Below are 57436 nucleotides of genomic sequence, written 5' to 3'. Positions count from 1 at the left end.
GTCGGCATTCGGCTGGAACGCGGCGGCACGCGCTGACTTCGGTCCATCGGTGCGGTACGTCGCCAGACTGCTCGCGGCACCCTGAGTGCCGGCGGCAAGCTTCGTGTCGTCGGCACGTGTCGCGACGCGCAGGCTGGTGATGTCCGGGAGCTTCGCGGCTGTCTTCACGCCGGCACTGAACACGAGCATCCACGGACTGCCCGCGGTGGCCCGTTCCCACACGCCGACGTGGCGGTACTCCTTGTCGCCGGCGATCCCGGACGAGCTGACGAAGCGCATCGGGTAGGTACCGAACTGCGGTGAACCGATCACCGGTTCGAGGAACGCGGACGTTCCACCCGGCTTGGCCTTCTCGGCCCGTGCGATCTTGTACCAGGCCTGACTCTGACGAAGGACGTTGCCGGTTTCGACAGCGGTCAGCGGCTTGGCGTCGAGGCTGCTGTTCGCCTTGTCGCTCAGGTCGTTGTAGTGCTTGATCACGGCCGCAGCGCGGGCGTCGCTGATCGCAGGACGGGTCAGTGACGTCACTGTGTCCGCTTGGGGGATCGCTGAGCATCCGGCAACCAGACCCAGCACCAGAGCGAGCCCCACTACCCGCCGTACCCCCGGCGAACTGCGTCGTCCGTCACCCAGTGCGCCGGCCTGTGGTGTCCCCGAGGCGATATTGCCGGGAGCCTGCGGCCTCACCGAGCGCCGACGGAGCAGGATCAGCAAGATGCCCAGGGCAAGGAGGAGGATGCCTCCGGCAAAGACCGCGAGTGCCGTGCGGAAGGCCTTCGGGATTTCGATGCCCAGCTCGGCTTGTACGTCGGGAGCGGTCTTGCCGTCCGCGTTCATGATGACGACGTCGTACGGCCCGTCTTCGATCGGCCAGGCGATGGACTGGGGACCGCTCCCGTTCGCCTTCGTGACCCACCAGTCGAGGGTTGCGGGCGCGGCGAGCGGACCCGCCGTACCCTTCTCCTCCTCGGTGCTGAGCGCGATCGGGTACTGCACCTGGACGAGCCTCGTGTGACCAGTGCCTTTGAGATAACTCGCGACGTCGAAGTCCCGCGCGACTCCCACGAACACCGGCTGATTCTTCGCCGACCGTACGTCGACGTGCAGCACCGGACCGTGCCGGTTGAGCAGTTCCGGGGTGGTGGCAATGGCCAGCCCCTTACTGCTCAGGTGCTGCTCGCCGGAATACACCGTGTCATCCGGCCCGATCAACCAGAACGCGGCCGCGCCGCCCGGAACGAACAGAGATGCTAGCGGTTGCCATGTGCATCTATCTGCTCACGGAGAGCAGGTTGCAGGTTGTTGCAGAACTAGTTGAGGTCGAGGAGTTTCTGGGCCTCGGCGGCGGTGCGGGACGCGGCGGCTCGGGCTTCGGCTTCGGCGAGGTGGTTGCCGGCGTGCTGGCGCCACCAGTTCTGGCCCTCGGTGGGCAGGGTGTCGATCGGGTCGTAGTACTCGTAGGTGCGGTTCAGCGCGTCCGGGTCCTGCTGTTCGATGCCGGTGCGGTAGTTCTTCTTCCAGTACGAGATGCCGCGGACCTCGTCGTACTCGGACAGTTGGTGGACCCAGCGCTTGCCGACGTACGGGACGTCACAGACGATGCGCGGGGTGGCGAAGCCGGGGAGGTAGCCGAGGATGCCGTGCTGGAGGTGCTGGGCGTCGCGGACCGAGACCCGCCAGTGCTCGGAGAACGGGATCATGTCGCACATGTAGAAGTAGTACGGCGTGACGTTCGCGCCGTCGAGCAGGGCGAAGCAGAGGTCGAGCAGCTGCGGGATCGAGTCGTTGACGCCGCGCATCAGGACGCCCTGGTTGCGGACGTCGCGCAGGCCGGCCTCGAGCATCGCTTTCGACGCCTCGGCGACCAGCGGCGTCACGGACTGGGCCGCGTTGACGTGGGTGTGCATCGCGAGCATCACGCCGCGGCTGCGCGCGACCGACGCGACACGCTCAACGCCCGACAGGACGTCGGAGGAGAGCCAGTGCTGCGGCATGCCCATCAGGGCCTTCGTGGCCATCCGGATGTCGCGGATGTTCTCGATCTCCAGCAGGCTCATCAGGAACGACTCGAGCCGCGGCCACGGCATGTTCGCGACGTCGCCGCCGGAGACGACGACGTCCCGGACTCCCGGCGTACGGCGCAGGTAGTCGAGCATGTCGTCCAGCCGGGTCTGCGGCTTCGCGACGAACTTCAGCTTGTCGATCACCGGCGTCGAGTTGCCGACCAGGTCCATCCGGGTGCAGTGACCGCAGTACTGCGGGCACGTCGGCAGGATCTCCGCGAGGACCTTCGTCGGGTAGCGGTGGGTCAACCCCTCCGTGGCCCACATCTCGTGCTCGTGCAGCGAGTCCCGGGTCGCGTGCGGGTGCGACGGCCAGTCGGCACGGCGGTCACTGAACACCGGCAGCATGTAGCGGCGGACCGGGTCGGCGTAGAACGCCTCGGTGTAGTCGTCCGCGCCCTGCGGGACGATCGTGTTCAGCATCTGCGGCGGCAGCAGCATCGACATCGTGGCCCGCTCGGCCTGGTCGCGGGTGAGGTCCTCGTAGACCCGCTCGTCGAGCAGGTCGCCCATCACGTCCCGCAACTGCTTCACGTTCTTCACGCAGTGCGACCGCTGCCACTGGACCGAGCGCCATTCCTCGGCGGTGACGTCCTTCCAGCCGGGTAGCCGGGTCCAGTCCGGTTCGACCAGCTCGGTACGCCGGTACAGATACGGCTGGCCGTCACCAGGCTCCGAGTGTGCCAGCTCCGGGGTGATCAGGTCGGTCACGGGTCCTCCGGGGGACGTGGGTGATGCTGTCAGCTGTGAGGATAGCGATAGAACTTCCCTCAGATCCAACAGTACGCCGCAAGAATTCCTGTCGAGGCGGGGTATGAGTAGTATTTTGCCCGACCGCACAGAGGAGGCCCCGTGTCATCGAGCCCGGTAGGACTGCATCGCGTACTCGCACCGTCCGGCGTGTTGCCGCAGGCGGCGGAGAAACTCGACGCACGTCCCGAGATCTGGTCCGACGAGGTCCGAATAGCGGTCGAGCGCCTGAACCTGGACGCCGCGTCGTACCGCCAGCTGGCCGAGGCGCACGGCGGTGACGGTACGGCGATCCGCCGCGCGGTGCTGGACATCGTCGGGACCCGCGGCAAGATGCAGAACCCGGTCACCGGGTCCGGCGGGATGCTGGTCGGCGTGGTGGACGAGGCTGGCCCGGACTCGCCGCTCGGCGTCCGCGAGGGCGACCGTGTCGCGACCCTGGTGTCGCTGACTCTGACGCCGCTGCGGATCACCGACGAGCTGAAGGACTGGGACGGCAAGAGTGAGCAGGTCCCGGCCCAGGGACACGCGATCCTGTTCGCCAGGTCGATCGTCGCGAAGCTGCCTGACGACCTCAAGCCGGAGCTGTCGCTCGCGGTCATGGACGTCTGCGGCGCGCCGGCCCTGACTGCGCGCGTGGTGCGCTCATATGTCGACAAAGGCATTAAGCCTGTCGTGTCAGTGATCGGCGGCGCAGGGAAGTCGGGCTCGCTGTCGCTGGCGGCAGCGCGGGTCGCGGGCGCCGCACGGACGATCGGCATCGTTCCGTTCGAGGGGGAGCGCGAGAAGCTGTCGGCCGCGGGTCTGGCGGACGTCGTCGCGGTGGCCGACGCGCGTGATCCCGTGGCGCTGGCCGAGGCGGTCGCGGGCGCCGGGGGACCGGCGGACGTCACCGTGGTCTGCGTCGACGTACCCGGGTGCGAGCACGGCGCCGTACTGTCGACCGCTGCCGGCGGCACGGTGATCTTCTTCTCGATGGCGACGTCGTTCTCGGCCGCGGCGCTCGGCGCGGAAGGGCTCGCTGCGGACGTGACGATGCTGATCGGCAACGGGTACGTGCCCGGGCACGCGGAGTACGCCATGGAGCTGTTGCGGTCCGAGCCGGGTGTCCGTGGTCTGTTCGAGAGCAGGCTGGCGGAGGATTAGGACGTGCGCACACTTCTGACGAACGGTTCCGTCTACTCACCCGCCGACCCCCACGCGACCGCGATCGCCTTCGACGACGGGGTGGTGACCTGGCTCGGTGACGACACCGGCGCCGGTGCGTACGCCGACGGCGCCGACGAGGTGATCGACCTCGACGGCAAGCTGGTCACGCCGGCGTTCGTCGACGCCCACGTCCACACGGCGGGTACCGGCGCGGCCCTGACCGGTCTCGACCTTGCGGGTACGACGTCGTTGACCGACGCGCTCGACAAGCTGGCAGCGTACGCCTCGAAGCTGCCCGCGGACGCGGTGATCGACAGCGCCGGCTGGGACGAGACGAAGTGGCCCGAGGGACGGCCGCCGACAGCAGAGGAGCTGGACGCGGCGGCCGGTGGGCGGCGCGTGTACCTGTCACGGATCGACGGTCACTCGGGTGTCGTCTCGTCGGCGTTGTTCGACGTCGCCCGGGGTGATGGGTTCGAGGAGAGCGGACGGGTCGAGCGGCACGCCAACCACCTTGTCCGGGACGCGTTGAGCGAACTGGTCGGGCCCGAGCAGCGGCGGACGGAGATCGAAGCAGCCCTGCGGGCGATGGCCGGCAAGGGCATCGGCGCGTTCCACGAGATGGCGGCACCGCACATCGGCCCGCTCTGGGAGCTGCCGATCGTGCGGGAGGTCGCCGACGAGGTCGGTCTGAGCGCCACCTTGTACTGGGGCGAGCCCGGCGTCTTCGAACACGTCGGCACGTACGGTCTGGCCGGCCTCGCCGGTGACCTGAACGCCGACGGTGCGCTCGGGTCGCGGACGGCGGCGTTGAAGGAGCCGTACGCCGATCGCGCCGACCATCGCGGCCACGCCTACCTGACGCCCGAGCAGATCGCCGAGCACGTGATCACCTGCACCGAGCGGAACGTGCAGGCAGGCTTCCACTGCATCGGCGACCAGGCACTCGAGAACATCGCCCGCGGCTTCGAGCTGGCGGCCGAGAAGGTCGGCGTACAGGCTCTCGTCGCGGCGCGGCACAGGCTGGAGCACGTCGAAATGGTCGACGAGGCAACGATCGCGACGCTGGCCCGGTGCGGCGTGGTGGCCAGCGTGCAGCCGATGTTCGACGGTCTGTGGGGCGGTCCGGACGGCATGTACGCCGAGCGCGTCGGCGACCGCCGGCAGGGCATGAACCCGTTCGGCTCGCTGGCCCGGGCGGGCGTCGTACTGGCGTTCGGCTCGGACGCGCCGGTGACCGAGCTGGGTGGTTGGGAGGCTGTCCGCGCGGCCGCGTTCCATCACGAGAAGTCCGAGCGGATCACCGTGCGCGCGGCCTTCCAGGCGCACACCCGCGGTGGCTGGCGAGCCGCCGGGATCGACGACGCCGGGGTGCTCGCGCCCAGCGCCGCCGCGACGTACGCGATCTGGCAGAGCGACGCGGAGCTGGTCGTGCAGACGCCGGACCAGCGGGTGGCCGCATGGTCGACGGACCCGCGGGCCGGCGTACCGGTGCTGCCGGATCTGAGTGAAGGCACGCCGACGTGTCTGCGGACCGTCGTCGGCGGCCGTGTCGTCTACGAAGCCGAGGGATTGTGATGCCGAAGAAGCTGGACCTCGATCCGGTCACCGTCCGCAAGGCGCGCAGCCTCGCGCGCAAGGCGGGCAAGCCGATCGTCAACCTCGCCCGGCAACACACCACGGTGTCGGTCGAGCGGGCGGTACTGCGGCTCGCCGGGCTGACCGGCGCCGACACCGAAGGCATCCCGTGGGTGAACCGGCTGGCCGACACGGTCCGCGCCGACGTCGGGCTGGAGCACGGTCTCGCGCTGCCGGTGTGGGACGCGCTGCTCCGCGGCGAGGCCGAGGACCTCGCCGTCCTCGCGCAGAAGGCCGCGTCGGGCTCGGTGACGTTCCGGATGCCCGAGGGCCGGGACGCGGTCCGGGCCAGGTCGGCCGCGCGGAAGGTGGCCGCCGCCGGGCTGAAGCGGATCGACCGCCGGCGGCGGGAGCGGGACCGGCTGATCAAGCGGCACGGCGATCCGGAGCAGCGGCCGTGGATCTACCTGATCGTGGCCACCGGCGACATCTACGAGGACATCCCGCAGGCGCAGGCGGCCGCGCGCGAGGGCGCGGACATCATCGCGGTGATCCGCTCGACCGGGCAGTCGCTGCTCGACTACGTCCCGGAGGGCGCGACCCGCGAGGGCTTCGCGGGCACGTACGCGACCCAGGAGAACTTCCGCCTGATGCGCGCCGCCCTCGACGAGTCCTCCAAGGAGCTCGGCCGCTACGTCCGGCTGACGAACTACGCGTCCGGGCTGTGCATGCCGGAGATCGCCACACTGGCCGGGCTCGAACGGCTCGACATGATGCTGAACGACTCGATGTACGGGATCCTGTTCCGCGACATCAACCCGATCCGGACCTTCGTCGACCAGCGGTTCAGCCGGCAGATCCACGCCCGCGCCGGGATCATCATCAACACCGGCGAGGACAACTACCTGACCACGGCGGACGCCGTCGAGGCAGCGCACACGGTGACGGTGTCGCAGCTGCTGAACGAGTACTTCGCCAAGGAGGCCGGGCTCGAGGACTGGCAGCTGGGACTGGGCCACGCCTTCGAGATCAACCCGGACCTCCCGGACTCGTTCCGGCTCGAGCTCGCGCACGCGATGCTGGCCCGCCAGCTGTTCCCGAAGGCGCCGCTGAAGTGGATGCCGCCGACCCGGCACATGACCGGTGACGTGTTCCGCGGGTACCTGCTGGACGGGTTCTTCAACCTGGTCGGTGCGATGACCGGGCAGGGCATCCTGCTGGTCGGGATGATGACCGAGGCGGTCGTCACGCCGTGGATCTCGGACCGGGACCTGGCGCTGCAGAACGTCCGCTACGTGCTGGGTGCCGCGGGCAACCTTCACGAGGACTTCCGCCCGGAGCCCAACGGTTTCATCGCGCAGCGCGCCCGGCAGGTGCTGGGGGAGTCCGTGGAGCTGCTGGAGCGGATCGTCGACGACGGGCTGCTGGACGCGATCGGCGACGGCACGTTCGGATTGATGAAACGTCCTCAGGACGCGGGCCGTGGCCTGGACGGCGTCGCCCGCAAGTCGGCCGGGTACTACAACCCGGCGACCGAGCTGTTGGAGGAGGGCCTGTGAGCATCATCCGGCCGTACGGCGACACCACCGGGGACGGGATGGTGCAGCTGTCGTTCACGCTGCCGGTCCCGCACGACAAGCGGGCCGAGGGCGCCGCGGTGCAGCTCGCCAACAAGATGGGCATGGACCCGGCGCTGGTCGTGCACGCGAAGGCGATCGGCCCGGACTTCACGTTCTTCGTCGTCTACGGCCCGGTGAACCACCTGGTCGACACGTCGAAGGTCGAGGTCGTGGAGCGGGACTACCCGTTGCTGTCGCCGAAGGAGGTCAACCTCGCGATCCGGAAGACCCTGCGCCGCCGGCTCACCGTGGTCGGCGCGTGCATCGGTACCGACGCGCACACGGTCGGCATCGACGCGATCCTCAACATCAAGGGGTTCGCGGGCGAGAAGGGCCTCGAGTACTACCGCGAGGTGAAGGTGGTGAACCTCGGCGCGCAGGTCGCCGTACCCGAGCTGGTCCGGCGCGCGAAGGCGGAGAAGGCCGACGCGATCCTCGTCTCCCAGGTGGTGACGCAGCGCGAGGCGCACGTGCTGAACACCAAGGAGATGTCCGCCGCGTTCCGGGAGGCGTACGCCGAGGACGCCCGGCCGGTGCTGGTTGCCGGCGGCCCCCGGTTCACCGAACAGATGGCGGGCGAACTCGGCGTCGACCGGGTGTTCGGACGCGGTACGACCCCAGGTGAGGTCGCGAGCTATCTGGTCGACGCGCTGGTGACCAAACGTCGTTCCCACAGGAAGATCGCATAAAGGTGTCGAAGGCAACTATTGGCTTGACCGTCAAGCACCGCCGGTACGTCCCCTACAGCCACGCGCACTACGCCGGGAACCTGGTCGACGGCGCGTATGTGCTGGCGCTCTTCGGTGACGTCGCGACCGAGGTGTGCATCCAGGCCGACGGCGACGAGGGCCTGTTCGCGTCGTACTCCGACGTCCAGTTCCTGCAGCCGCTCCGGGCCGGCGACGTGGTCGAGGTGACCGCGACGATCAGCCGGGTCGGCAACCGGAGCCGCGACCTGGATTTCAGTGCGTACGTCGTCTGCCGCGGTCGTCCGGACCAATCCGCCTCGGCGGCCGAGGTACTCGCCGAACCGCTGGAGATCACCCGGGCCAGGGGAACCGTTGTCGTCCCGGTTGCGTGACGATTGGTTGCCCTGGGTAACGATCACGTGGAGTGCCGATCTCGCTCTGTAACGTGACTTGAATGAGGGTAATTCGTTTTCCCTTGCAGTACAGGCGATCGTGTTACAACGGGCTCAAAGAGCCGGGGGAGAGGTTGACACCGTCGCCGCCAGCGAGCATCGTTTTGGGGGTCGTCATATCCCGTTTGTTCAACGGTCACACGAAGTTCGGCCGCCGGATGATCCCGCGACGCTGACCAGGTCAAAGCCAGGCTTGAGTCGACGGGGGCTGAGATCGCCGGCGGTTAGCCCCCCGCGGGGCAGAGGTGGAAGAGGCTCGGCGGCCAGTAGACAACAGCCGGACGGTGCGCATCCAGCGTTTCGCCGGTTGGTCCGAAGGCACGCCGAGCCTCTTTCCTCTGGCCGCCGAACTTCATCCCTGTGATTCAGTCGTCCGGTGACGTTTCCCGGCACTGACAACGACCGACACCCGCCGGCCACCGGTCGGATACATGGGCGTGTCCGGGACGTTGTACGGTCGTGCGACCGGCGGCGTCCGCCGGTGAGGTGAGGACAAGGGGTGCCGCGTGGACCGGTTGAAGGCGCTGGGGCGGCTGCTGCCGCGGGTGGCGGTGGCTGTGCTGGCCGGGGGAGTGCTCGGCTTCGCCTTCCAGCCCCACGACCTGCCGTGGCTGACGATCGTCGCCGTACCGCTCTTCCTGGCCGCACTGCACGGGATCTCGATGAAGGCCGGCTTCCTGGTCGGCGCGGCGTTCGGGATCGCGTACTACGCCGTCCTGGTGCCCTGGCTGAGCGTGATCGGCGGGGACGCCGCCATCGCGCTCGCCGTCCTCGAAGGGCTGTTCTACGCCGTCTTCGGGCTGTTCGCGACGCAGGTACTCAAGCTGCGCTGGTGGCCGCTGTGGATCCCGTGCCTGTGGGTGGCGACCGAGTTCGCGACCGCGTCGGTGCCGTTCGGCGGATTCCCGTGGGGCAAGCTCGCCTGGGCCTTCTCGGACGCACCGCTGGGGAGGCTGGCGGCGTACGTCGGAATCGCGGGGCTGAGCTTCGTCGTCGCGTTCCTCGGTGTGCTGGTGTACGCCGTGCTGCGCCGGGGGACCGCGCTCCGGATGCGTGCGGTGGCCGTGGTCGCGGGGCTGGCGATCGTGTTCGGCAGCGCTCTGATCCACCTGTCGCTGGCCGGCGACGGGAAGACCGTGACCGCCGCGATGGTGCAGGGCAACGTGCCGGGCAAGGGGCTCGAGTTCCTCGGCCGGGCGAGGACGGTGACGAAGAACCACCTGCAGGCGACGCTGGACCTGGAGAAGGAGGTCCAGGCCGGCACCGTGAAGAAGCCGGACGTGGTGATCTGGCCGGAGAACTCCACCGACATCGATCCGTACAAGGACGACGAGACGCGGGCCGACATCGAGGAAGCCGTCAAGGCGGTGGACGTGCCGATCCTGGTCGGCGCCGTCACCGAAGGCCCCGGGCCGAACGAGCGGCAGACCACCGGCATCGTGTGGGACCCGGCGACCGGCCCGGGCCAGCGGTACGCGAAACGGCATCCGGTGCCGTTCGGTGAGTACATCCCGTTCCGGAACCAGCTACTGCCGTACATCCACCGGCTGGAGATGATCGGCGCGCAGACGGTGCCCGGTGTGGGGCCCGGCGTGATGCCGATCCGCGGGGTCACGTACGGCGACGTGATCTGCTTCGAGCTGGCCTACGACAACGTGATCCAGGACGTCGTGAAGGGCGGCGCCCAGGTCCTGATCGTGCAGACCAACAACGCGACGTACAGCGGCACCGGGCAGCCGGAGCAGCAGTTCGCGATCACCCGGATGCGCGCGATCGAGACCGGCCGGACGATCCTGATCGCGTCCACCAGCGGGATCTCCGGCGTGATCCGGCCGGACGGCTCGGTCGAACACAAGTCGGCGCAGTTCACCCGGGACGTGTACGTCGCGAACGTGCCGTTGCAGGACGGCCACACGCTGGCGACGACCCTCGGCGGCTGGCCGCAGTGGGTGCTGACGGCACTCGGGCTGCTCGGGCTGGTGCTCGCGATGGTCGCCCGCCGCCGTACCCGTCAGGATGCGACGCCGCCGCCGGCTGCCGGCTCCGCGCAGGCACGCGAGAAGGTGCCGGCCTGACGGTCGGGGTATCCCCTGATCGATCCCCGGTGACAGGAGGCGAACCGTGGGAACGGCTACCGCGACCTGTAACACTGGGGTGAACCTGCGGGAAAGGGACAGAACATGCCGTGGTTGATCGCGCTGGCGCTGCTGGCGGTACCGGTCCTGGAGATCTTCGTGATCATCCAGGTAGGCCACGCCATCGGCGGCTGGCCGACCCTCGGCCTGCTCGCCCTCGAGACGCTGACCGGTGCCTGGCTGGTCAAACGTGCCGGCCGTCGCGCCTTCGCCACCCTGCAGTCGGCCCTCCGGTCAGGCGGTGTCCCGGACGGGAAGAACTCGTCCGGACGCGACCTGACCGACAGCGGTCTCGCGCTGATCGGCGGTGCGCTGCTGATCATCCCGGGCTTCATCACCGACGTCGTGGGCCTGTTCTTCCTGCTGCCCTTCACCCGGCCGCTGGCCCGCCGCCTGGGGAGCCGCTTCCTGTCCGGCCGCGCGGCCACCCTCGCTCCACCCACCTTCGCGCCGTTCATGCCCGGCGCCACCCAGCCCCAACGCCCGGCCTCCGGCGACGTGATCCAGGGCGAGGTCATCGACCCGGACCACTAGCGGTAGATCGCTCTGGCGGTTCGGAGGAAGGACAGGGCCAGTGGAGTGCTCTCGCTCCAGGCAACGACGACCGGACTCGGTGGCAGATCGACGACGGGGACGACCGCGAACTCGGGGCCGGGGTTGTGGTCGGTGAGGGGTGTCAGGCCGATGGTGGCGTTCCACAGGACTGACTGCAGGCACTCCTGGACGGCTCGGACGACGGGTCCTCCGCGGTGGGTGCCGGCGTTCCAGTAGGACTGCCATTCGGGGTCGGTGCCCGGTGGGAACTGGAACCAGCGGCGGTCGGCCAGGTCGGCGAGGGTCAAGGTCTTGCGGGCGGCGAGCGGGTCGTCGGCGCGGAGTACGGCGCCGACCGGGTCCGTGCGGAGTTCGTGGACGTGCAGACCGGTCCGGTTGAACGGGCCGCGGGTGAGGGCGACGTCGACAAGCCCGGTGCGCAGGCCGCAGGTGGGGTCGTCGAGGTCGGTCTCGCGGATGTGGACCTCGACGGTGGGGTGGCGGTCGCGGTACGCCGCGGCGAGGCGGGAGATGTCCGGGTCGGTGCTGTCGCCGAGGATGCCGACGGTGAGGGACGTGTCGCCGGCGGCCGCGGCGACCCTGGCACGGAGGCGGTCGGCCTGGGTGAGGAGTTTGCGCGCCTCGGCGAGTAATGCGGTGCCGGCGGGGGTGAGGCTGACGCCCGACGCGGAGCGGACGAACAGCGTCGTACCGAGGTCGGCCTCCAGTTGCCGGATCGCGCGGCTCAGCGGAGGCTGGCTCATGTAGAGGCGGGTGGCGGCGCGGCCGAAGTGCAGTTCCTCGGCGACGGCGACGAAGTACCGCAAGGTGCGTAGTTCCATCACCTGCGACGATACCTGTCGGGTATCGGCGATGCCGGAGAAGTCTTGGACGCGGCGCGGGCTCCGGTGGTGCGCTGGACGCATGCTCGAAGACCCGATCGTCAACCTCGCCGACGTCCAGGAACTCGCCCGCGACGTGGTCGTGATTCCGAACCGGAACGTCGACCTCGTCCCCAACGTCACGCTGATCGGCGGCACCGGCGCGGTGCTCGTCGTCGACACCGGCCTCGGCCCGCGGAACGCGCAGCGCGTCCTGGAGTTCGCGGAGCAGTACGCGCGTGGGCGCCGGCTGTACCTGACGACGACGCACTTCCACCCGGAGCACGCGTTCGGCGCGGACGTGTTCGCGGGCGCGGCGACGTACCTGGTCAATCAGGTGCAGGCCGATGACCTGAGCACCAGGGGCGAGGGGTACCTCTCCATGTTCCGCCAGCTCGGGGAGCCCGTGGCGCGCGAACTGGAAGGCGCGACGATTCCGACGCCGGACCTGACGTACGACGAGACGTACGAGCTGGACCTCGGCGGCCGGACGGTGGTGCTCCGCGCGACCGGACGGGCGCACAGCAAGGGCGACCAGGTTGTCACGGTGCCGGACGAGGGCATCCTGCTGACCGGCGACCTGGCCGAGGCGGACCAGTTCGCGATCTTCCCGTGGTTCCCGCCGTACGACGTCGACGTGTCCGGTGTGCGCTGGATCGGTGTACTCGACCGGCTGCTCGCGGACCGCCCGCGGGTGGTCGTCCCCGGGCACGGCGACGTCGGCGATGCCCGTCTGCTCGCGGAGGTCCGCGACTATCTCGTCGAACTCCGCGACGAGACCTGGGTACGCCGCGACTCCGCGATGCCGGAGGAGACCGTGGCTGCCGAGATCCGCGCGCTGATGATCGAGCGCCACCCCGACTGGCGGCTGCCCGAGTGGATCGACCGCGGCGTCGGCTGCCTGTGCGCCGAACATGCGGGAGGTGCGTGACCCGAACCGGCCGCGTGGAGCAGACTGTGCCGAGCGACCTGGGAGGTCGAGGTAGCGAGGAGCGCGGATGCGGTTGGTCGGGTGGTTGCGGGGGCGGGATCCGGGGCTGGCGGCGACGCGGCGGGCGGGTCGGACCGCGGTGGTGATGCCGCTGCTGTTCGCGTTCTGTGCGGGGGTTCTGCGGGCGCCGACGGTGGCGAGTTTCGCCGCGTTCGGGGCGTTCGCGATGTTGTTGCTGGTCGACTTCCCGGGGAGCACGGGGCAGCGGATCCGGGCGCAGCTGCAGTTGGCGGCCGCGTGGCTGGTGCTGGTCTCGCTCGGGACCTTGGCCGGGTACTCGGTGTGGGCGGCGGTCGCGGTGACCGCCGTCGTCGGGTTCGCCGTACTGTTCTCAGGCGTCGTCAGCTCGGTGCTCGCCGGCGCCGGCACGTCGTTGCTGCTGTCCTTCATCCTGTCGGTCGCCACGCCCGGTTCCCTGTCGACGCTGCCTGATCGGCTGGCCGGGGTCGCGATCGCCGCGGTCGCCGCGGTCCTCGCCGTCACGTTCCTCTGGCCGCGGACGTCCGTCGATCCGCTCGGCGCGCCGGCCGCGCGGGTCTGCCGGGCCGCCGCGGCGCAGCTGCGGTCGGAGGCGCTGGACTCCGTCGACGTGTGCGCCGTACGGACCCGCGAGACCGCGACGCTGATCGACGAACTCCGCCGTACGTTCACCGCGACGCCGTACCGCCCGACCGGGCTGTCCACCGGGTCACGCGCGCTCGTCCGGCTGGTCGACGAGCTCACCTGGCTGAGCGGCATCCTCGACGAAGCGGGGCCAGAGGCAACGACCTGCGACGGGGAGTCCGCGGCCGTGCACCTGGCGGCCGCCGAGGTCCTCGAGGTCAGCGCCGAGCTGCTCGAGAACGGATCGCAGCAGGTCGAGAACCTGACCGGCGCCATGCAGGTACTGCGGGACGCGGTCGCGAAGCTCGAGGACGGCGCCGTCGACCGGCTGCCGTCGACGTACCGCTCCGAGGCCGACCTGCTCAGCAGCCTGAACGTGTCGTTCCGCGCCCAGGAGGTCGCGTTCGGCGTACTGCTGATCGCCCAGAACGTCGAGACCGCACGCCGGGCCGCCCAACGCCCGTGGACCGACCGCCTCCTCGGCCGCGACCCGGACGCGCTCGCCGGACCGTTCGCCAGCGCCACGGAGCGCGCTGCCGCACACCTCGAACGGCATTCGGTCTGGCTGCACAACAGCATCCGCGGCGCGGTCGGCCTCGCCGCGGCGGTGGCGCTGGCGAACGTGACCGGCGTGGAGCACGGCTTCTGGGTCATCCTCGGCACATTGTCGGTACTGCGGTCCAACGCGCTCAGCACCGGCCAGAATGCGTACCGGGCGATCGGTGGCACGGTCGTCGGGTCGATCATCGGTGCCGGCCTGCTGCAGCTGATCGGCGACAACCGGACCGCATTGTGGATCCTGCTGCCGATCGCTGTACTCGTGGCCGGGATCGTCCCGGCGGCGATCTCGTTCGCGACCGGCCAGGCCGCGTTCACGGTGACGCTGGTGATCCTGTTCAACCTCGCGCAGCCGGAGGGCTGGTCGCTGATCCTGTTCCGGATCGGCGACATCGCCCTCGGCTGTGCGGTCAGCGTCGCGGTGGGCCTGCTGTTCTGGCCTCGGGGCGCGTCGAAGGCGGTCGGGAAGGCTCTGGCCGAGGCGTACCTCGACAGCGCGCAGTACCTCGTCAGCGTCGTCGGGTACGCCGTGTCGTGCTGCGCGCCCGGTCCGCGGATGCCGCAGGACGGCCGGCGTGCGGCGGCCGCTGCGCGGAGGCTGGACGACACGTTCCGCACGTACCTCGCCGAGCGGGGCGCGAAGACCGTGCCGCTGAGCGAGATGACCGCGCTCGTGACGGGCGTCGTCGCGGTCCGGCTGGCCGCGGACGCCGTACTCGAGCTCTGGGAGCGGTACGCCGACGGTCGCCCGCCGTCGGACGACCGGGACGCGGCGCAGGCGGCGTTGCTCGCGTCCGCCGACCGGCTGCTCCGGTGGTACTCGGCCCTGGCCGGCGCACTCGACGGCCGGACGCCGGTGCCCGAACCGCTGCCGCACGACTACCCGGCGAAGACGCGCCTGGTGGACGCCGTACGGAACGATCTGTACGGCGCCGACGGCCAGGCGACGCCCACCGCGATCCGGATCCTGTGGACGAACGACCACCTGGAAGTCGTCCGCCGTCTGCAGCCCGGACTCGTTACCGCGGCCGCTGGCTCGACGCGAACGGACCCTTCGGGCTGAACGCGTACTCGGTGAACCGGTCTGCCATCACCTGATGCGTCGCGGCGTCCGGATGCAGGTCGTCGGTCAGCGGGTGTACGGCGTTGTCGGCCTCGCCGTACAGCGTGCGACCGTCGAGGTAGTGCAGGTTGGGGTCGGTCAGCGCCCGCTGGGCGACGATGCGGTCGAGCTCCGCGCGGATCACCGACAGCGTGAGCTTGCCTGCCGGGACGTCGTCCGGGTTGCCGGTCGCGGTGAACCCGAGCCGGCCTTCGGCGAGGGCCTCGAGGTTCCAGCCGGTCGGGCCGGGGGTGTCCTCGTGGATCGGGCAGAGGATCGACGAGACGACCACCAGCGGCGTGTCCGGGTGGCCGTCGCGGATGGTGTCGAGGAAACCGTGCACACCGGGCGTGAACGTGCGCAGCCGGAGGCTGTCCGAGTTCACGATGTTGATGCCGAGCTTCAGGCTGATCAGGTCGGCGGGCGTGTCGCGGATCGTGCGCGCGAAGAACGGCTGCAGGTACGCGCTGCCGCCGAAGCCGAGGTTCACCAGCTCGACGCCGCCCTGTGCCGCGGCCAGGGCGGGCCAGGTGCCGGTCGGGTGGGTCGCGTTCGAGCCGTGGCTGATCGAGCTGCCGTGGTGCAGCCAGACGCGGCGGGCCGACGGCACCGGCTCGACCGGCTGATCGGTGCGCAGGGCAACGAGCTCGGTGGTCTCGTCGTGCGGCAGCCAGATCTCGACCGTCTTCGGTACGGCGGCCAGTCCGTCGACGCGGAGCGTCTGCGGCATGCCCTGCCGGGTCTCGGCGGACCCGGTCATCAGGTCGATCGTGATCACGTCGCCGTCCGGCGCGGTCAGCTGGGTGACCAGTTGGCCGTCGACGAGTACGTCGTACACCCCGTCCGGGCGCGGGGGAGCGCCGATGTACTCGCGCTTGGTCGGGAGTGTGTCGAGCTCGATCTCGGTGGCCGCGGTCCGGAAGACGAGCCGGACGCCGGACGGCTGCGAGTCGACCATGTCCGTCTGGGGGTCGTCGTACTGCGCTCGGGCCCAGGCGGGGAGGCGGTGCGGCAGCACGCCGCGCGCGGTCGGCTCTAGGTCGAGGGCGCCGCGGAGGAGGTCGAGGGTGAGGGGAACGGTCTGCATATCAGCTCCAGCTGCGGAGGAGGTTGTCGAGGGCGTCGAGGATGCGCGGCCAGCTGCTGTCGCTCGGCGGGTCGCTGTAGCCGAAGGAACCGGCGAGCTCGAGGGTCACGTAGCCGTGGACGACGCTCCCGATCAGCCGGACGGCGTCCGTCTGCGCGGGCTCGCCCAGGTCGTAGCCGCGCAGGACGGCCCGCCAGAGTTCGGAATGCCGCCGCCCGGCGGCCACGTACTCCGTTCCCAGAGCCGAGCCGGCGGGGGTGCGGCGGGCTCCGGCCGCCGGTTGATCGCCGGGCGGTGGCGGCGTGTGGCGGGCCGCGGCGTAGCGACCCGGGTGCTCGTGGGCGTAGGTGCGATACACATTGGCCATCGCAGTCAACGCGTCGGCGCCCGCGCGACCCGCCAAGGCGTCTGCGGCCTGGTCGGCGAGCTCCGTGAGGGCCACGGTGGCGATCCGGGTCTTCAGGTCGTCGGAGTTGCGAACGTGCGAGTACAGGCTGGCGACCTGTACGTCGAAGCGGCGGGCCAGGGCCGACACGGTGACGTGGTCGAAGCCGACCTCGTCCGCCAGCTCCGCGCCCGCCTGCGCCAGCCGCATGCCGCTCAACCCGACTCTTGCCATATCGCATTATGTATTTGCCTAAAGCCTTTAGGCAAATCGAGCAAAGAAGAAACCCTCATCGCGCCGTTGCGATGAGGGTTCCGTGGGGTGTTGCTCAGGCGGTGCGCTTGGTCCGGTGCAGGTGCGCCGGGCCGATCTCACCCTTGCGGAGCAGCTCGACCCGCTCGGCCAGCAGCTCCTCCAGCTCCGAGATGCTCCGGCGCTCGCGCAGCATGTCCCAGTGCGTACGGGCCGGCTTCTCCTGCTTCGGCTCCGGCTTCTCGCCGGTGGAGCGAGCGGCCTCGCTGCCGCAGTGCGGGCACTCCCAGACCGCGGGCACCTCGGCGTCGTGCGCCATGGTCACCTCGACCACGTGGCCGCGGGGGCAGTCGTACGTGATCATCTGGCGCGGCGCGAACTCGACACCACGGTCATCCTCGAAGCTGACCCCACCCAGCCCCGAACCACGCAGTACGCGATTAGACATGTCAAACCTCCGAGATCGTCATCCGTGCCAACGGTCGGCCGGCCCGGATCATTCCCATTTTGGCATGTCCGAGCCATATGTACGCACCTGACAGCCCGTCGTGACCTGCTGTCATCGACTGTTCACAGATTCCAAATCGATATCCGGTTCACAGCCTGTTGCCAGGAAGCCAGCATCTCCTCCTCAGTAATCGACCCTAGCCTCACCGTCCATGGTGCTACCCCGCCACAAGCTCCGTGGCCTCAGTTTCGTGAACGTGGCGCTGGTCGCGATCGTGCTCGTCATCGGCGTGACCGCCTACTTCCTGTTCTTCAAGAAGGATCCGCCGGCCGCGAACGCGACCCGGCCGTCGGTCGCCGTCCAGCGCGGCGCGGTCACCGCGAGCGTCAGCTCCAGCGGCACCCTGCAGAGCTCGACGACCGCGTCGCCGGCCTTCGAGACGTCCGGCACGGTCACCCAGGTCCTGGTCAAGGTCGGCCAGGTGGTCGCGAAGGGCGCGGCGATCGCGAAGGTCGACCCGTCGTCCGCGAATCGGCAGCTCGTGATCGCGCAGCAGAACCAGATCGCCGCGGCGAACTCGGTGACCGCGGCCGAGCAGACGCTCAGCGACGCGCAGACCGCCCTCGAAGCCGCCGAGGAGGCGTCGGCCTCCCCGTCGCCTACGCCCACACCGTCGAACGGTCAGCAACAGCAGACCCAGAGCCAGTCTCAGGGTCAGGGACAGAGTCAGAGTCCGGAAGTTGCCGTCAGCAACGCCGAGGCCAACCTGGCGAAGGCGAAGGCGGACAAGGAACAGGCCGACCAGAACGTCGAGGCGGCCGAGGCTGCGGTCGCCGCGACCACGCTGAAGGCGCCGATCGCCGGCACCATCACCGCGATCAACGGCGCGGTCGGCTCGGTGACCGGTGGCTCCAGCTCAGGTTCAGGGAGCGGCAGCAGCGGTGGACAAGGGTCGACCTCAGGTCAAGGTTCATCCTCGACCTCCACGAGTACGTCGAGCACGTCCGGCACCGGCTTCGTCGACATCGCGGACCTGAAGTCGCTCCAGGTGGTGGCCGCGTTCGCCGAGGCCGACGCGATCAAGATCAAGGCCGGCCAGTCGGCGACCGTCACGTTGAACGCCGAACCCGGTACGACGCTGACCGCCTCGCTGGCGTCCGTGTCACCGACCCCGACCACGACCAACGGCGTCGTCTCGTACTCCGCGACCTTCAGCCTCTCCAAGCTCCCGGCGAACGCCCGGATCGGCCAGACCGCGAACGTCACTGTGCAGACCGCGAAGGCGGCGAACGCGCTCTACGTCCCGAGCACCGCGCTCGCGACCAGCGGCACGACGTACACCGTGACGATGGCCGACGGCAGCGGGACCCGGGAGGTGAAGATCGGCGTCCGCGGCGACAGCTACACCCAGATCGTGTCCGGCCTGAACGAGGGCGACCAGATCGAACTGCTGCAGGGCACCATCGGCAGCACCCAGACCGGTCAGAACGGCCAGAACCGGCAGGGCGTGGGCGGCGGCCAGTTCCCGGGTGCCGGCAACGGCGGCGGACTCGGCGGTGGCGCGGGTGGCGCGGGCGGTGGAGGTTTCCGTGGCCGCTGACGCCCTGATCGAGATCCGGGAGGTCACCAAGACGTACGGCAACGGCGAGACCGCGGTACACGCGCTCCGGGGCGTGTCGCTGCGGGTCGAGGCCGGGGAGTACGTCGCGGTGATGGGCTCGTCCGGCTCCGGCAAGTCGACGTTGATGAACATCCTCGGCTGTCTCGACGTACCGTCGCGCGGGGAGTACTGGCTGGACGGCAGCGACGTCGCCCGGCTGTCCGAGGACCAGCAGGCGCTCGTCCGCGGCCGGAAGATCGGGTTCATCTTCCAGTCGTTCAACCTGATCCCGCGGACCACCGCGCTGGCGAACGTCGAGCTGCCGCTCACCTACGCGCACCTGCGCCGGGCCGAACGCCGGCGGCGGGCGAACCGGGCGCTCGAACTGGTCGGCCTCGCGGACCGTACCGGCCACCGGCCGAACCAGCTGTCCGGCGGCCAGCAGCAGCGCGTCGCGATCGCCCGCGCGCTCGCGACCGGCCCGCGGATCCTGCTCGCCGACGAGCCGACCGGCAACCTGGACGCGCACTCGACCGACGAGGTGCTCGGCATGTTCGACCAGCTGCACGCCGAGGGCCGGACGATCATCGTGATCACCCACGAGCACGAGGTCGCGGCGCGCGCCCGCCGGCTGGTGCACGTCTCCGACGGACGGATCGTCCGTGACGAGGTGACCCGCTGATGTCACCACGCGACCTGATGGGCGCCGCGCTCCGCGGCCTGACCGCGAACAAGCTCAGATCGCTGCTGACCGTGCTCGGCGTCTCGATCGGCGTCGGCGCGGTGATCGTGCTGGTTGCGGTCGGCAACGGTTCCGGCAAGGCGGTGCAACAGCGGCTGGAGGCGATGGGCACCAATCTGCTCACGGTCTCCACGACCGGCGGCGGCGGTGGCTTCGTCCGCGGCCAGGCCGGTCCGTCGAACCAGCAGTACAGCCTGACGCTCGCAGACGCCACGGCCCTCGCGGACAAGCACCTCGCGCCCGACGTGGCCTCCGTCGCACCGGTGATGACCAGCTCCGGTACGGCGACCAACGGCGACACCAGCTACACGGTCAACCAGGTGATCGGTACGAGTCCGGCGTACCTGCCGGCCACCAACACGCCGGTGCAGCTCGGCCAGTCGTTCACCCAGGCGGACGTCGACACGTCCCAGCGGGTGATCCTGCTCGGGCAGACCGCAGCGACCGAACTGTTCACCCGGCCGGCCGGTGCGGTCGGCCGGACGATCAAGCTCGGCGCCGTCGACTTCACCGTGCTCGGCGTACTGGCGAGCAAGGACAGCACGGGGTTCAACGACCCGAACGCGACGGCGATCGTCCCGATCACCACGCTGCGCGCGACCCAGGCCGGGTACGGCGCACTGAACCAGATCGTCGTCCAGGCGGCGGACAAGGACCGCGTCGACCTGGCCCAGGCCGAGGTCACCCAGTTGCTGACGGCCCGGCACCAGGTGCCGGCGACCGAGACGACCTCGCCGTTCCGGATCACGAACTCCGCGCAGATCCTGCAGACCAGCCAGGACACCGCGGCGACGTTCACCGCACTGCTCGCGACCGTGGCCGCGATCAGCCTGGTGGTCGGCGGCATCGGGGTCACGAACATCATGCTGGTCACGGTGACCGAGCGGACCCGGGAGATCGGGATCCGCAAGGCGCTCGGTGCCCGCCGGCGCACCATCCTCGGCCAGTTCCTGATCGAGGCGACGCTGCTCAGCCTGATCGGCGGCGCGGTCGGCGTCGGGGCGGCGCTGATCATCACCCGCTTCCAGCTGGCCGGTGTGCAGCCGGCCCTGGTGCCGTCGTCGATCGGACTCGCGCTCGGCGTGTCCGCGGCGGTCGGGCTGTTCTTCGGCAGCATGCCGGCGCACCGAGCCGCCGGTCTCCGTCCCATCGATGCACTACGACACGAGTGAGAGAGAACATGACCAACGAGACGCCCGACGAGTTCGCCCAGATCGGGTCCGACGAGGAGGTCGACGCGGCCCTGCGGCCGAGGAAGACCCTGAACCTGCCACTCGCGACCGCCGTCCTGGCCGGCATCGTGGTGCTCGCCGTCGGCCTCGCGGGCGGCGCCGGGCTGCATGCCGCGTTCGCGTCCGACAGCACGTCGAACCAGCCGCAGGCGGGTCGCGGCTTCGGCGGGTACGGCGGCTACCGCGGCCAGAACGGGCAGAACGGGCCCGGGAACTTCGGCGGCCAAGGGGGCGGGCAGGGTGGCGGCGGGACGATCGGCACGGTTGTCTCCGCGAGCTCGTCCGAGCTCGTCGTGAAGACGCAGTCCGGCAACGTCACGGTGAAGCTCACCGGTGACACGACGTACGAGATCACCTCGAAGGGCACCGCCGCGGACCTGAAGGCCGGCGAGCAGGTGGTGGTCAGCGGGCAGAACTCGAACGGCACGATCACCGCGAACTCGGTCCGCCAGGGCTCGTTCGGCGGCTTCCGCGCCCCGAACGCGACCCCTTCCACCCGCTGACGTTCACGTGCGGGTGGCGAAGAGGGCGACGGCGGTGGAGTCGAGCGTGAAGGCGCCGCCGTAGGCGTCGATCGCGGCGCCGGTTCGTTCGAGGACGGCGTCGAGCTTGCCGGCGTCGGCGAGTGGCTTGGCCATGCCGCTGGTGCGCAGTTGGTCGAGCCACTCGTCGCGGGTGTACGTGCGGGACCACGGGAAGGTCGGGCGTTCGACGGCGGTGAACGCGGTGCCGAGGCTTTCGGCGGTCCGGTCGAGGAAGTGCTCGTACGCGCCGAGAGGTGACGCGGCGGCGCGGGAGGCGGCCGGGTGGTCGGGGAGTACGTCGCGGTTGACGGCGGCGAACGCCTCGCCGAGGTCGGACGGTGGCTGGAGGACGTACCAGAAGACGGCGAACGTCCCGCCGGGCCGCAGTACCTCGGCGGCCTTCGCGGCGCCGGCGACGGGGTCGATCCAGTGCCAGGTCATGCCCGCGACCAACGCGTCGTACGTCCGGCCTCGCGGGTCCCACGACTCGAACGCCGACACCTCGACCTCGACGCCGGTGGTCCGCGCGTGCGCCGCCATCCGTTCGTCGACCTCGACACCGAGCACCTGACAGCCGGCGGCGTCGAGCTGCCGGGCCAGGATGCCTGTCCCGCAACCGACGTCCAGCACCGCCGGTCCCGGGCCTTTGGCAACAACTGCCTCGATCAGGGCGTCGGGATAGGTGGGCCGCGCGCGGTCGTACAGCTCGGGATCGGAGCCGAAGGACTCAGCCATGTCACGACGCTGATGCGGTGCGGAGTCCGGCACTGAAGTGGGCATGTGCCCACGGTAGTGGGCGGTTGCCCATCCTTGTCAAGGGTGCCCGACAGAGATCCGATGAGTCATTGACTCCTGTGCTTGGAAAGCGCTATCTTCCGACGAAATGAGGCCCAAAAAGTACAAATTGGCCTCTCCGAGACGGAAGTTGGCACGACAGTGATCAGGTCATTCAAAGTCCTGGCCGCAGGGGTGGGGGTCGCCCTGACGCTGGCCGCCTGCGGTACGGGCGGAGCCGGCAAGGCCGAGCAGGATCCGAAGGCACCGCTCGAGCTGTGGGCACGGACCACCCCCGGCGGCGACGGCGAGAAGGGCATGAAGAAGCTCGCGGCCGCCTTCGAGCAGCAGACCGGGCAGAAGGTCGAGGTCACCGCGATCTTCGACGACTTCGAGACCAAGCTGGCCCAGCGCGCCGCGCAGAAGGACCTGCCGGACATCGTGATGAACGACTCGTCGCAGCTCGGCACGATGGTCAGCCAGGGCATCGTCCGCGAGGTCGACATGTCCCAGATCAAGGGCAGCGACCAGCTGCTCGCGCCGGCCCTGGCCGCGGCCCGCGCCGCCGACGGCAAGACGTACGGCGTGCCGTACTCCGCGCAGGCCTCCGCGCTGCTGATCCGCAAGGACTGGCTGAAGAAGGTCAAGCTGACCGCCCCGACGACCTGGGACCAGATGGTCACCCTGGCGAAGGCCTTCACCACCCAGGATCCGGACGGCAACGGCAAGGCCGACACGTACGGGCTGGCCGTGCCCGGCTCCACCAAGCGCGGCTATGCCTCCTGGTACTTCTCGAACTTCCTCTGGGCCGGCGGCGGAGACTTCGTCGCGAAGGGTGCCGACGGCAAGTACAAGCCCGCGATGACCACGCCGGAGTCGGAGGCCGCGACGAAGTGGTTCCGCGACCTGGCCTGTACGTCGAAGGTGATCCAGCCGGGCGCCGCGACGATGGACACGCCGCCGACCAACGAGACGTTCGAGGCCGGGAAGACCGGGATGTACGTCGTCGGCCCGTACCTGATGCCGCGCTTCGACTCCTCGCTCGGCAAGGACAAGTACGAGGTGGTCGCGATGCCGAAGGGACCGAAGGACTCGACCGTGCTGGCCGAGGGCGGCAGCGTCTACCTGATGGCCGGCTCCAAGAACGAGGCGGCGCAGAACGCGTTCGCGTCGTACGCGATCTCGGAGGCCGGGCAGAAGGTCGGCATGGAGGGTGAGAAGGCGTTCATCGTCCAGCTCCCGGTGAACAAGAACGTCGACATCAGCACGGTTCGCCCCGACCCGCGCTGGAAGCTGTACGCCGACGTGTACAAGGAGAACGGCCGCTACGCACCGTCCGTACCGAACTGGACGCCGATCCGCCAGAGCACCGCGGACACGGTGAACGCGCTGATCGCGGACTGCAGCCTCGACCTGGACTCCGAGCTGAAGAAGCTCGACCAGAAGCTCGGTGACACGCTCAACCAGCAGGGCATCGGAGCGTCGTGAGTGTGAAGGAAGCAACGCGGGTGACGGCGCCGGCGCGGACAGCGCCGGCGGCCGGTCGCCCGCAGCGCAAGAGGGGCCGGGACGGTCAGTGGTGGATCCCGTGGCTGTTCCTGGCGCCGGCGCTGGTGCTGTTCGTGTACTTCAAGTTCATCCCGATGGCACAGGCGATCGGGATGTCGGTCCAGGAGGTCCGCCCGTACCTCGGCAACCGGTGGGTCGGCGGCGCGAACTACGCGGAGATCCTCGGCGACGGCGGGTTCCGCTCGGCCGCCTGGAACACCGTCGTCCTCGCGGTCGGCCAGACGGCCGGTTCGATGATCCTCGGGTTCTGCCTGGCGCTGCTCGTCGAGGGGCAGACCCGCAAGCTGAGCTTCATCCGGTCGGCGGCGTTCCTGCCGGTCGTCGTGCCGCTGGCCGTCACCGCCGAGCTCTGGCGGATCATGTACCACCCGACCGGGGACGGGCTGATCAACCAGGTGATCGGGCTGGTCGGGCTCGGGCCGTCCGGGTTCATCAACGACCCGCACACGTCGCTCGCCTCGATCGCGGTCACCGGGATCTGGCGCGGGGCGCCGTACGACATGATGATCTTCCTGGCCGGGCTGGCGGGGATCGACCGTGGGCTGTACGAGGCGGCGACGGTGGACGGCGCGTCGACCTGGAAGCGGATCGTGCACGTCACGCTGCCCGGGCTCCGGCCGGTGTTCGCGATCCTGTTCGTGCTGGCCGCGGTGCGCGGGTTCCGGGTCTTCACCGAGGTGTTCCTGCTGACCAACGGCGGCCCGAACGGGTCGACCGAGGTCGTGATGACGCTGATCTACAAGCTGGGCCTGGAGCAGAGCCGGCTCGGTGTCGGCTCGGCCGGTGCGGTGCTGCTGTTCGCCGCGACGCTCGTGCTGACCGTCTGCGTCCAGCTGCTGCGACGGAGGAGATCCGCATGAGTGCTGCCACCGAGACCGCGCTCGGCCTGACCGAGAGCAAGGGCGCCGGCGCCCGGATCGCGAAGTTCGTGATCTACGCCGGGTTGTTCACCGTCTTCGCGGGGCCGCTGCTCGCGCTGCTGGTCGGCTCCTTCAACCACGTGTCGGACCCGACCCAGCTCAGCGTCGTACCGCGGACGCCGACGCTGGACAACTTCCGGATCGCGTTCGACCACGGCGTACTGCGGTACCTGCTGAACTCGTTCTTCGTCGTCGGCTTCGGGCTGCTGCTGCAGGTGGCGGTTTCCGTGCTCGCCGGGTACGCGCTGGCGCGGAAGAAGTTCCCGCTGATGACGCTGGTGATGGTCGCGATCCTGGCCACGATGATGCTGCCCGAGGAGATCCTCGCGCTGCCGCTCACGCTGGTGCTCGCCGACCTGCCGCTGGTGCACCTGAACCTGATGGGCACGCTGGCCGGGATGATCGTCCCGCTCGGGGCGTGGGCGTTCTCGATCCTGGTGATGACCGAGTTCATGAAGGACGTACCGCGTGAACTCGAGGAGGCGGCCCGGATCGACGGCGCCGGTGAGTTCCGGATCTTCGGGCAGATCATCCTGCCGCTGTGCAAGCCGGCGCTCGGGGTGATCGGGGTGTTCGGGTTCACGATGATCTGGGACCAGTACCTGCTGCCGCTGCTGGTCGCGCAGAACGCCAAGGCCTACACGCTTCCGCTGGCGCTGCGGACGTTGCGGATCGACCCGGCGGTCACGCCCGGTGTCGTGCTCGCGGCGTCGCTGCTCGCACTGCTTCCTTCCGTACTGGTGTTCCTCTTCTTCCAACGTTCGTTCGCCCGGGGGCTGACCTCCGGCGCACTCAAGGGGTGAGACATGGATCGTCGAATCTTCCTCACAACCGCCGCCGCCGGCCTGACGGCCGCGGCAGGGACGCTGCCGGCCATGGCCGGAACTACCGGGCGGCTCCCGGCCGCGGCCGCGCCGCCCTCGGCGGCGGACGGAGTGGGCGGTGCCGGCGCGGGCGAGGCTGGAGCGGGCGGGGCGGGCGCGGGTGTCGGTCCGTGGGGTGGGTTCGTGCGGTCGGTGGAGGAGTTGCGGGCGGCGATTGCCGCGGCGGCGCCGGGAGCGGTGGTTACCGTTGCCGACGGCACCTATGACGTCACGGAGCCGATTGCGATCACCGGTAAGCGCGGTACGTGCGACGAGCCGATCGTGATCCGGGCCGAGTCGGTCGGCGGTGTCGTGCTGCAGGGCCCGCAGACGTTCGTGCTGAGTGCGTCGTCGGACGTCACGCTCAGCGGATTCGCGTTCCGCGGACAGACCGCGACGTTCGACGTACCGCCGGACTGCAAGCGGATCCGGCTGACCCGCAACGACTTCCAGTTGGCCGATGTCGAGGGTCTGCACTGGGTGATGCTGCGCGGCGACTACACGGAGTTCGACCACAACGAGTTCCACGACAAGTCGAAGCTCGGCATCTTCCTCGGCATCGAGGGCGCCGGCACCGACCAGATGGCGGTCGGCGTGCACATCCACCACAACTACTTCCGCGACCATTCGTTCCCCGGCGACAACGGCGGCGAGCCGATCCGGCTCGGGGTCAGCCCGCGGGCGCTGTCGACGGCGGCGGCGGTCGTCGAGCTGAACCTGTTCGAGCGCTGCAACGGCGACCCGGAAGCGGTCTCGGTGAAGTCGTCCGGCAACACCGTGCGGCACAACACGTTCCGCGACAGCATGGGCGGCATCGTGCTGCGGCACGGCAACGGAACCCGGATCGAAGGCAACTACCTGCTGTCCGGGCAGAACGGGATCCGGATCTACGGCAACGACCACCTGATCGTGAACAACTACGTCGAGAAGATCGGCAATGCCGGCGTCGTCCTCGGCAGCGGTAGCGTCCGGGACCACTACCCGGGCGAGCCGTCGAAGTCCCGCACCGGCAACGACGCGCCGGACCGGGTCCGGATCGCGCTGAACACGGTCCTGGACTGCGAGTCCGGGATCGTCGGGGAGAGCCACCGGACCCTGCCGCCGCTGGACTGCGCCGTGACGGACAATCTGCTGGTGGCAGACAGCGGAGAGTTGGTGAACATGCCGTTCCAGGACGGCATCACCTGGTCGGGCAACATCCACTGGGGACAGGGCACGGACGGCAACGCACCCGCCGCCGCGTTCACCCGCGTCGACCCGCGGCTCGCGACCGGGACGGACGGCGTACGCCGGCTGACGTCCGGGAGCCCCGCGATCAACGCGGCGTCCCGGGCGTACCCGGACGTCCCGCGGGACCTGGACGGCGATCACCGGACCGGGCGTACGGCGGACGTCGGCGCGGACGAGTACTCACCCCGGCGTCCGGCGTACCGGCCTCTGACACCTGTCGACGTCGGGCCGCACGCGCGATGAAAACTGCGGATGCGGTCGTCGGGGAGCAGGAGATCATCCGGTCGTACCTGGACCGGCTGCGACTGGACCTGGTCGTCGCGGCCCGGATCACGAAGGTGCACCGCGAGTGGTCGCGGGCGCTGATGCCCGATCCGTTCTCGCGGTTGTACCTGATCCTCGAGGGCGAGGGGCGCCTCGTCGTCGGGGACCAGGAGCTGTACCCGCAGCCCGGCGAACTCGTGTACACACCGGCCGACGTGCCGGTGTCGTACGAGACGATCAGTGACAACGTGTTCCGCAAGCACTGGCTGCACTTCTCGGCGCTGATCGGCGACCGGGACATCGGCGAGCTGATCACGTTGCCGTACATCGTCACGAGCAAGGCTCCGGACGCGGCGGCCGCGCTGTTCGAGCAGGTCGGCGCGGCCGACCGGGACCCGCCCGGCCTGTCCACGCCGCTGCGGATGCGGTCGGCGCTGACCGCGCTGTTCGCGCACTTCCTGGAGAGCGCGCCGCCCGGCACGGTGCGGTTGTCGCCGCAGCAGACGACTGAGTCGGGGATCGTCAGGTACATCCAGGACAACCTCGCCACGCTGCCGAGCGTGGAGGAGCTCGCCGGGGTGTTCGGGTACGACCTGCCGGCGTTCCTGCGGCACTTCCGGACCGAGTTCGGGCTGTCGCCGAAGCAGTACATCAAACGGGCCAAGATCGAGTGGGCCCAGCGTGAACTGTCCACGACCGCGCGCCCGATGGAGGAGATCGCGGCCGCGGTCGGCATGGACCAGTCCTATTTCTCGAAGGTCTTCCGGCAGGTGAGTTCGGTGACCCCGAGCGAGTACCGAAAGTTGTACCGCCCAAGCAACTAAGGAGACTCTGATGGATCGTCGTACGTTCTTGATCAGCAGTGGGGCTGTTGCGCTCGCGGTGGGGAGTGCAACGCCCGCGTTCGCGGCGACGGTGACGTCGTTGGCGCAGTTGCAGCAGGCGATTGACAGCGCGGCGGCCGGGACCACGATCACGGTGGCCAACGGTACGTACGCCGTACCGTCGGGGTCGCCGATCACGGTGAGCGGGAAGCAAGGGCCGATCACGATCGTGGCGCAGAGCCGGGGCGGGGTGACGTTCACCGGAGCGCAGAGCTTCGTGTTCAGCGGCTCGTCGGACGTCACGCTCAGCGGCTTCGCGTTCCGGCAGAGCACGACGCTGGAGATCCCGGCGGACTGCCCGCGGATCCGGCTGACCCGCAACGACTTCCAGCTCGCGACCGCGGACGGGCAGCACTGGGTCGTGGTGCGCGGCGACGACGCGAAGATCGACCGGAACACCTTCCACGACAAGTCCACGGCCGGCGTCTACCTGGTGATCGACGGCCCGGGCACCGAGGCGATGGCGCAGCGGACCTACATCCTGCGCAACTATTTCCGCGACCATACGTACGGCGGCGCGAACGGCGGCGAGCCGATCCGGCTCGGGGTGAGTGCCCGGGCGCTGAGCACGGCTGACGCGACCGTGGAGTACAACCTGTTCGAGCGCTGCAACGGCGACCCCGAGGCGATCTCGGTGAAGTCGTCCGGCAACACCGTCCGGTACAACACGATCCGGTCGTCGGTCGGCGGGATCGTACTGCGGCACGGGAACGCGACCCGGGTCGAGAGCAACTATCTGGTGGCCGGTAGCAACGGCATCCGCATCTACGGCAATGATCATCTGATCGTCAACAATTACGTGGACGGGGTCGCGAGCGCGGGCGTGGTGCTCGGGAGCGGGACCGAGCGGGACCATTACGAGGGCGAGCCGTCGAGCTCACGAACCGGGAACGACGCGCCGGACCGGGTGACGATCGTGCTGAACACGCTGCGGAACAACGGCCAGGCGGTCGCGGGGGAGAGCCAGCGGACAGTGCCGCCGCTGGACTGCGTGGTCGCCGACAATCTGATGGTCGGCGAGAGCGGGCAGCTGGTGTCGATGCCGTACCTCGACGGGGTGAGCTGGTCGGGCAACATCCTGTGGGGTGCGGCGTCGAACGGGAACATCCCGTCCGGGTTCACCCGGGCCGATCCGAAGCTGGTGGCGGGCTCGGACGGCGTCTACCGGCTGGGTGCGGGCAGTGCCGCGGTGAACGCGTCCGCTCTCAACCACACGGGCCAGGTCGCGGACGACCTCGACGGAGAACCCCGGACGGCGCCGTACGACGTCGGAGCAGATGAGTACTCGGCGAGCCAACCGCTCCGACGACCGCTGACTGCTACCGATGTGGGACCGAACGCTGCCTAGACAACGCTCGGTTGGGCGTTGCCGGCCTCGCGGATGCCGCGGCGCATGTCGACGCGGGTGAGCAGGACGAGGCCGATCACGAAGAAGATGCCGAGGGCGACGATCGCGGGGCGGTACGAGCCGGTGAGCTGGTGGACGAGACCGAACACCAGCGTGCCGAGCCACGACGTTCCGCGTTCGCCGGCCTGGTAGAGCGAGAAGTACTCCGCCTCGCGGCCCTTCGGAATCAGCTGGCTGAACGCCGAGCGGGACAGCGCCTGGGTGCCGCCCAGCACGATCCCGATCGCCACTCCCATCGCCAGGAACGGCGCGATCCGGTGCGCCGGCAGCAGGAACCCGGCGATCACGATCAGCATCCAGACCACCAGCCCGCCGGTGATCGTCCGGTGCGCGCCGTACCGGGCCGCCACCCGCCCGAACACGATCGCACCGAAGAAGGCCACGAACTGCACCATCAGGATGGTCGCGATCAGCACCTGGGTCTGGAACCCGAGCTGCTTCTCGCCGTACGTCGACGACACCGAGATCACGGTCTGGATGCCGTCGTTGAAGAACAGGTAGGCGACCAGGAACAGCAGCGTCATCGGGTAGGCCCGGATGTGCCGCAACGTCGCCGCGAGCTGCCCGAAGCTCTGCCGCACCAGACCACGCTTGCCGGTCTGCTCGACGTTGACCGGCGGCCGGTTCCGCAGCCGGACGAACGGGATGATCGTGAACAGCCCCCACCAGACGCCGGCGCTCAGCAGGCTCAGCCGGACCGCGGTGCCCTGACTCATCCCGAGGGCGTCGTGCGCGGTCACCACGGCCAGGTTGATCGCCAGCAGGATGAACCCACCGGCGTACCCGAACGCCCAGGCCCGCGACGACACCGCGTCGCGCTGGTCCGGGGGAGCGATGTCGATCAGGATCGAGTCGTAGACGACCAGCGCGGACCCCAGACACACGTTGCCGATGAAGAGCAGCAGCGCGCCGAGCCCCCAGCGGCCGCCGCCGACGAACACCATGCAGCAGGCGGACAGCGACCCGACCCAGGCGAAAGCGCACATCAGCAGCTTCTTGCGGGCCATCCGGTCCGCGATCGCCCCGACCACCGGCAGGAACAGCGCAGAGGCCAGCGTGGCGACCGTGACCACGTAGAACGCCAGCGAGCCCGGCGAGATCCCGAGCCCGAGGACGTGCAGATCGGTGTTGCACGGGTGGTCCGTGGTCCCGACGTACCCGCAGGCGTCGGTCTCCGCGACCGAGGTCAGGTACGGCGCGAACAGTACGGTCGCGACCGTGGTGACGTAGCCGGAGTTCGCCCAGTCGAAGAGGCTGAACCCCCAGTACTCGCGCTTGTCCACACCGTCCGGGGCGGAGAGAAGTCCCATGCGCGGAAGTGTGTCATCAATGCCACTGACCCCGCTCGATCAACACGTCGCGCAGGACGTCGGTGCGGTCGGTGATGATCCCGTCCACCCCGGCGTCGAGCAGCCGGCGGATGTCGTCGGCGTCGTCGACGGTCCACACGTGCACCTGCTTGCCACGCGCGTGCGCCCGCTCGATCAGGCCCGGCGTGAGCAGGTGCAGGGACCCGTGCTGCTCCGGGATCTGCAGGCAGGCACCCCGCGACGGCAGCGCGACCGGCAGGAACCGGATCAGCGCGATCTCCCACTGCCCGTACCCGGTGCACAGCCGCGGGCCGAGCAGCTTGCGCATCCGGTTCACCCGGGACTGCGAGAACGACGAGACACAGACCCGGTCGACCGCGTTCGCGGCCCGCAGTACGGCGGCCGACGGCTCCAGCCCGCCGTCCGCCTTGACGTCGAGGTTGAACCGGACGTCCGGGAACTGCTCGAGCAGTTCGTCCAGCCGGGGTATCGGCTCCTGGCCGTTGATCCGCGCCTTGCTGACCTCGGACCAGGGCAGCTCGGCGATCACGCCGGTGCGGTCGGTGACCCGGTCGAGCCGGTCGTCGTGGAAGGCGATCACCACGCCGTCGCTGGTGGCGTGCAGGTCGGTCTCGACGTACCGGTAGCCGAGGTCGACGGCGTGCTGGAAGGCGCGCAGCGAGTTCTCGTAGCCGACGATGTCCGGGTGATCGGCGCCGCCGCGGTGCGCCATCGCGATCGCTCCGTCGTGGACGAGGTACGGGTACACAACCTGCAGTATGTACCGTTGGGTCGGTGACGGTACTCAGCCCCCGCCCCGACCTGTGGACGCTCGATCCGGACGTCCTGCACCTCAACCACGGTTCGTACGGCGCCGTGCCGCGCCGGACCCAGGAGGTGATGGCCGGCCTGCGGACCGAGATGGACGCCAACCCGATGGTCTGGTTCCGGACCGTCGCCGACCGCCTGACCGCGAGCCGGCTGGCGCTGGCCGCGTTCCTGGAGACCGACCCGGCCGGGTTCGCCCTGGTCCCGAACGCGAGCGCCGGTGTGACGGTCGCGCTCCAGACCCTGCCGATTCCGGCCGGCAGCCGGATCGTGCTCACCGACCACGCGTACGGCGCGGTCCGGTACGCCGCCGAGCGGTTCGCGAAGCAGTACGGCGCCGAGGTCGTGACCGTGGCGATCCCGCTGGAGGCCGACGACCGGACCGTGGTCGCGCTGATCGCGGAGCAGCTGGACGACGCCTCGGTGCTGATCGTGGACCAGATCACCTCCGGTACGGCGAAGGTGTTCCCGATCGAGGGACTGGTCGCGGCCGCCCACGAGCGCGGGGTACCGATCGTGGTCGACGGCGCGCACGCCCCGGCGCTGATCGACGCGCCGGCCGCGGCAGGTGCCGACTTCTGGACGGGGAACTTCCACAAGTGGCCGGCCGCGCCGCGGGCGACCGCCGGCCTGGTCGTCGCGGAGCGCTGGCGGTCGGCGTCGATGCCGCTGATCGTGTCCTGGTCGGAGTACGACGAGCAGATGCCGGAGCGGTTCGACATGCAGGGCACGTACGACTACGTGCCCTGGATCGCCGCGCCGGAGTCGCTGAAGGTGCTGGCGGACCTGGACTGGCCGACCCGCCGGCCGCAGCTGACCTCGCTGGTCGAGGAGGGCGCGCGGGTGCTCTCGAAGGCGCTCGGCACCGGTGTCGCGGACGTCGCGCGGCCGCCGGCGACGATGCGTCTGGTCGAGCTGCCCTCGTCGGTCGACCTGTCCGGCGGCGAGGCGCTGAAGATGCGGGTGTCGCGGGAGCTGAAGGCGGAGATCACGTTCACCGGGTTCGAGGAGCGGAAGTTCATCCGGTTGTCGGCGCACGCGTACAACTCGGCGGCCGACTACGAGAAACTGTCGGAGGGTTTGCCTAGGCTCCTCGGGTGAACGACATCCAAGGGTCTTACAACACCGCTGCCGCCGACTACCACGCGATTCTGAAGGACTACCACCGGGCGGATCCGTTCGAGGTCGGAGCGCTCGACTACTTCGCCGCGCTCGTCCAGGACGGCCCGGTCGGCGACCTCGGATGCGGGACCGGGCGGATCACGTCGTACCTGGCCGGACGGAGCCTGGACGTGTTCGGGGTGGACCTGACGCCGGGCATGATCGACGTGGCCCGGCGGGAGTATCCCGAGCTCCGGTTCGAGGTCGGGTCGTTGTTCGACCTGGACCTGAAGGACGGCGAGCTGGCCGCGGCGCTGGCGTGGTACTCGCTGGTCCACACGCCGCGCGCGGAGCTGCCGACGGCGTTCGCCGAGCTGTTCCGGGTGCTGCGGCCGGGTGGTGTGCTGGTGCACGGGTTCAAGGTCGGCGACGGCAGCCGGCCGCTGACGCAGGCGTACGGGCACGACGTCGACCTGCAGGTCTACATGTACGCCGTACCGGAGATCGCGGGGCTGCTCGCGGACGCCGGGTTCGTGGAGGTGGCGACGCTGACGCGCGCGGCACTGCCCGCCGAGAAGGACGCCGGGCAGGCCGCGCTGATCGTCCGCAAGCCGGAATGATCAAGCCGGCCAGTTCGTCCCTGGGACGGTGACGTCCAGGTCGTCGATCTCGGCGAAGCACGTGCGGTAGGTGAACTTGAAGGTGTTCGCGCCCGCGTTCAGCGGTACGTCGAGCGCCTGCTGGGTCCAGTTCTCCCAGCCGTACGACGGGTACTCGACGACCCGGCCTGTGCCGCCGTTGACGCTCAGCGTGTGCGTGCACGTCGTACCGGATCCGTTGCCGCTGCGGACGAAGACGCGGAAGGTGCCCGCGTACGGCGCGTTCACGGTGACGGTGGCCGAGCTGGACAGGTCGTCGATCCAGCCGGCCTTCCCGTTGCTCGACGCGACCTGGGTGGTCGCGCTGTGCGCCTTGCCGGTGAACGCCGCGGTCTCCGCCTCGAACCGGGTGATCGGCGCTCCTTCGAGGGCGGCGTACCACTGGGCGGCGAGCTTGCTGTTGCCGCTGTGCGTGAGGTGGATGCCGTCCGCCATCAGATCGCTCGGGGGCAGCGCGCTGCGGGTGTCGACGAACCGCACCATCGCACCCTCCCGGGCGAGCTTCGCGACCACGAACGGGATCTGGTTGTTGAACGCCGCCGCCCGCGCGTTGGTGGCGGCGTCGGTCATCGGCCCGACGGTCGCGACGTACACGGCGAGATCCGGCCGGACGGCGAGCATGGTCCTGATCAGCTTCTCCAGCCGCGCCGGAGCGGTGGCCAGGTTCAGGTTCTGCAGTACGTCGTTGGCGCCGGCGTGCAGCAGCACGACGTCCGGCTGATAGGTGGTCATCCGGTCGGCGGCGATCGCGGTCAGCTGGTCGATCACCCAGCCGCCGTGTCCTTCGTGGTCGCGGTCCGGCAGGTTGACCGGCGTACTGTCGGTGACCGATCCGACGAAGTCGACGGGATGCCCTTCGGAGGTGAGCATCCAGTACAGGTCGGTGCGGTACGCGCCGGGGATGCTCCCGGCGGTGGTGGACGAGCCCAGCGGCATGATCTTCGTCGTGGTCTGGGCGGTGGACGTCGACACGGGAGCGGACACGAAGAGTGCGGGCAACAGCAGAAGCCCGGCCAGGAAGCGTCTCATCCTGGCACTGTCCCAGCCGGGCTCCTTCGGTGGTACGCCTTCGATCTCCGCCGAAAGATCAGCCCTTGATCGCGCCGGAGGTCATGCCGGCGACGATCTGGCGGTTGAAGAACAGGAACATGATCAGCGGCGGGATCGTGATCAGCAGGATGTCCATGAAGAGCAGGTTGTACTGCGTGGAGTACTGGCTGGAGAAGTTGAACAGGGTCAGCTGGACGGTCGCGTTCTGATCGCCGGGCAGGAAGTACAGCGGATTCACGAAGTCGTTGAACACGTTGACCGACTGCACCACCACGACCGTGACGATGACGGATCTGAGCAGCGGAAAGATGACCCGGAAGAACAGCTTCAACGGTCCCGCACCGTCGATGATCGCCGCTTCGTCCAGCTCCCGCGGAATCGTCGCCACGAAGGCCCGGAACAGCAGGATGCAGAACGACAACCCGTAGGCGATCTCGATCAGGATGAGCCCCGGCATCGTCTTGAACAGCCCGAACTTCTGCAGCACCCAGATCGTCGGTACGACGGCCGGCGGGATGATCAGCCCGGCGAGCACGAGGAAGTTGATGAACCCGTTCCACCGGCTCTTGCGCCGCTGCAGGACGAACCCGGCCATCGCCGCGAGGACGACCATCCCGATGACACTGGCCACGGTCAGGATCGTGCTGTTGATGAACGCGATCACCAGCATGAAGTCGCGGGCCTTCACGACCTCGACGAAGTTCTGCACGAAGCGGAACTGGTGCGGCCAGGAGAAGCTCAGGTCCGCGGACTGCGTCCGGTCCTTCACCGCGGTCAGCAGGATGAACGCGAACGGGATGATGAACACGACGATCGACACCAGGATCGCAACCGCGCTGAGCGCCCACTTCCGGGCGGGACGGTGGTTGACGAGTTCTGCGGTGCTCACAGGTCCACCTCCTTCCGATTCAGGAACCAGGACAGCGGGAGGATGATCGCGGTGACGACGACGAACAGCACCACGTTGCCCGCGGTCGACAGGCCGTAGAAGCCGGCCTGGTACTGCTTGTAGATCACCGACGCGATCACGTCCGAGGTGAACCCCGGTCCGCCGCGGGTCATCGCCCAGATCAGGTCGAAGGACCGCAGCCCGCCGATCAGCGACAAGATGATGACGGTGACGGTGGCGGGCCGGGACAGCGGCAGCACGATCCGCCGGAACTGCTGCCAGGACCCGGCGCCGTCCACCCGGGCCGCCTCGATGTACTCGCGCGGGATCGACACGATGCCCGCGATGTAGATCAGGGTGGCCAGGCCGACGCCCTTCCACACGTCGACCGCGGCCACCGAGAGCAGTGCCCACTTCGGATCGGTCAGCCAGCCCGGGCCCTGGATCCCCAGCAGTCCGAGCGACTTGTTGATCAGGCCCTGGTCGGGGTTCATCAGCACGGTGAACGTCAGCCCGACCCCGATCGTCGAGACCAGCACCGGGAAGAACACCACCGACCGGAGGTAGCCGCGGGCAACGATCTGCGAGGTGAGCAGTACGGCGAGCAGCAGCCCGAGCACCACCTTCGACCCGGAGGTGACGACCGCGTAGATCAGGGTGTTGGTGAAGCCCTTGACCAGCTGCGGATCCTGGAAGAACAGCTTGAAGTTGTCCAGTCCGATGAACTTCGACTCGAACAGGCTCCAGCGGGTGAGGCTGAAGTAGAGCGAGGCGAACGTCGGGACCAGGAACAGCACGCCGTAGATGACCGCGGTGGGGAGGTAGAACCAGTTGGAGTACGGGCGGTAGACCTTGCTGCCGGTGTTCGCCGTGACAGTGCTGGTCTTGCTGTGTTCTTCCGCGACCACAGCCACCGCTCTCACCAGCCTGCCAGGCCGAGCTGTTGGGCCTGCTTCTTCACGTCGTCGTCGTACCGCGCCGCGCCGTCCTTCGCCTTCCGGATCCCGGACCCGACCTCGACCGTGATCTGCTCCAGCGACGGGCCCTTGACCGGCGACAGGAACTCCAGCGCGAGGCTGGACGCGCCCGGCTTGTCGAGGTACGGCTGCATGTCCTTGATCGCCCGCGGTACGTCGTCACCGAGGCTGCAGCCCTTGACCGCGTACGGGCCGGTCGGCGCGCCGGCGGTGTTCTGCGACTTGCAGCCGTCCGGGCTGGCGACGAACGCGAGGAACTTCTTCGCCGCGTCCAGCTTGTCGCCGGTCGTGGTCTTCGGGATGTACAGCCCGCCCGGCGTCCACAGTGTCAGGCCGTTGGTGCTCGCGTCGTCACCAGGCAACGCGAACAGGCCGACGGTCTTGGCGGCGTCGGGGTACGTCGCGACCATGTTCGCGACCACGCCGGACAGGATCGGGTAGTGCGCGCCCTTGCCGGTGGCAAGCATCTTGAGGCCGTCCGGCAGCTTCGCCGACGCGAAGTCCTTGTTCTCGTACCCGGCGTCGTGCACCGCCTCGGTGTGCTCGAAGCCCTTGAGGGCGGCCGGCGACGTCGCGTACTTCGCCTGGTTCTTGGTGTACTTGTCGGCGAAGTCCGGCTCCGCCGCGGCGACGTTGTGGTAGTCGCCGAGGACGAACAGCTGCGACGTCCACGTCTCGCCGTAGGTCTGGATCACCGGGGCGACACCGGGGTCGCCGGCCTTGATCTTGGCGTTGTTGGCCATGAACTCGGCCCACGTCTTCGGGATCTTCAGGCCGAGCTTCTGGTAGACGGGGATGCTGTACAGCACCGCGCCGCCCTGGAAGCCGCCGACCGGCGCGCCGTACACCTGGTTGTCGGCGGTGACGGTCTTCTTGAAGTTGTCGTCGAGATCCTTGACGTAGGGCTGGTCGCTGATCGGGACCAGGTTCTTCTGCGGCGCGATCGCCTGGAACAGCGACCCGGTGTTGTAGTTGAAGACCTCAGGCATGTCGCCGGTCGACAGCCGGGTCTTGATGATGTTGTCGCCGTCGGTGCCACCCGGGCGGGTGTCGACCTTGACGGTGATGTTCGGGTACTTCGCGTGGAAGTCCTTGGCGAGCTGGTCGGCCTCCTTCACGTCCTGGTCCTGGTTCGTGGTCAGGTACGTGATCTCGACCGACCCGCTGCCTCCGGAGCTGTCGCTGGAGCCGAGACTGCCCGCGCTGCAGCCGGCGAGGGCGAGTGAACACACAGCCAGCAGCGCGAGACCGCTGGGTCCTGGGCGGAACCTCATCGTGACCTCCAAAAGGGGATGTACGTCGCAGCGGGGCGGTCAGGGAATGCTGGATCAGTGGTGCAGGACCGCGGTGAGCGCGGCCTTCACGGCCTCGGCGCCGGTGGCAGTCGCGAGATCGCCGGCCGGCTGGTCGAGGTAGGGCAGGAGACGACGGGCGAGCTCGGCGTCGTCGGCGGCGAACCCGCTCTCGGCCGCGGCCGCCGTGATCGCGCTCCAGATCGGCAGGTCGTCAACAATCTGACGAACCGTGGCGTCGGCGGGCAGCGCCGTGGCCGCGGCGTACGGGTCGTCCACGGTCCACTCGTGCGTACCGTGCCCGACCTCGACGGTCTCCTGACCGGGCAGGTCGACCGTGGCGCGGGATCCGACCGGGACCGTGACGCTGACGGTGACCTGTCCGTCGCCGCGGGACCAGCCGACCGACGCCTCGCCGTACGGCGTGTCGTGTTTGGCGGACGCCTTCGTGAGCTGGTCGGTGAACAACGGCCGTACGGCGATGCTCCGGTAGCCCGGCTCGGCCGCCGCGAGGCCCGCGACCCGCCGGTGCATCCAGTCCGCGACGGCACCGAGCGCGTAGTGGTTGAACGACGTCATCTGGCCGGGGTTGATGCTGCCGTCGGGCAGCATGCTGTCCCAACGCTCCCAGACCGTCGTCGCTCCCATCGTCACTGCGTACAGCCAAGAGGGGCAGCTTGTCTGTAGCAGGAGGCGGTACGCCAGCTCAGGATGACCGGAATCGGCCAGAGCGTCCGCGATCAACGGCGTTCCGACGAATCCGGTACTGATCCGGAAGCCGGACGCCCGGACCAGGTCGGCCAGCCGCGCACCGGCCCGCTGCCGCTGGTTCTCGGTCGGCAGCAGCGCCCACTGCAGCGCGAGCGCGTAGTTCGTTGCCGAGTCGCTCAATACCCGGCCGCCCTCGGTGGCGTACTCGGCGGCGAAGGCCTGCCGCACGCGGGCCGCCAGATCGGCGTACTCGCGCGACAGATCGTGCTGCCCCACGACCTCCGCGGCCTTGGCGACCACCTCGGCCGAGCGCGCGAGGTGCGCGGTGGCGAGTACGTCGGGGTCGGCCTTCGCCCGTGCGGCGTCTTCCGGCGGGGCGGTCGGGTCGAGCCAGTCGCCGAACTGGAACCCGCCGGACCAGAGCAGGTCGCTGCCGGCCAGGCCGGCCACCTTGTCCACCCAGGCGCGCATGCTCGGCAGCTGCCGGGCGAGCAGTCCGGCGTCGCCGGTGCGCTCGTACACCACCCACGGCACGATCGTTGCCGCGTCACCCCATGCCGCGGTGGCCGGTCCCTCGGTCCGCAGGACGTCCGGGACGACGAAGGGTACCGATCCGTCCTTCTGCTGCTCGGCCGCGAGGTCGGCGAGCCAGTTGGTGAGGAAGCCGCCGGTGTCGAACAGGAAGCTCGCGCTGGGGGAGAAGACCTGGATGTCGCCGGTCCAGCCGAGCCGCTCGTCGCGCTGCGGGCAGTCGGTCGGTACGTCGACGAAGTTGCCGCGCATACCCCAGACCACGTTCTGGTGGAACTGGTTCAGCAACTCGTTCGACGACTCGAACCAGCCGGTGCGCCGCAGGTCGCTGCCGATCACGATCCCCTCGAGGTCCTCGCGGCGGAGGTCGGCGACGCCCGAGACCTCGGCGTACCGGAAACCGTGGAAGGTGAGCGGCGAGTCGAGCGTGACCTCGTCCGGACCGGCCAGGATGTAGGTGTCGGTGGCCTTCGCGGTGCGGAGCGGGCGGACGCCGAGCTCGCCGTTCTCCAGGACCTCCGCGTGCCGCAGTACGACCTCGTCGCCGGCCGCGCCGCCGCGGACCTTCAGCCGGACCCGGCCGACCAGGTTCTGCCCGAAGTCGACGAGCGTCTTGCCGGACGGCGAGGTGGTGATCTCGACGGCGGGCAGCACGTCGGTGATCCGGACCGGCGGACCGTCGGGGGCGACGAGCAGCGTGAGGTCGGCGTCGAGTACGTCGACGGGCGCGGGCTCGCCGGGCTGCTTGCGCAGGTCGGTGGTCTGGCCGTCGTAGAGGTCGTCGGCGAGCACGTTGCTCTCCCGCGACGTCCACGTGCCGTCGCTGCCGAACGTGTGCAGCCGGCCGTCGGCGGTGGTCACCTCGAGCTGCGCGAGTACGGCCAGGCGGTCGCCGTACAGCTGCGTCTGGTCGTGGAACCCGATCCGGCCGCGGTACCACGCGTTGCCGAGCAGGAACTCGAGCGTGTTCTCACCAGGCCGGACTAGCTCGGTCACGTCGTACGTCTGGTAGCGCAGGCGGTACTGGTACGCCGTCCAGCCGGGCGCGAGCTCCTCACTGCCGACGCGCTGCCCGTTGAGCTCTGGGAGGTAGACGCCGTACGACGTGGCGTACAGCCGCGCCTTGACGATGTCGTCCGGGAGTTCCGCCGTACCGGCGACCAGCGGGGCGGGCGAGCCGTGGGGGTTGTCGTGCGGGCTGACGAACCGCGCGGTCCACTCGTCGGGCGTGAACAGGCCGGCCTCGACGTACGCGGGCTCGCTCCACTCGCTCCAGTCCTCGTCACCCCGGACCCGGAGGCGGACCTGCGCGGACTCCCGCGACCCGAGCGGGTGGGCCGGCCAGGGCACCAGGACCTGGTCGGGGGACTGGACGGTGAAGACCTGGGTGGTGTCGCGGGTGATCTCGACCTCGTACGCGGACTGTGCGTAGCCGGCGTCCGCGGCCGGGACCTGCCAGGAGATCCGCGGACTGGCGGTACCGGTCCCGACCACGGGAGCGGCGAGGTGCTCGAAGCGGAGGGCGGTGGGTGCGGCGGGATGCGACATGTGGCTCCATCCGGAATGAAACGATTCACTGGATGTACCGATCCTGCGACCGACGCTCCGAAGCCACTAGCCCGATGTGCACTCGCCCTAGCACGATCTGCACCTCGCCTCGTATCTTGAGGCTGTGGCGGATATGGCCGACGAGCCGGTGACAACCCGCGGGACCGTTCTGCACTTCGTCGAGGGCACGGTCGTGCACGCCGGGACGCATGTGCACGAGGAGAGCCATCCGCTGCACACGCACAGCTTCTTCGAGCTGCTGCTCGTGGTCGGCGGCGAGGGCGTCCACCACAGCCTCGCCGGCCGTCGCCGGCTGCGCCGCGGCGACGCGATCCTGCTGCGTCCGGGCGTCTGGCACGAGTACGTCGACTGCCGGTCGCTCGAGGTCTACAACTGCTGCTTCTCGGCCGACCTGGTACGTCGTGAGCTGGCCTGGGCTCGCGAGGACCCGCTGCTGGGCTACCTGTTGTGGACCGGGCCGTTCTCCGCCGAGCGTCGCGGGATGCTCCCGACCCACCTCGATCCGCCCGCGATGCTCGAAGCGCTCGGGCACCTCGACGGACTGCGCCATCTGCGCAACCAGCCGCTGAGCCGGCATCGCGGTGAGGTGATCGGCTGGCTCGCGCTCTATCTGAGCTGCATCGCGCGGACGGTGGCGGACCGTGACGAACGCCGGGAGTACACCCATCCCGCGGTCGTCGACGCCATGCGGATGATGGAGGCCGACCCAGCGCGGCACTGGACGCTGACCGACCTGGCCGGCGAACTGCACCTCGCGCCGGGCTACCTGGTCCGGCTGTTCAAGTCGGTCACCGGGGTCCCGCCGATGGCGTACCTGTCCCGGCACCGGGTCGAGCTGGCGGCCGATCGGCTACTCCACACGGACCTGCCGATCCACCGGATCGGCGAGTCCGTCGGCTGGCCCGACCAGAACTACTTCGCCCGCCGGTTCAAGTCGCACTACGGGCTACCGGCGTCGGTCTACCGGCAACGTTTCAATGCGGTCCGGCACGGCTACCCGGCTCCTGATCAGCAGGTCCAGGCCGTCCAGGATTCGTTCTAGCCCGAACTCCAGCCCCTGGTTCTCGCTGCCGGCCGCCGTACTCGTCGCGGCCACGAGACGCGGGAAACGGGCAGCCTCGGTGTGGAGGATCTCGGCCAGGGACCGCTGCATGTCCTCCTCGGTGAGGCCGATGCTGTGACCGGGGAACGTCGAGGACTGCTGGGCGATGTTCCGGACGTGACTGGTGACTACCAGGATCGCGTCCAGCTGCTCGCCGCCGGTGAGACCGACGTCGACGAGTCCGGCGAGACCGCGTTCGATCCAGGCGAGCTCGTTCGGGCCGAGCGGCCGGCGTCCGATCGTCGACTGGAGCAACCACGGGTGCCGCACGAACCCGTCGTACAGGTCGATCGCCCAGGTGTGCAGCGTCTCGCGCCACGGGCCGTCGGGGCGTTCCGGCGGACTGCCCATCGCCAGATCGCTCATCACCGCGACCAGCTCGGCCTTCCCGGGGACGTGCCGGTACAGCGCCATCTTGGTCACCGGCAGGTCGTCGGCGACGCGCTGCATGGAGACGGCGTCGAGGCCCTCGGCGTCGGCGATCGCGATCCCGGCGGCGGCGATCTCCGCGAGTGTGATCGCCGGTTTCGGTCCGCGGGTGCGGGCCGGTTCCTTGCCCCAGAGCAGCTCGGTCATCAGGTGTTCCTCCCGAAAGGACTTGAACTGTGTCTACCATACACATTACTGTGTCCGGCAGACACAATTACTGTTGAGGGAGACGATCATGAGGGTTCTGGTTTCTGGTGCGAGCGTGGCGGGGCCGTCGGTGGCGCTCTGGCTGGGGCGGGCGGGGCACGACGTGACGGTGGTGGAGATCGCCCCGGCGCTGCGGCAGGGCGGGTACGCCGTGGACTTCCGCGGCGAGGTGTTCACCTCGGTCCTGGAGCGGATGGGCGTGCTGGACGAGCTGCGGTCGCTGCAGACCGGCGGCAGCCCGATGCGGTTCGTGGACGAGTCTGGGCGGCGGCTGATGCGGCTGCCGGCCGAGTTTGCGGGCGGGGAGCTGGAGGTGCTGCGGGCCGACCTGTCGCGGGTGCTGTACGAGCACAGCCGCGCGAACGCGACGTACCGCTTCGGCGACTCGATCGCGGCGCTGGACGAGCACGCGGACGGGGTCGACGTACGCTTCGAGAGCGGGATCGAGGAGACGTACGACCTGGTCATCGGCGCCGACGGGATGCACTCGGTCGTCCGGCGGCTGGCCTGGGCGCCGGAGCAGGTGCTGGAGAAGCACCTGAACTACTACGTCGCCGGCTGGGAGGTGCCGAACACGCTCGGGATCTCCGGCGACTCGCTGATGTACAACGTGCCTGGGAAGCTCGCGAGCGTCGGCGCGGACCGCCGCGATCCCGGGCTGGCGCAGACGCTGTTCGTGTTCAAGTCGCCGGTGCTGCAGTACGACCGGCGGGACCTGGACCAGCAGAAGGCGATCGTCCGGGAGCAGTTCGAAGGGCTCGGCTGGCACGTGCCGGAGCTGCTCGAAGGGTTGCCCGCGGCAACCGAGTTGTACTTCGACTCGATCAGCCGGGTGCGGGTGGACCGCTGGTCGACCGAGCGGATCGTGCTGCTCGGCGACGCCGGGTACGGCGCGACGTTCGGCGCGCTCGGTACCGGTACTGCGGTGGTCGGTGCCTACGTGCTGGCGGCGGAGTTGGCCCGGGCGGACTTCCGGACCGCGTTCGACCGGTACGAGGCGCTGCTCCGGAAGGCGGTGTCGACGACCCAGGACGGCAGCCGGGCCGGCTCGTTCCTGGCGCCGGCCGGCCGGTTCGGGATCGCGAGCCGGAACTGGCTGCTGGACAAGCCCTTCGTCCTGAACCAGATGCTCAAGATGGCGCAGAACATGAGCGAACTCGTCGAGCTGCCCGACTACTCAGTCAAGGAGCGGAACCTTGTACAGGAATGACTCCCACGAGTCGGGCAGCCAGCCCGGCACGCCCAGCACGGCCAGGTAGAGCCACACGCCGACGGCCACGCAGCCGGAGAGGGCGACCGTTCCGAGCCCTTTCAGCCAGCCCGGCTGCTTGCCGGTCCAGGCGGTGAGCGCCTTCACCCAGTCCTTCACCCGGTACAGCAGCCGCTGCGCCCACTCGAACTCGCTGGCCAGTACGGCGAGACCCGCGATGAACAACGGGATCCCGCCCGGGCCCGGCAGCCAGCCGGTGAGCGGGGCGGCGACGAGCAACAGCCCGCCGAGCACGCCGACGCCGATGCGGTAGAACAGCAGCTTCCTCGGGTTCTCCCGGATCCGGCGCCGCCACTCCCACCGGTCGTCCGCAGCGTCCAGCGTGACGTTGTCGTCGGTGCGGTCGGGACTCTGTTTCTCGGCCACGCAGTCAGCCTACCCAGGCCTAGGTAGCGTTCGGGTTACCGAACTCCCAGTGCCACGGTTCCTCGCGGTTGCGGCCGGGCTCGGCCCAGGCGGGGTGTAGCCAGCCGTACGACGGGGCGTGCGCCTTCATCCAGTCGTACTGCGGGGTGTTGTACCTGTCGATCCCGCCGCACAGGTCGACCGCGACTCCCCAGCCGTGGTTCGACGTACCGGGAAGGGCGGCCAGCGAGGGCTTGCGCTGGTAGAGGCTGACCTGGGAGGTGTACGAGCGGTACGAGTCGGTGATGCACAGCGTCGTGCCGAACTGTGCGCGGTACGCCGCGGCGAGTTTCAGGTACGCCGTCGCGGCGTCGCAGCGGAGCATCTGGCCGGCGCCGATCGCGCAGAGCTTGCTCGCGGGGATCATGCCGTTGCTGTAACCGCCCCAGCCGGTGCTGGCGGACCCGGTCGCCAGGAACGGCATCGGATTCACCGGCTCGCCGCCGAGCCGGACCTCGAAGTGCAGGTGCGGGCCGGTCGTGTTGCCCTTGTCGCCGACAGCGCCGATCTGCTGGCCGGCCGTGACCCGCTGGCCGTCGGTGACGTCGACCCGGCTCAGGTGCGCGTACAGGGTCTCGAGGCCGTTGCCGTGGTCGATCCGGACCAGGTTGCCGGCCCACGCCGGGTGCTCGACCCGGACGACGCCGGACGTGACGGCGCGGACCGGCGTACCGATCGCGGCCGGGAAGTCCTGCCCGGTGTGCGTGCCGCTGGACCATTCGGAGCCCGACTGGCCGAACGGGGTGCCGATCTCGTACGTCTCGTCCGGCAGCGGCCAGGTCCAGGATCCGGAGCCGACGTCGTACGACGTGGCCGTGTTGCCGCAGCGGAACGCGTACGCGTCGGAGGTGGCGACCGGCGCGACCTGGGGCTTCGCCGGGGCGCCGAGCGTCGGACGCAGGGCGGCGTACAGGTTGTCCGGGACGGTGGTGACGACGACCGCGCCCTTGGACTCGTCGGCCGCGATCATCTCGCCGTCGTCGAGCGCGACGCCGATGTGCACGAGGCCGAGGGACTTGCTGCCCATCACGAGCAGGTCACCGGGCTGGATCTGGGTGGTCGGGACGGCCTGGTAGTCCGGGTACACCTTGCCGACCAGGTTCGGGAGGTTGGTGTACGGCTCCCAGGCGACGCGCGCGGCGCCGAGACAGCCGTACTTGTCGGGGCCGGTCGCGGCGACGCCGTACGGCTTGCCGATCAGGCTGAACGCCTGGTTGACCGCACGGATCGTCTCCGCGGACAGGACGCGCACCGTACGGCCGGCCGTGGTGACGGACGCGACGCCGGGGACGACGGCCCCACGGCGGGTGAGCGGCGCGAGGCCGGCCGGGAGCTTGCCCGGGTTCTTGAGCGCCGCGGCCGCCGGGGGAGTGATCTTCGCCGCGGTGAGTTCGGTGAGGTACGTCTTCCAGCGGGCGAGCGCCTGTGCGTCGCGGACCGTCTGGAGCTGCTGCGAGACCCCGGACGCCACGTCGAGGTCGACCGTCTGGTCGGCCATCGCGGCGGCCGCGGCGGCGGCCTTCTGCTGGACCTGCTTGCTCAGCTCCTGCGCCTTGGCGGCGGCTTCGTTCGCGGCGGTGCGCTTGGCGGTCGCGTCCGCCTTCAGCCGGTTCGTCTGCGCCTCGGCGGCCATCGCGGCGTTGTACTGCGCGACCTGGGTGCTACCGAGCCGGACGATCGCGGTCTGCCGGTCGGCGATCTCCTGGAGGTTCTCCGCGACCGGGGCGAGGGACCAGAGCATGGACTCGGTGCCCATCACGGTCGGGATGCCCAGCTGGTACGCCTGCGCGGTGAGCAGGCCGAGCTTGCGGCGCTCCTCGTCCGAGCGGCTCCTCGACGTACTCGCCGTGGCCTCGGCCTTCTTCGCGGCGGACTCGGCGGCCTGGGCCTCCTTGAGCGCCTTCGTATAGGCGATCGTGGCCTTGGCGAAGTCGGCCTGGACCGCGGCGGCCTCGGCCTGGAGCTGCTCGAGCGAGCGGTTCACGTCGGTCACGGAGGCAGGCGGCGGCTCGGAAGTCGCAGGCGTGGGGTCATCGGCGTACGCCGGTAGTGCAACGGCCGCCAACAGTGTGCCGAATGCTGCCCAACGCAGCCCTCGGCGTCTCCCCAGATCCATCCGTCCCCCATACAACTCGCCTCACGCGCGTGCCCAGCGTAGGCGCCGTACGGTCCTTACGGAACCCCGGTTAGCATTCACTTCATGGCCTCGCACTTTGACGTTGTTGTCCTCGGCGCCGGTCCCGGCGGGTACGTCGCGGCGATCCGCGCCGCCCAGCTCGGGCTCAAGACCGCCATCATCGAGAAGAAGTACTGGGGCGGTGTCTGCCTGAACGTGGGCTGCATCCCCTCCAAGGCGCTGCTGCGGAACGCCGAGCTGTCGCACATCTTCCGGACGGAGGCGAAGACCTTCGGTATCTCCGGTGAGGTGAGCTTCGACTTCCCGACCGCCGTGCAGCGCAGCCGGAAGGTCGCCGACGGCCGGGTCAAGGGCGTCCACTTCCTGATGAAGAAGAACAACATCACCGAGTTCGACGGCTGGGGCTCGTTCACCGACGCGAACACCCTGGACGTGACGCTGAACGACGGGTCCTCGGAGACCGTCACGTTCGGCTCCTGCATCGTGGCGACCGGCGCGACCACCAAGCTGCTGCCGGGCACCCAGCTGAGCGAGCGCGTGGTGACCTACGAGGAGCAGATCCTCACCGAGGAGCTGCCCGGCTCGATCGTGATCGCGGGCGCGGGTGCGATCGGTGTCGAGTTCGCGTACGTGCTGGCGAACTACGGCGTCAAGGTGACGATCGTCGAGTTCCTGGACCGGATGGTGCCGCTGGAGGACCCGGAGGTCTCCAAGGAGCTCGCGAAGGCGTACAAGAAGCTCGGTGTCGACGTACTGACGTCGACGCGGGTGGACTCGATCGACGACTCGGGCGCCTCGGTGAAGGTCACGGTGACCGGCAAGGACGGCGTACAGAAGACGATCGAGGCCGACAAGGTCCTGCAGGCGATCGGCTTCCAGCCGCGCGTCGACGGGTACGGCCTGGACAAGATCGGGGTCGCGCTGACCGAGCGCGGCGCGATCGCCGTGGACGGCTTCTGCCGGACCAACGTGCCGAACATCTTCGCGATCGGCGACGTGACCGCGAAGCTGATGCTCGCGCACGCGGCCGAGGCGATGGGCGTGATCGCCGCCGAGACGATCGCCGGGCACGAGACGATGGAGCTCGACTACGCGATGATCCCGCGGGCGACGTTCTGCCAGCCGCAGATCGCCAGCTTCGGGTACACCGAGGAGGAGGCCCGCAAGCTGGGCCACGACGTGAAGGTCGCGAAGTTCCCGTTCACCGCGAACGGCAAGGCCCACGGCCTCGGCGACCCGACCGGCTTCGTCAAGGTGATCAGCGACAGCAAGTACGGCGAACTCCTCGGCGCGCACCTGATCGGTCCGGAGGTGACCGAGCTGCTGCCGGAGCTGACGCTGGCGCAGAAGTGGGACCTGACCACCAAGGAGCTGGCCCGCAACGTGCACGCCCACCCGACGCTGAGCGAGGCCCTGCAGGAGGCCTTCCACGGCCTCGAAGGGCACATGATCAACTTCTGATCCGATTTCCCGAGCGGGCCGGTGTCGATCTGACCCCGGCCCGCTCGACGCTGGGGTATGACAAACCAACGCAAGGTCGTCGCGGCCTACTTCCTGTCCCTCGACGGCGTCGCCGAGAAGGCAAACGAGTTCCTCACCGGCTGGGACGACGAGACCGACGCCGCCGGCCAGCAGTTGATCACCACTCAGGACACCGTTTTGCTGGGTCGTCGCACGTACGACGAATGGGCCGGCTACTGGCCGACCAGCGACGTCGAACCGTTCGCGTCCTTCGTGAACGCGGCGCCGAAGTACGTCGCCACCTCCACCCCGCTCGACGACGCATGGGCCAACTCCCACGCGATCACCGGAGACCTTGCCGACTTCGTCCGCGACCTGAAGTCCCGGCCCGGCGGCGACATCGGCATCCACGGCAGCATCTCCGTCACCCGGTCGCTCCTCACCGCGGGCCTGGTCGACGAGCTCCACCTGGTCATCGCCCCCACCGTCGTCGGCACCGGCCAGCAGCTCCTCGCCTCTCTCGGCCCCCTCAAACTAGAGACAATCCACGGCACAAAAACCCCGGCCGGCCACATCCTCGCCGACTACCGCGTGCTCCACTAGGTTCCCGCGCCGCAGCGTGACACCCCCCGCCCAGCACCCGGCCGGGCAGATCCACCACTCGTCTTTGTGCACCGGATCCGCGCCGCCGGGCCGAATCTGCACGGATCTCATGCACAAAGTGACCTCGGACCAGCGGCCTGGTCGGCTACTGCGTGGTCCACTAGGTGGGTCCGGCGCGTTCTTGCCGGGTGAGGTTGATCAGCGGTTGGACGGGTCGCCCAGGACGGGCTTGACGTCGACGATCGGGGTGCCGTCGAGGGCCTCGAGGTCGTTGACGTGGAGGCGGAGGTCGCCGGTTCCCAGCACGGTGACGCGGTGCAGGCCGAGGGGATTGGGGCGGTCGGGGGAGCGGGTGGAGAACACACCGGTCGGCGGGCGGGTCGTGTCTCCTCGGGGGTGGACCTTGACGACGTCGCGATCCGCTCGATCGAACCAGCTGATCAGGATCAGTTCGTCGCCGGGGGCAACGTCCGCGAGCGCCTCCCGGACGGACGGGTCGAACACGACCCAGGCATCCGGCGCCCCCTCGTCGCCTTGCCGCGGAGCATCCGCCCGCTCCCGTAGGGCCGACTCGACTCGCCCGATCGCACGTACAACAAGATCGTCCACCGCTGCAGTCTCCCAGTTCGGCCGGAGGCTGGGAAACAGCTCGCTACGCAAGGTCAGCGGGGTAGCGGTAGATCGTCTGGAGCGGCTCGCCCGGCGTGTGGACGTGGAGGGCGAGCCCGGGGTGGGCGTGGGGGTCGGTGAGGGAGCCCGTTGAGGGCTCGAACGGGAGGCGGACGGCGGAGCGGATTCCTGGTGCGCCCAGGACAGGGTGGCCCGCGAAGCTGCTGGTGATCGCGTTGTGAACGTGACCGGTCAGCAGCGCGGTCACGGGTTTGCCGGTCAGGACCGCTGCCAGCGCGTCGGGGTTCTCCAGCTTCCACTGGTCCATGACGGGGTGGTGGAGCACGAACGGCGGGTGGTGCATCGCGACGAAAGTCGGCCCGTCGAACGACTCGCCGAGGATGCCATCGAGCCAGGCGAGGGACTCGTCGGACAGGTAGCCGTGGTCCTCGCCTTCGACCGTGGAGTCGACGAGAACGAACCGGGCCGGACCGACCTCGCGGACCTGGTGGACGGGGTGGCCGTGGCCGGGGGCGGTGACGAGCGCGCGGAACGGCGTACTGATGTCGTGGTTGCCCGGCAGGACCAGCGTCGGTACGTCGAAGGTCAGCTCCCGCGCGATCTCGACGTACTCCTCCGGCAACCCGTGATCCGCCAGATCACCGGTGACCAGTACGACGTCCACGGACGACGAGCGCACGTACGACGTGATCAGCCGGAGCCGGTCCCGTGCCTCCTCGGAGCCGTCGAGGTGCGGGTCACTGAGGTGCGCGATCACGTACATGTCAGCACATTAGGGCATGTCCTCACTTCTCCGAGAACGGACGGCTGGTGGCCGGTGGTGAACGCCCGCTTACGGCGCGGTGACGCGCCGGGTGGGGACTTGGTCCGGACCGGGCGGTCTGAGAGATTTAGCGGCATGGCTGAACAGGTTGACGTGGTCGTTGTCGGGCTCGGCGTGGGCGGGGAGGAGGCCGCCGGGCGGCTGGCGCAGGCCGGGTCGCGGGTGGTCGGGATCGAGTCCCGGCTGGTCGGCGGCGAGTGCCCGTACTACGGGTGCATCCCGAGCAAGATGATGATCCGGGCCGCGAACCTGATCGCCGAGACCCGCCGCGTCGAGGGCATCGCCGGTACGTCGACCGTGCAGCCGGACTGGACGCCGGTCGCCAAGCGGATCCGCGAGGAGGCCACCGACACCTGGAACGACCAGGTCGCCGTCGACCGCCTGGTCGGCAAGGGCGCGACCGTGATCAAGGACGTCGCGACCGTCACCGGGCCGAACACGGTCCGCGCCGGCGACACCGAGTACGAGGCGGCCCGCGGCATCGTGATCGCCACCGGCACGGTCCCGTCGATCCCGCCGATCGACGGCCTCGCCGGTACGCCGTACTGGACGAACCGCGAGGCGATCGAGGTGGAGACGCTGCCGGCGTCGCTGCTGATCCTCGGCGGCGGCGCGATCGGGATGGAGCTGGCACAGGTGTTCGCGCGCTTCGGCGTCCAGGTCACCGTGATCGAGGGCGCTCCCGAGGTGCTGGCGATGGAGGAGCCGGAGTCCGGCGCACTCGCCCGCGAGGCGCTGGAGCGCGACGGTGTGACCTTCCGCCGGGGCGCGCACGCGAAGCAGGTCGGGTACGCCGCCGGCGCGTTCACCGTGACGCTCGACGACGGCAGCACGGCCACCGGCGAGAAGTTGCTGGTGGCAACGGGCCGCCGGGTGGCGACCGCCGACCTCGGCCTGGACAAGCTCGGCCTGGACCCGGCGGCGCGCCGGATCGAGGTCGACGAGCACGTGCGGGCCGCCGACAAGGTGTGGGCCGTCGGCGACGTGACCGGCGTCGGGGCCTTCACCCACAACGCCATGTACCAGGCCGACATCGCCGTCCGCGACATCCTGCGGGAGCCGGACGCGCCGACCGCGAGCTACCACGCGATGCCACGGGTGACGTTCACCGACCCGGAGATCGGCGCGGTCGGGCTGACCGAGAAGCAGGCCCGCGACGCCGGGCTGAACGTCCGCACCGGCTCGACGCAGATCCCGGCCTCGTCCCGCGGCTGGATCCACAAGGCCGGCAACGAGGGCTTCATCAAGGTCGTGCTGGACGCCGACCGGGGCGTACTGGTGGGTGCGACGAGTGCGGGCCCGACCGGCGGCGAGGTGCTGAGTGCGCTCGCGGTGGCCGTACACGCCGCCGTCCCGGTGAAGGTCCTGCGGCAGATGATCTACGCGTACCCGACGTTCCACCGGGCGATCAGCGAGGCATTGAAGGAGTTGTGAGCTCGCTTGTTGCGATCCGGTCGCAAATAGATCAAGAATGTCGGCGTGCATGTACCTGACGGCTTCTTCGACGCCCCCACGTCCGTCGCCACCGGCCTGATCGCCGCCGGGGCGGTCGGTGTCAGCCTGCAACGGGCGAGCCGCGAGCTCCGCGAGACCGGTCCGGCGCTGGCCGGGCTGAGCGCGGCGTTCGTGTTCGCCGTGCAGATGGTGAACTTCCCGGTCGGTGCGGGCACCAGCGGCCATCTGCTCGGCGGCGCGCTGGCGGCGGCGCTGGTCGGGCCGTGGACCGCCGTGCTCGTGATGTCCACGGTGCTGCTGGTGCAGGGCCTGCTGTTCGCGGACGGCGGGCTGACCGCGCTGGGGACGAACATCACGCTGATGGGCCTGATCACGGTCCTCGTCGGGTACGTCGTCACGCGTGCGCTGCTGAAGGTGCTGCCGCGGCGCGCCGGCAGCGTCGTACCGGCGACGACGGTCGGCGCGCTGGTGTCTGTCCCGGTCGCGGCGCTGGCGTTCACCGGGCTGTACGCGATCGGCGGGGCGGTGGACATCCCGCCGGCCAAGCTCGCGACCGCGATGGTCGGCTGGCACGTCCTGGTCGGCATCGGCGAGGCGGTTATCACGGCGGCCGTTCTGAGTGCGGTGGTCGCGACCCGGCCGGACCTCGTGTACGCCGCCCGGCACCTGCGGCAGGACCTCGTCCTGGTCGATGCCGACGGCAACAGGTCGACGGTGTCGCCGGACCGTCCGATCGCCGCGAGGCCGACGGGTCGCCCGCTGGGGGTCGGAATCGCGGTCACTCTGCTGGTCGCGGGCGGGCTGAGCCTGTTCGCGAGCGCGCATCCCGACGGGCTCGAGTTCGTCGGCGCGAAGCTCGGGTTCGAGAGCGCCGCGAAGGACTCGGCGGTGGCGGGCAGCCCGCTGGCCGACTACGGCGTGCACGGGATCGGCAACGCGCAGGTGTCCGGCGCGCTGGCCGGGATCATCGGCGTCCTGGTGACGATCGTCGTCGGCCTCGCGATCGCCAAGCTGGCCTCGCTGCGGACCAACCGGGCGTCATGAGCGGCGACGGCCTGCTGGTCGCGGTGGACAGTCCGGTGCACCGGATGCCGGCGCAGGTGAAGCTCGTCGCGTTGTTCGTCTTCGTGCTGGCGGTCGTGTCCACCCCGGCCGCGATCTTCTGGGCCTTCGGGGTGTACGGCGGGTTGCTGGTCGGCGCTGTGGTCGCGGCGAAACTGCCCGCGGCCGTGGTACTCCGGCGGCTCGCGGTGGAGACGCCGTTCCTCGTGTTCGCGCTGCTGCTCCCGTTCGTTGCCGCCGGCCCGCGGATCGACGTACTCGGCCTGCACCTGTCGGCGTCCGGCGTACTCGGCGCGTGGAACGTGCTGGCGAAGGGCACGCTCGGCGTGGTCGCGGCGATCCTGCTGTCGGCGACGACCGCGCCGCGCGACCTGCTCGCCGGTCTCGAACGGCTGCGGCTCCCGGCGACGCTGGTGGCGATCCTGTCGTTCATGGTGCGGTACCTGAGCGTGGTGTCGGACGACCTGCACCGGATGCGGGTAGCCCGCGAGTCCCGCGGGTACACGGGCGGCCGGGCCGGTCATCTGAAGGCCGTGGCCTGGGGAGTCGGATCGTTGTTCGTCCGCAGCTTCGAGCGCGGCGAACGGGTGCACTTGGCGATGCGGTCCCGCGGGTACACCGGGCGGATGCCGCTGCTCAGCGCCGAGGGTGCGTCGAGTGCCCAGTGGATCGAGGGTTTGGCGGTCTCCCTGCTCGCCGTCGCGATCGCGGTCGCGGCTAGGGTGGTGGCCTTGTGAGCGGTCCCGCGATTCAGGTCGAACGTCTGGTGTTCGCCTACCCGGACGGGCGGCAGGCGCTGTACGGCGTCGACTTCACCGTCCAGCCGGGCGAACGGGTCGCGCTGCTCGGGCCGAACGGCGCGGGCAAGACCACGCTGGTGCTGCACCTGAACGGCATCCTCGGCTCGGTGGCCGGCGGCACCGGCAGCGGCCGGATCCAGATCGGCGGCACCGCCGTACACCGCGACCACCTGACCGCGATCCGCCGCAAGGTCGGCCTGGTCTTCCAGGACCCGGACGACCAGCTCTTCATGCCGACGGTCCGCGACGACGTCGCGTTCGGCCCCGCGAACCTCGGCCTCCGCGGCGCGGAACTGGACGCCCGCGTCCACGAGGCGCTGGTCCAGGTAGGCATGCAGGACCACGCCGACCTCGCACCCCACCACCTGTCCTTCGGCCAGCGCCGCCGCGTCGCGGTCGCCACGGTCCTGGCGATGCGCCCCGAGGTGCTGGTCCTCGACGAGCCCTCCAGCAACCTCGACCCCGCCGCCCGCCGCGAACTCGCCGACATCCTCGCGGGCCTCGACGTCACGCTGCTGATGATCACCCACGACCTCCCGTACGCCCTCCAGCTCTGCGAACGCAGCCTCCTGATGAACAACGGCCGGATCATCGCCGACGGCGCCACCCGCGACCTGCTCGGCGACCCGGAGCTGATGGCCGCGAACCGGCTCGAACTGCCGTACGGTTTCGACCCACTGTCCGTCGCAGGACCGGAGCGCCCGTGAAGATCACCGCAGTCCACGTAGACGTCACCTCCGAGCCGAAGGCGCATCCGGTGCGGGATGCGATCCAGCTGCTCGACCGGGACGGGGTCACGCGGGTGCGGATCGAGACCGACGAGGGCGTGACCGGGGAGAGTACGACGTACTTCGGACGCGTCGCCTCGTCGCCGGCGGTGCTGGCGAAGATCGTGGAGGAGCAGCTCGCCCCGGTGATCGTGGGGGAGGACCCGTCCCTGATCCGCGGGATCCGCGAGCGGCTGCGGGAGCTGACCGACTACCAGGGATCGGCGGGGTTGTCGGCGTACGGGATGTCCGCGATCGACCAGGCGTTGTGGGACCTGCTCGGGAAGTCGCTCGGGGTGCCGGTGTGGAAGTTGCTCGGGGCGCGGTGGCCGGCGATCCCGGCGTACGCGATGGTGGGCTGGCTCGAGCTGGACGTCGCGGGGCTCGAGCGGATGTCGGCGCGGGCGATGGAACAGGGCTTCCGCGGCGTGAAGATGAAGGTCGGCGGCGGCCCGTTGACCGAGGACGTGCGGCGGATCAAGGCGGTCCGCACCGTCATCGGTCCGGACGCGCCGCTGATGGTCGACGCGAACCAGGCCTTCGGGTACGCCGAGGCGCTGCGGCGCGGGCGGGCGTACGAGGACCTGGACTGCCGGTGGTTCGAGGAGCCGCTGCCGGCGGGGGACACGGACGGTCACGTGCGGCTGGCGGAGAAGCTGGACATCCCGATCGCGACCGGCGAGAACCGGTACGGTCAGGCGGCGTTCCGGGACCTGCTCGCGCGCGGTGGCGTCGGCGTCGTCCAGCCTGACCTGCGCCGCGCCGGCGGGGTGACGGACTGTCTGGAGATCGGGTTGGCGGCGGCCGGGTTCGGGGTGCCGTACGCGTCGCACGGCGGCGGGGCGCACATCCACGTGCTGGCTGCGTTGCCGAACACGATCTATGTGGAGAGCGGGCTGCTGCCCGAAGGTGCCGAGCTCGTCGACGGCTGTTATCCCTTGCCCACGGCACCGGGACTGTCGGCTAGTTGGTGACCGTCACCGGGAATCCACGGTGAATTTGTTACCAGGCCCTTGTGTGTTACTCACCGGTCAGCGAAGGTGACGTTGAGTACTTCAGTCGCCACACTTCGCCCCCAAAGGTGGTCCGCCCATGAAGTCCATCGCCAGTCTGCTCTCCGCCGCGGCCCTCGGCGCGGCGTCCCTGCTGATCCCGGGCGTCGCGCACGCCGCGGCCCCGAACTACGTCGCACTGGGTGACTCGTACGCCTCCGGCGTCGGCACCCGGACCTACATCTCCTCCAGCGGGTCCTGCCAGCGGTCGACGTACGCCTACGCGTACATCGACGCCAACCGGATCGGCGCCAACCTGACGTTCGTCGCCTGCTCCGGGGCGAAGGTCGCCGATGTCACCGCGAACCAGTTGCCGTCGGTGACGAGCGCGGCCGACATCGTCTCGGTGCAGGTCGGCGGCAACGACGCCAACTTCTCCTCGGTCATCACGACCTGCGCGGAGCCCTCGTGGCTCGGTGACTGCAACAGCGCGGTCGCGGGTGCGCAGTCGATCATCAACAACACGCTGCCCGGGCGGCTGAACAGCCTGTACGCGTCGATCAAGAGCCGTGCCTCGTCCGCGAAGGTCGTCGTGGTCGGGTACCCGCGACTGTTCAACGGCACCGACTGCAACGCCGGCACGTTCTTCAGCGCCGACGAGATGACCAAGCTGAACGCGACCGCGGACCTGCTGAACTCGAAGATCGCAGCGGCGGCGAGCGCGGCCGGCTTCGCGTTCGTGAACCCGACGTCGGCGTTCATCGGGCACGCGGTCTGCGGCAGCCCGGAGTGGATCAACGGCCTGTCGAACCCGGTCAGCGAGTCGTACCACCCGAACGTCAGCGGCCAGGCGGCGTACGCCAACCTGGTGCAGCCCGCGCTCTGACCCGAACCGCACAGGTGCCGCCTCCCGGGCGGCACCTGTGCCATTCGTGCCGTTCCGGGATGCGGAACCGGCGAGTTCGTGGTGTCATGCAGGGGTGGCGAGGAAGTCCGTCGACTGGTTGCTGGCGGCCAGGATGCAGGCCAACTGCCTCGCGCGTCCGGTGAACGAGGCCGGCCCCGGAGGGGTGGCCGACGTCGTACGCCGGACGGGGGGACTCCAGGCGCAGACCTGGCGGGCCGCGGCGTACGCCGTCCGCGCCCGGTCCACCGCCACCACCCTCGCCGACGTGACGTACGCGCAGGTCACGGACCGCTCCGTCGTCCGCGGCTGGTTCATGCGCGGCACGCTGCAGCTCGTCGCGACCGAGGACGCCGGCCCGTTGCTCGGCCTGCTCGGCGCCCACCAGATCAAGGCCACCGAACGCCGGTACGCCGAACTGGGTCTGCCCGAACGCACCCGCTCGGCGGCCTCCGACGTACTGGAAGAACATCTGTTGCGGCACGGCCCGTCAACGCGCGCCGAACTGGCCGACGTACTGGTCCGGGCCGGGCTGATCCCGCAACCGAAGGGGCAGGCCGTCTACGCGCTCATCCGGTACGCCGGACTCATCGGCAGGCTGTGCTACGGGCCCGGCGACACCTGGGTGGCGGTGAGCGACTGGCTGGGCAAACCCCTCGTCCTGGAAGGCGACCTCGAAGCTGTCGCCCACCGCTACCTGACCGCCTACGGCCCGGCCACGGCCCGCGACTTCGCCACCTGGGCCGGGCTGCCGGTCCCGCAGGCCCGCCGTGCGATCACATCCGTGGGTACCACGACCTTCGAGGTCGAGAGCACCGAGCTGTACGCCGTCGAGGACCTGCCGGGCTGCCAGGACGTCCGGATGCTCGGCGAGTTCGACGCGTACCTGCTCGGGTACCAGAACCGGTTCCAGGAGCTGCCCAAGTCGATCTTCCCCGGCGGCGGCATGCTCAGCCCGGCGGTGATCCGGGCCGGCCGGGCGATCGGCGCGTGGAAACACGCCGACCTCTCGACCGACCTGTTCGAACCGGCGGACCTAACCGACGAGCTCGCCGACCTCGCGCGGTTCTGACACGTACTTGCGGAGGTGTTCCGCGGTCACCGTCGGACTGCTCTCCACCAGATCGGCCGGCGTACCGGTGAAGACGACCTGACCGCCGGCGTGCCCGGCGCCCGGACCGATGTCGATCAGCCAGTCGGCGTGGGCCATCACCGCCTGGTGGTGCTCGATCACGATCACCGTGTTGCCCTCGTCGACGAGGTGGTCGAGCATGCCGAGCAGCTTGTCGACGTCGGCCAGATGCAGACCGGTGGTCGGCTCGTCGAGGATGTAGATCGACCCGGTTCGACCCATGTTGATGGCCAGCTTGAGCCGCTGCCGTTCACCGCCGGACAGCGTCGTCAGCGGCTGCCCGAGCCCGATGTACTCCAGCCCGACCGTCGCCAACCGGTCCAGGATCTTCCGCGCCGTACCCGTCGGGAAGAAGTCACGGGCCTCCGCGACCGTCATCCGCAGGACCTCGCTGATGTTCTTCCCGCGCAACCGGTAGCCGAGCACCTCCGCCGTGAAGCGAGCACCGTTGCAGTCCTCGCACACCGACGCGACCTCGGCCATCATCGCGAGATCCGTGTAGACCAGCCCGATGCCCTTGCAGGTGGGGCAGGCGCCGACCGAGTTCGCGCTGAACAGACCGGGCTTCACCTTGTTCGCCTTGGCGAACTCGGCCCGGATCGGATCCAGCAGACCCGTGTACGTCGCCGGGTTGCTCCGCCTGGACCCGCGGATCGGCTCCTGCCCCGCGATGATCACGCCGTCCCGGCCGGCCAGCGAGCCATGGATCAGCGAGCTCTTCCCGGAGCCCGCGACGCCGGTCACCGCGGTCAGTACGCCGAGCGGTACGTCGACACTGACGTCCCGCAGGTTGTGCAGCGTCGCGTTCGTGATCGCGAGCTGTCCGCTGGGACGTCGTACGTCGTCGCGCACGCTCACCCGGTGATCGAGGTACTGCCCGGTCAAGGTCCCGGACGTCTTCAGCCCGGCGACGTCGCCCGCATAGCAGAGCCGCCCGCCGGCCATGCCCGCGCCAGGTCCGAGGTCGACGACGTGGTCGGCGATCCGGATCGTCTCCGGTTTGTGCTCGACGACGAGGACCGTGTTGCCCTTGTCCCGCAACTGCAGGAGCAGG

The 57436-nt window shown here is 69.7% G+C and carries 52 protein-coding genes (2 of these 52 cut by a window edge); 32 read left to right on the top strand and 20 right to left on the bottom strand.

The genetic code is table 11. The features are described 5' to 3' along the window. Together AB0M51_RS24020 and AB0M51_RS24015 are read right to left on the bottom strand one after the other, a co-directional pair. Nucleotides 1–1191 carry the 5' portion of a hypothetical protein gene (locus tag AB0M51_RS24020; RefSeq protein WP_344195216.1) on the bottom strand. It extends 366 nt beyond the left edge of the window, so the window shows 1191 of its 1557 coding nt (coding positions 1–1191); the start codon lies at nt 1189–1191; its stop codon lies beyond the left edge, outside the window. Nucleotides 1192–1310: 119 nt separating this feature from the next. Beyond that, on the bottom strand, nt 1311–2774 hold the full coding sequence (locus AB0M51_RS24015) for a lysine 2,3-aminomutase (protein ID WP_363750453.1): 1464 nt from the start codon (nt 2772–2774) through the stop codon (nt 1311–1313). A 141-nt stretch (nt 2775–2915) separates the two neighbouring features. Between AB0M51_RS24015 and AB0M51_RS24010 the strand changes: the two genes are divergently transcribed. The 7 genes from AB0M51_RS24010 to AB0M51_RS23980 all read left to right on the top strand — a co-directional run bounded on the left by AB0M51_RS24010 (nt 2916) and on the right by AB0M51_RS23980 (nt 10969). After that, nucleotides 2916–3959 (top strand): L-erythro-3,5-diaminohexanoate dehydrogenase, encoded by a 1044-nt coding sequence (locus AB0M51_RS24010; RefSeq protein WP_344195220.1) that lies wholly within the window; start codon nt 2916–2918, stop codon nt 3957–3959. A gap of 3 nt (nt 3960–3962) precedes the next feature. Beyond that, nucleotides 3963–5540, top strand: coding sequence for an amidohydrolase (locus AB0M51_RS24005; protein ID WP_344195222.1), 1578 nt, complete (start codon nt 3963–3965; stop codon nt 5538–5540). After that, nucleotides 5540–7099, top strand: a complete 1560-nt coding sequence (locus AB0M51_RS24000) for a lysine 5,6-aminomutase subunit alpha (protein ID WP_344195224.1) — start codon at nt 5540–5542, stop codon at nt 7097–7099. The genes AB0M51_RS24005 and AB0M51_RS24000 overlap by 1 nt, the downstream gene beginning before the upstream one ends. Further along, complete coding sequence (locus tag AB0M51_RS23995; RefSeq protein ID WP_344195226.1) at nt 7096–7848, top strand: OAM dimerization domain-containing protein; 753 nt, start codon at nt 7096–7098, stop codon at nt 7846–7848. Before AB0M51_RS24000 ends, AB0M51_RS23995 begins: the two co-directional genes overlap by 4 nt. Nucleotides 7849–7871: 23 nt before the next feature. Further along, complete coding sequence (locus AB0M51_RS23990) at nt 7872–8240, top strand: hotdog domain-containing protein (RefSeq protein WP_344195228.1); 369 nt, start codon at nt 7872–7874, stop codon at nt 8238–8240. A gap of 566 nt (nt 8241–8806) precedes the next feature. Further along, the gene (gene lnt, locus AB0M51_RS23985; RefSeq protein ID WP_344195230.1) at nt 8807–10375 is read left to right on the top strand and encodes an apolipoprotein N-acyltransferase; all 1569 of its coding nucleotides are present in this window, start codon (nt 8807–8809) and stop codon (nt 10373–10375) included. A gap of 105 nt (nt 10376–10480) precedes the next feature. Beyond that, nucleotides 10481–10969, top strand: a complete 489-nt coding sequence (locus tag AB0M51_RS23980; protein WP_344195232.1) for an FxsA family protein — start codon at nt 10481–10483, stop codon at nt 10967–10969. Here the strand turns inward: AB0M51_RS23980 and AB0M51_RS23975 are convergent. Next, nucleotides 10966–11811: a LysR family transcriptional regulator gene (locus tag AB0M51_RS23975; protein WP_344195234.1), complete on the bottom strand. Its 846-nt coding sequence runs from the start codon at nt 11809–11811 to the stop codon at nt 10966–10968. The two genes, AB0M51_RS23980 and AB0M51_RS23975, sit on opposite strands and share 4 nt — an antisense overlap. A gap of 82 nt (nt 11812–11893) precedes the next feature. Between AB0M51_RS23975 and AB0M51_RS23970 the strand changes: the two genes are divergently transcribed. Together AB0M51_RS23970 and AB0M51_RS23965 are read left to right on the top strand one after the other, a co-directional pair. Beyond that, on the top strand, nt 11894–12781 hold the full coding sequence (locus tag AB0M51_RS23970) for an MBL fold metallo-hydrolase (RefSeq protein ID WP_344195236.1): 888 nt from the start codon (nt 11894–11896) through the stop codon (nt 12779–12781). Between the two features lie 67 nt (nt 12782–12848). Continuing rightward, nucleotides 12849–15065 carry an FUSC family protein gene (locus AB0M51_RS23965; RefSeq protein WP_344195238.1) on the top strand — a complete coding sequence of 739 codons (2217 nt, stop codon included), beginning with the start codon at nt 12849–12851 and terminating at the stop codon, nt 15063–15065. Here AB0M51_RS23965 and AB0M51_RS23960 read toward each other — a convergent pair. From AB0M51_RS23960 to AB0M51_RS23950, 3 genes are all read right to left on the bottom strand, one after another. Next, on the bottom strand, nt 15022–16191 hold the full coding sequence (locus AB0M51_RS23960; protein WP_344195240.1) for a GDSL-type esterase/lipase family protein: 1170 nt from the start codon (nt 16189–16191) through the stop codon (nt 15022–15024). The two genes, AB0M51_RS23965 and AB0M51_RS23960, sit on opposite strands and share 44 nt — an antisense overlap. Nucleotide 16192: 1 nt before the next feature. After that, nucleotides 16193–16810: a WHG domain-containing protein gene (locus tag AB0M51_RS23955; protein WP_344195242.1), complete on the bottom strand. Its 618-nt coding sequence runs from the start codon at nt 16808–16810 to the stop codon at nt 16193–16195. Between the two features lie 94 nt (nt 16811–16904). After that, complete coding sequence (locus AB0M51_RS23950) at nt 16905–17276, bottom strand: RNA polymerase-binding protein RbpA (RefSeq protein WP_130448290.1); 372 nt, start codon at nt 17274–17276, stop codon at nt 16905–16907. A gap of 211 nt (nt 17277–17487) precedes the next feature. On the opposite strand from AB0M51_RS23950, the gene AB0M51_RS23945 reads away from it, so the two are divergent. From AB0M51_RS23945 to AB0M51_RS23930, 4 genes are read left to right on the top strand one after another with little or no spacing between them, the layout of a single operon-like run. Beyond that, nucleotides 17488–18876, top strand: a complete 1389-nt coding sequence (locus AB0M51_RS23945; protein ID WP_344195244.1) for an HlyD family efflux transporter periplasmic adaptor subunit — start codon at nt 17488–17490, stop codon at nt 18874–18876. Beyond that, entirely contained in the window at nt 18866–19558 is a 693-nt protein-coding gene (locus AB0M51_RS23940; RefSeq protein ID WP_344195246.1) for an ABC transporter ATP-binding protein, read from the top strand. The genes AB0M51_RS23945 and AB0M51_RS23940 overlap by 11 nt, the downstream gene beginning before the upstream one ends. Then, nucleotides 19558–20790, top strand: coding sequence for an ABC transporter permease (locus AB0M51_RS23935; protein ID WP_344195248.1), 1233 nt, complete (start codon nt 19558–19560; stop codon nt 20788–20790). The genes AB0M51_RS23940 and AB0M51_RS23935 overlap by 1 nt, the downstream gene beginning before the upstream one ends. A gap of 8 nt (nt 20791–20798) precedes the next feature. After that, nucleotides 20799–21353 carry a hypothetical protein gene (locus AB0M51_RS23930; protein WP_344195250.1) on the top strand — a complete coding sequence of 185 codons (555 nt, stop codon included), beginning with the start codon at nt 20799–20801 and terminating at the stop codon, nt 21351–21353. Nucleotides 21354–21356: 3 nt separating this feature from the next. On the opposite strand, the gene AB0M51_RS23925 is transcribed toward AB0M51_RS23930, so the two are convergent. Then, nucleotides 21357–22109, bottom strand: a complete 753-nt coding sequence (locus AB0M51_RS23925; RefSeq protein WP_363750446.1) for a class I SAM-dependent methyltransferase — start codon at nt 22107–22109, stop codon at nt 21357–21359. 201 nt (nt 22110–22310) lie between these two features. Here AB0M51_RS23925 and AB0M51_RS23920 point away from each other — a divergent pair, with 201 nt between their 5' ends. Genes AB0M51_RS23920 through AB0M51_RS23895 form a run of 6 tightly spaced genes read left to right on the top strand, consistent with a single transcriptional unit; the run spans nt 22311 to nt 29226 of the window. Next, entirely contained in the window at nt 22311–23636 is a 1326-nt protein-coding gene (locus tag AB0M51_RS23920; protein ID WP_344195255.1) for a sugar ABC transporter substrate-binding protein, read from the top strand. A 2-nt stretch (nt 23637–23638) separates the two neighbouring features. Next, a complete protein-coding gene (locus tag AB0M51_RS23915) occupies nt 23639–24577 on the top strand; it encodes a sugar ABC transporter permease (RefSeq protein ID WP_344195257.1) in 939 nt (312 codons plus the stop codon). Further along, nucleotides 24574–25440: a carbohydrate ABC transporter permease gene (locus AB0M51_RS23910; protein WP_344195259.1), complete on the top strand. Its 867-nt coding sequence runs from the start codon at nt 24574–24576 to the stop codon at nt 25438–25440. The genes AB0M51_RS23915 and AB0M51_RS23910 overlap by 4 nt, the downstream gene beginning before the upstream one ends. A gap of 3 nt (nt 25441–25443) precedes the next feature. Then, nucleotides 25444–26973 carry a polysaccharide lyase 6 family protein gene (locus tag AB0M51_RS23905; protein ID WP_344195261.1) on the top strand — a complete coding sequence of 510 codons (1530 nt, stop codon included), beginning with the start codon at nt 25444–25446 and terminating at the stop codon, nt 26971–26973. Next, nucleotides 26970–27818: an AraC family transcriptional regulator gene (locus tag AB0M51_RS23900; protein ID WP_344195263.1), complete on the top strand. Its 849-nt coding sequence runs from the start codon at nt 26970–26972 to the stop codon at nt 27816–27818. Before AB0M51_RS23905 ends, AB0M51_RS23900 begins: the two co-directional genes overlap by 4 nt. A 10-nt stretch (nt 27819–27828) precedes the next feature. Next, complete coding sequence (locus AB0M51_RS23895) at nt 27829–29226, top strand: polysaccharide lyase 6 family protein (protein ID WP_344195265.1); 1398 nt, start codon at nt 27829–27831, stop codon at nt 29224–29226. Here AB0M51_RS23895 and AB0M51_RS23890 read toward each other — a convergent pair. Then, complete coding sequence (locus AB0M51_RS23890) at nt 29223–30596, bottom strand: MFS transporter (RefSeq protein WP_344195267.1); 1374 nt, start codon at nt 30594–30596, stop codon at nt 29223–29225. The genes AB0M51_RS23895 and AB0M51_RS23890 overlap by 4 nt on opposite strands. A 16-nt stretch (nt 30597–30612) precedes the next feature. Further along, on the bottom strand, nt 30613–31365 hold the full coding sequence (locus tag AB0M51_RS23885) for a glycerophosphodiester phosphodiesterase (protein WP_363750442.1): 753 nt from the start codon (nt 31363–31365) through the stop codon (nt 30613–30615). 26 nt (nt 31366–31391) lie between these two features. Here AB0M51_RS23885 and AB0M51_RS23880 point away from each other — a divergent pair, with 26 nt between their 5' ends. Further along, nucleotides 31392–32525 carry an aminotransferase class V-fold PLP-dependent enzyme gene (locus AB0M51_RS23880; protein ID WP_344195271.1) on the top strand — a complete coding sequence of 378 codons (1134 nt, stop codon included), beginning with the start codon at nt 31392–31394 and terminating at the stop codon, nt 32523–32525. Continuing rightward, nucleotides 32522–33145 (top strand): class I SAM-dependent methyltransferase, encoded by a 624-nt coding sequence (locus AB0M51_RS23875; protein ID WP_344195273.1) that lies wholly within the window; start codon nt 32522–32524, stop codon nt 33143–33145. Before AB0M51_RS23880 ends, AB0M51_RS23875 begins: the two co-directional genes overlap by 4 nt. Here AB0M51_RS23875 and AB0M51_RS23870 read toward each other — a convergent pair whose 3' ends face one another. Genes AB0M51_RS23870 through AB0M51_RS23850 form a run of 5 tightly spaced genes read right to left on the bottom strand, consistent with a single transcriptional unit; the run spans nt 33146 to nt 40182 of the window. Then, complete coding sequence (locus tag AB0M51_RS23870; RefSeq protein ID WP_344195275.1) at nt 33146–34213, bottom strand: GDSL-type esterase/lipase family protein; 1068 nt, start codon at nt 34211–34213, stop codon at nt 33146–33148. It abuts the gene before it with no gap. A gap of 58 nt (nt 34214–34271) precedes the next feature. Next, a complete protein-coding gene (locus AB0M51_RS23865; protein WP_344195277.1) occupies nt 34272–35123 on the bottom strand; it encodes a carbohydrate ABC transporter permease in 852 nt (283 codons plus the stop codon). Beyond that, entirely contained in the window at nt 35120–36037 is a 918-nt protein-coding gene (locus tag AB0M51_RS23860; RefSeq protein WP_344195279.1) for a sugar ABC transporter permease, read from the bottom strand. Before AB0M51_RS23860 ends, AB0M51_RS23865 begins: the two co-directional genes overlap by 4 nt. Nucleotides 36038–36042: 5 nt before the next feature. After that, on the bottom strand, nt 36043–37374 hold the full coding sequence (locus tag AB0M51_RS23855; protein WP_344195281.1) for an extracellular solute-binding protein: 1332 nt from the start codon (nt 37372–37374) through the stop codon (nt 36043–36045). 54 nt (nt 37375–37428) lie between these two features. Next, a complete protein-coding gene (locus AB0M51_RS23850) occupies nt 37429–40182 on the bottom strand; it encodes a family 78 glycoside hydrolase catalytic domain (RefSeq protein WP_344195283.1) in 2754 nt (917 codons plus the stop codon). A 133-nt stretch (nt 40183–40315) separates the two neighbouring features. On the opposite strand from AB0M51_RS23850, the gene AB0M51_RS23845 reads away from it, so the two are divergent. Beyond that, nucleotides 40316–41245, top strand: a complete 930-nt coding sequence (locus AB0M51_RS23845) for an AraC family transcriptional regulator (protein WP_344197118.1) — start codon at nt 40316–40318, stop codon at nt 41243–41245. Here the strand turns inward: AB0M51_RS23845 and AB0M51_RS23840 are convergent. Then, nucleotides 41150–41881, bottom strand: a complete 732-nt coding sequence (locus AB0M51_RS23840) for a TetR/AcrR family transcriptional regulator C-terminal domain-containing protein (protein WP_344195285.1) — start codon at nt 41879–41881, stop codon at nt 41150–41152. The two genes, AB0M51_RS23845 and AB0M51_RS23840, sit on opposite strands and share 96 nt — an antisense overlap. 88 nt (nt 41882–41969) lie before the next feature. Here AB0M51_RS23840 and AB0M51_RS23835 point away from each other — a divergent pair, with 88 nt between their 5' ends. After that, nucleotides 41970–43151, top strand: a complete 1182-nt coding sequence (locus AB0M51_RS23835; protein ID WP_344195287.1) for an FAD-dependent monooxygenase — start codon at nt 41970–41972, stop codon at nt 43149–43151. Here AB0M51_RS23835 and AB0M51_RS23830 read toward each other — a convergent pair. Together AB0M51_RS23830 and AB0M51_RS23825 are read right to left on the bottom strand one after the other, a co-directional pair. After that, nucleotides 43119–43577, bottom strand: a complete 459-nt coding sequence (locus AB0M51_RS23830) for a PGPGW domain-containing protein (RefSeq protein WP_344195289.1) — start codon at nt 43575–43577, stop codon at nt 43119–43121. The genes AB0M51_RS23835 and AB0M51_RS23830 overlap by 33 nt on opposite strands. Nucleotides 43578–43596: 19 nt before the next feature. Next, nucleotides 43597–45609 (bottom strand): peptidoglycan DD-metalloendopeptidase family protein, encoded by a 2013-nt coding sequence (locus AB0M51_RS23825; protein ID WP_363750437.1) that lies wholly within the window; start codon nt 45607–45609, stop codon nt 43597–43599. Between the two features lie 207 nt (nt 45610–45816). On the opposite strand from AB0M51_RS23825, the gene lpdA reads away from it, so the two are divergent. Together lpdA and AB0M51_RS23815 are read left to right on the top strand one after the other, a co-directional pair. Continuing rightward, a complete protein-coding gene (gene lpdA / locus AB0M51_RS23820; protein WP_344195293.1) occupies nt 45817–47214 on the top strand; it encodes a dihydrolipoyl dehydrogenase in 1398 nt (465 codons plus the stop codon). 57 nt (nt 47215–47271) lie between these two features. After that, nucleotides 47272–47817 carry a dihydrofolate reductase family protein gene (locus AB0M51_RS23815; protein WP_344195295.1) on the top strand — a complete coding sequence of 182 codons (546 nt, stop codon included), beginning with the start codon at nt 47272–47274 and terminating at the stop codon, nt 47815–47817. 198 nt (nt 47818–48015) lie between these two features. Here AB0M51_RS23815 and tsaA read toward each other — a convergent pair whose 3' ends face one another. Then, nucleotides 48016–48426 carry a tRNA (N6-threonylcarbamoyladenosine(37)-N6)-methyltransferase TrmO gene (gene tsaA / locus AB0M51_RS23810; RefSeq protein WP_344195297.1) on the bottom strand — a complete coding sequence of 137 codons (411 nt, stop codon included), beginning with the start codon at nt 48424–48426 and terminating at the stop codon, nt 48016–48018. 43 nt (nt 48427–48469) lie between these two features. Continuing rightward, on the bottom strand, nt 48470–49210 hold the full coding sequence (locus AB0M51_RS23805) for a metallophosphoesterase (protein WP_344195299.1): 741 nt from the start codon (nt 49208–49210) through the stop codon (nt 48470–48472). Nucleotides 49211–49345: 135 nt separating this feature from the next. Between AB0M51_RS23805 and AB0M51_RS23800 the strand changes: the two genes are divergently transcribed. From AB0M51_RS23800 to AB0M51_RS23770, 7 genes are all read left to right on the top strand, one after another. Next, the gene (locus tag AB0M51_RS23800) at nt 49346–50704 is read left to right on the top strand and encodes an NAD(P)/FAD-dependent oxidoreductase (protein ID WP_344195303.1); all 1359 of its coding nucleotides are present in this window, start codon (nt 49346–49348) and stop codon (nt 50702–50704) included. A gap of 45 nt (nt 50705–50749) precedes the next feature. Next, nucleotides 50750–51769, top strand: coding sequence for an energy-coupling factor ABC transporter permease (locus AB0M51_RS23795; protein ID WP_344195305.1), 1020 nt, complete (start codon nt 50750–50752; stop codon nt 51767–51769). Beyond that, entirely contained in the window at nt 51766–52524 is a 759-nt protein-coding gene (gene cbiQ, locus AB0M51_RS23790) for a cobalt ECF transporter T component CbiQ (RefSeq protein ID WP_344195307.1), read from the top strand. The genes AB0M51_RS23795 and cbiQ overlap by 4 nt, the downstream gene beginning before the upstream one ends. After that, nucleotides 52521–53294: an ABC transporter ATP-binding protein gene (locus tag AB0M51_RS23785; protein ID WP_344195309.1), complete on the top strand. Its 774-nt coding sequence runs from the start codon at nt 52521–52523 to the stop codon at nt 53292–53294. Before cbiQ ends, AB0M51_RS23785 begins: the two co-directional genes overlap by 4 nt. Next, the gene (locus tag AB0M51_RS23780; RefSeq protein ID WP_344195311.1) at nt 53291–54328 is read left to right on the top strand and encodes a mandelate racemase/muconate lactonizing enzyme family protein; all 1038 of its coding nucleotides are present in this window, start codon (nt 53291–53293) and stop codon (nt 54326–54328) included. Before AB0M51_RS23785 ends, AB0M51_RS23780 begins: the two co-directional genes overlap by 4 nt. Nucleotides 54329–54446: 118 nt before the next feature. Beyond that, nucleotides 54447–55232, top strand: coding sequence for an SGNH/GDSL hydrolase family protein (locus AB0M51_RS23775; protein ID WP_344195313.1), 786 nt, complete (start codon nt 54447–54449; stop codon nt 55230–55232). A gap of 94 nt (nt 55233–55326) precedes the next feature. Then, the gene (locus tag AB0M51_RS23770; protein ID WP_344195315.1) at nt 55327–56322 is read left to right on the top strand and encodes a winged helix DNA-binding domain-containing protein; all 996 of its coding nucleotides are present in this window, start codon (nt 55327–55329) and stop codon (nt 56320–56322) included. On the opposite strand, the gene AB0M51_RS23765 is transcribed toward AB0M51_RS23770, so the two are convergent. Continuing rightward, nucleotides 56287–57436, bottom strand: partial view of an excinuclease ABC subunit UvrA gene (locus AB0M51_RS23765; RefSeq protein WP_344195317.1) — the 3' portion only. Its footprint extends 1136 nt past the window's final position; the window shows 1150 of its 2286 coding nt (coding positions 1137–2286); the start codon falls outside the window, past its right edge; it ends in the stop codon at nt 56287–56289. The genes AB0M51_RS23770 and AB0M51_RS23765 overlap by 36 nt on opposite strands.

The sequence above is a fragment of the Kribbella sp. NPDC051137 genome (genome assembly GCF_040682535.1).
In the GTDB taxonomy this organism is placed as follows: Bacteria; Actinomycetota; Actinomycetes; order Propionibacteriales; family Kribbellaceae; genus Kribbella; species Kribbella karoonensis.
The sequence above is the reverse complement of the archived record's forward strand: the minus strand, read 5'-3'. Positions and strand labels throughout refer to the sequence as shown.

What these genes read in the sequence shown, in the direction of transcription:
- AB0M51_RS23905 (WP_344195261.1), top strand. Translation starts at nt 25,444, where the DNA reads ATGGATCGTCGAATCTTCCTCACAACCGCCGCCGCCGGCCTGACGGCC.
- AB0M51_RS23775 (WP_344195313.1), top strand. Translation starts at nt 54,447, where the DNA reads ATGAAGTCCATCGCCAGTCTGCTCTCCGCCGCGGCCCTCGGCGCGGCG.
- AB0M51_RS23835 (WP_344195287.1), top strand. Translation starts at nt 41,970, where the DNA reads ATGAGGGTTCTGGTTTCTGGTGCGAGCGTGGCGGGGCCGTCGGTGGCG.
- AB0M51_RS23980 (WP_344195232.1), top strand. Translation starts at nt 10,481, where the DNA reads ATGCCGTGGTTGATCGCGCTGGCGCTGCTGGCGGTACCGGTCCTGGAG.
- AB0M51_RS23975 (WP_344195234.1), bottom strand. Translation starts at nt 11,811, where the DNA reads ATGGAACTACGCACCTTGCGGTACTTCGTCGCCGTCGCCGAGGAACTG.
- AB0M51_RS23850 (WP_344195283.1), bottom strand. Translation starts at nt 40,182, where the DNA reads ATGTCGCATCCCGCCGCACCCACCGCCCTCCGCTTCGAGCACCTCGCC.
- AB0M51_RS23945 (WP_344195244.1), top strand. Translation starts at nt 17,488, where the DNA reads ATGGTGCTACCCCGCCACAAGCTCCGTGGCCTCAGTTTCGTGAACGTG.
- AB0M51_RS23800 (WP_344195303.1), top strand. Translation starts at nt 49,346, where the DNA reads ATGGCTGAACAGGTTGACGTGGTCGTTGTCGGGCTCGGCGTGGGCGGG.
- AB0M51_RS23840 (WP_344195285.1), bottom strand. Translation starts at nt 41,881, where the DNA reads ATGACCGAGCTGCTCTGGGGCAAGGAACCGGCCCGCACCCGCGGACCG.
- AB0M51_RS23970 (WP_344195236.1), top strand. Translation starts at nt 11,894, where the DNA reads ATGCTCGAAGACCCGATCGTCAACCTCGCCGACGTCCAGGAACTCGCC.
- AB0M51_RS23900 (WP_344195263.1), top strand. Translation starts at nt 26,970, where the DNA reads ATGAAAACTGCGGATGCGGTCGTCGGGGAGCAGGAGATCATCCGGTCG.
- AB0M51_RS23855 (WP_344195281.1), bottom strand. Translation starts at nt 37,374, where the DNA reads ATGAGGTTCCGCCCAGGACCCAGCGGTCTCGCGCTGCTGGCTGTGTGT.
- AB0M51_RS23935 (WP_344195248.1), top strand. Translation starts at nt 19,558, where the DNA reads ATGTCACCACGCGACCTGATGGGCGCCGCGCTCCGCGGCCTGACCGCG.
- AB0M51_RS23805 (WP_344195299.1), bottom strand. Translation starts at nt 49,210, where the DNA reads ATGTACGTGATCGCGCACCTCAGTGACCCGCACCTCGACGGCTCCGAG.
- AB0M51_RS23925 (WP_363750446.1), bottom strand. Translation starts at nt 22,109, where the DNA reads ATGGCTGAGTCCTTCGGCTCCGATCCCGAGCTGTACGACCGCGCGCGG.
- AB0M51_RS23890 (WP_344195267.1), bottom strand. Translation starts at nt 30,596, where the DNA reads ATGGGACTTCTCTCCGCCCCGGACGGTGTGGACAAGCGCGAGTACTGG.
- AB0M51_RS23960 (WP_344195240.1), bottom strand. Translation starts at nt 16,191, where the DNA reads ATGCAGACCGTTCCCCTCACCCTCGACCTCCTCCGCGGCGCCCTCGAC.
- AB0M51_RS23815 (WP_344195295.1), top strand. Translation starts at nt 47,272, where the DNA reads ATGACAAACCAACGCAAGGTCGTCGCGGCCTACTTCCTGTCCCTCGAC.
- AB0M51_RS23870 (WP_344195275.1), bottom strand. Translation starts at nt 34,213, where the DNA reads ATGAGACGCTTCCTGGCCGGGCTTCTGCTGTTGCCCGCACTCTTCGTG.
- AB0M51_RS23955 (WP_344195242.1), bottom strand. Translation starts at nt 16,810, where the DNA reads ATGGCAAGAGTCGGGTTGAGCGGCATGCGGCTGGCGCAGGCGGGCGCG.
- lpdA (WP_344195293.1), top strand. Translation starts at nt 45,817, where the DNA reads ATGGCCTCGCACTTTGACGTTGTTGTCCTCGGCGCCGGTCCCGGCGGG.
- cbiQ (WP_344195307.1), top strand. Translation starts at nt 51,766, where the DNA reads ATGAGCGGCGACGGCCTGCTGGTCGCGGTGGACAGTCCGGTGCACCGG.
- AB0M51_RS23845 (WP_344197118.1), top strand. Translation starts at nt 40,316, where the DNA reads ATGGCCGACGAGCCGGTGACAACCCGCGGGACCGTTCTGCACTTCGTC.
- AB0M51_RS23950 (WP_130448290.1), bottom strand. Translation starts at nt 17,276, where the DNA reads ATGTCTAATCGCGTACTGCGTGGTTCGGGGCTGGGTGGGGTCAGCTTC.
- AB0M51_RS23965 (WP_344195238.1), top strand. Translation starts at nt 12,849, where the DNA reads ATGCGGTTGGTCGGGTGGTTGCGGGGGCGGGATCCGGGGCTGGCGGCG.
- AB0M51_RS23910 (WP_344195259.1), top strand. Translation starts at nt 24,574, where the DNA reads ATGAGTGCTGCCACCGAGACCGCGCTCGGCCTGACCGAGAGCAAGGGC.
- AB0M51_RS23930 (WP_344195250.1), top strand. Translation starts at nt 20,799, where the DNA reads ATGACCAACGAGACGCCCGACGAGTTCGCCCAGATCGGGTCCGACGAG.
- AB0M51_RS24000 (WP_344195224.1), top strand. Translation starts at nt 5,540, where the DNA reads ATGCCGAAGAAGCTGGACCTCGATCCGGTCACCGTCCGCAAGGCGCGC.
- AB0M51_RS23895 (WP_344195265.1), top strand. Translation starts at nt 27,829, where the DNA reads ATGGATCGTCGTACGTTCTTGATCAGCAGTGGGGCTGTTGCGCTCGCG.